Here is a 55,586-nt window from a genome sequence, read left to right on the forward strand (position 1 = left end):
ATCGCCACGTTCTCCTGGCCGAGCTGCTGGAAGAGCGGCTCGTTGCCGAGGCGGCGGGCCGAGTCGCCGGTGCACTTCTCGTCGCCGCCCATGATCGCGAAGTTGACGCCGGCGATGTGCAGCAGTTCGGCGAAGGCCTTTGTCGTCTTCTTCGCGCGGTCCTCCAGGGCGCCCGCGCACCCGACCCAGTAGAGGTAGTCGACCTCGGTGAGGTCCTCGACGTCCTTGCCGACGACCGGGACCTGGAAGCCGATGTCCGCGGCGAGTTCCTTGGTCCACTCCAGGCGCTGCTTCTTGGCGAGCCCCCAGGGGTTGCCCTTCTTCTCCAGGTTCTTGAGCATCGTCCCGGCCTCGCTCGGGAACGCGGATTCGATCATCACCTGGTAGCGGCGCATGTCGACGATGTGGTCGATGTGCTCGATGTCCACCGGGCACTGCTCCACGCACGCCCCGCAGGTGGTGCAGGACCACAGCACATCCGGGTCGATGACGCCGTTCTCCTCCAGCGTTCCGACCAGCGGGCGCTCCGCCTCCGCCAGCGCCGCCGCCGGTACGGCCTTCAGCGCCTCCTCGGAGGCCTTCTCGGCGCCTTCCGGGTCCTTGCCGCCGCCCGCGAGGAGATAGGGCGCCTTGGCGTGCGCGTGGTCGCGCAGGGACATGATCAGGAGCTTCGGGGAGAGCGGCTTGCCCGTGTTCCAGGCCGGGCACTGCGACTGGCAGCGCCCGCACTCCGTGCACGTGGAGAAGTCGAGGATGCCCTTCCAGGAGAAGTGCTCGACCTGGGAGACCCCGAACACCGCGTCCTCGGCCGGGTCCTCCCAGTCGATCTCCTTGCCGCCGCTGGTCATCGGGGGGAGCGCGCCGAGCGCCGTGGAGCCGTCCGCCTCGCGCTTGAACCAGATGTTCGGGAAGGCCAGGAAGCGGTGCCAGGCGACGCCCATGTTGGTGTTGAGGCCGACGGTGATCGCCCAGGCCATCGTCGTACCGAGCTTGATCATGGCGGCCAGGTAGACGAGGTTCTGGAGGGTGGCCAGGCTCAGCCCGCCGAAGGCCGCCACCAAGGGGTACGACACGAAGTAGGCCGCCTCATAGTGGCTCACACCGTGGATCGCGCCCTCCAGGCCGCGCAGGGTGAGGATCGCGAGGCCGATCACGAGGATCACGTACTCCACGAAGTACGCCTGGCCCAGCTTCGAGCCGGTGAAGCGGGACTTGCGGCCGGCCCGCGAGGGCAGGCTCGCCAGCCGGATGCCGATCAGGACCAGGATGCCGACCGTCGTCGCCAGGGCGATGAACTCGGTGTACATCTCGTACGGCAGCCAGCCGCCCAGCACCGGAAGGACGAAGTCCGCCCGGAAGAGCTGGCAGTACGCCGTGATGATCGTCAGTCCGAGGGTGAGGAAGCCGACCGCGACGAACCAGTGCGCGACGCCGACCACCCCCCAGCGGTTCATCCGGGTGTGCCCGACGAACTCCTTGGCGAGGGTGATGCTGCGCTGCTCGGGGTCGTCGGTACGGCTCCCTTCGGGCACCGGTTGGCCGACCCTGACGAACTGGTAGATCTGCGCGACGGCGCGGCCGATGAGCGCGACGCCGACCGCGGTCAGGACCAGCGACACGATGATCGCGGCGAGTTGCATGAGGCACTCCTCGGGCCTGCGAGGGGGAAAACCGCACCGTCCGATCGCAAGATCTTACTAAGCGGTAACTTAATCAGTTCGTGCTGAGGGTACCCACTTATGGCGTCGCAATGTAGCCGTGCGACCGGTGATCTGTGTCGCTGATGCCCTTGCGGTACGGGACACCCTCATGGACGCCATGGGGGACGCGATGAGGATCGCCAGGTCGAGGCCGATCCAGTGGTGCTCCACATAGTGCTGGTCCAGCAGGGGTGTCTCGTCCCAGGGGAGCGCCGAATCGCGCCGTACCTGCGCCAGTCCGGTCAGTCCCGGCCGTACGAGCTGACGCCAGGGCGGGGCCGCCGCGGGCGCGCCGGCCGGCAGGGGCGCCGGGCCGACCAGGGAGAGATCGCCCCGTACGACATGGGGCAGCCGGGAGAGCAGGTCGAGCCGGCAGCGCCGGGTGGCCAGGGAACTCAGGGGGAAGGTGCGCCCGTTCAACCCGGTGTGACGGCTCCGTACGAAGGCGGCGCCGCCCGGGCGGGAGAGCGCGAGGGCGGCCGCGGTGACGGCGAGGACGGGCGCGGTCAGGAGCAGCAGGGCCGAGCCGAGGGTCAGGTCCAGCAGGCGCTTGGCGTCGAGGTGCGGGGCGAGGCGGCGGCCCAGGCGCCGGGAGCGGTGGCGCAGACGGGCCAGGATTCGCTTCATGGTCACATCTGACCGTTCTCTGAGCGATTTGTGGCTTTTGTTCCCGAACAATCGCATGCTGGAGCGGTACGGGTCCGTAAGGCGCCCCGGGTGTACCCCGAGCGCGTGCCGGGTGTGTCCCGAGCGCGTCCCGGGACGCGCTCTGAGCGCCCGCCCGGAGCGCTGCCCCGAGTCCTGTGGGCGGCGCACAATAGTTGAGTCCCCTCGACTCAGCTCCTTTGACACTTCGGGACCCGTGATGCATCCTTGAGTCTGTTCCACTCAAGTAGCCTGGAGGAATCGAAATGGCACGTGCGGTCGGCATCGACCTGGGCACGACTAACTCCGTCGTCAGCGTTCTCGAAGGCGGCGAGCCCACCGTCATCACCAACGCAGAGGGCGCCAGGACCACGCCGTCCGTCGTCGCCTTCGCCAAGAACGGCGAGGTGCTCGTCGGCGAGGTCGCGAAGCGCCAGGCGGTCACCAACGTCGACAGGACCATCCGGTCGGTCAAGCGCCACATGGGCACCGACTGGAAGATCAACCTGGACGGCAAGGACTTCAACCCGCAGCAGATGTCGGCCTTCGTGCTGCAGAAGCTGAAGCGGGACGCCGAGGCGTACCTGGGCGAGAAGGTCACCGACGCGGTGATCACCGTTCCGGCGTACTTCAACGACTCGGAGCGCCAGGCCACCAAGGAGGCCGGCGAGATCGCGGGCCTCAACGTGCTGCGTATCGTCAACGAGCCGACCGCCGCCGCGCTGGCGTACGGGCTCGACAAGGACGACCAGACCATCCTCGTCTTCGACCTCGGTGGCGGTACGTTCGACGTCTCGCTGCTGGAGATCGGCGACGGTGTCGTCGAGGTGAAGGCCACCAACGGTGACAACCACCTCGGTGGTGACGACTGGGACCAGCGTCTCGTCGACTACCTGGTGAAGCAGTTCGCCAACGGGCACGGCGTGGACCTGTCCAAGGACAAGATGGCTCTCCAGCGTCTCCGCGAGGCCGCGGAGAAGGCGAAGATCGAGCTGTCCTCGTCCACCGAGACCACGATCAACCTGCCGTACATCACGGCGTCCGCCGAGGGCCCGCTGCACCTGGACGAGAAGGTCACCCGCTCGCAGTTCCAGCAGCTCACGGCCGACCTCCTGGACCGCTGCAAGACCCCGTTCCACAACGTCATCAAGGACGCGGGCATCCAGCTCTCCGAGATCGACCACGTCGTGCTCGTCGGTGGTTCGACGCGTATGCCCGCCGTGGCCGAGCTGGTCAAGGAGCTCACCGGCGGCCGTGAGGCCAACAAGGGCGTCAACCCGGACGAGGTCGTCGCCATCGGCGCCGTGCTCCAGGCCGGTGTCCTGAAGGGCGAGGTCAAGGACGTCCTGCTGCTCGACGTCACCCCGCTGTCCCTCGGTATCGAGACCAAGGGCGGCATCATGACGAAGCTCATCGAGCGGAACACGACGATTCCGACGAAGCGCTCCGAGATCTTCACGACGGCCGAGGACAACCAGCCGTCCGTGCAGATCCAGGTCTACCAGGGCGAGCGCGAGATCGCCGCGTACAACAAGAAGCTCGGTATGTTCGAGCTGACCGGTCTGCCGCCCGCCCCGCGCGGTGTGCCGCAGATCGAGGTCGCCTTCGACATCGACGCCAACGGCATCATGCACGTGGCCGCGAAGGACCTCGGCACCGGCAAGGAGCAGAAGATGACCGTCACCGGTGGCTCCTCGCTGCCGAAGGACGAGGTCAACCGGATGCGCGAAGAGGCCGAGAAGTACGCGGACGAGGACCACCGCCGCCGCGAGGCCGCCGAGACCCGCAACCAGGCGGAGCAGCTCGTCTACCAGACGGAGAAGTTCCTCAAGGACAACGAGGACAAGGTCCCCGGCGACATCAAGTCCGAGGTCGAGACCGCGCTCGGTGAGCTGAAGGAGAAGCTCAAGGGCGAGGACACCGCCGAGATCCGCACCGCCACGGAGAAGGTCGCCGCCGTCTCCCAGAAGCTCGGCCAGGCGCTCTACGCGGACGCCCAGGCGGCCGGCGGCGACGGTGCCGGCGCGGCCGGTGGCGACGCCGGCCAGGCCAAGGCCGACGACGATGTCGTCGACGCCGAGATCGTGGACGACGAGAAGCCCAGGAAGGACGGTGCCGCGTGAGCGAGGAGACCCCGGGTTTCGACGAGAAGCCCGATGTCCCCTCCGGCGCCGACGACGCCACGCCGAAGGCCGCCGAACCGGACTCCGCCAAGGAGTCCGGGGCGGCGGCCCCCGCCGGGGACATCCAGGACGCAGCGCTGCTGGCCCAGCTCGACCAGGTCCGTACGGCGCTCGGTGAGCGCACGGCCGACCTCCAGCGGCTCCAGGCCGAGTACCAGAACTACCGCAGGCGGGTCGAGCGGGACCGGGTCACCGTCAAGGAGATCGCGGTCGCGAACCTGCTGACCGAACTGCTGCCCGTGCTCGACGACATCGGCCGGGCCCGCGACCACGACGAACTGGTCGGCGGGTTCAAGTCGGTCGCCGAGTCGCTGGAAGCGGTCACGGTCAAGCTGGGCCTCCAGCCCTTCGGGACCGAGGGCGAGCCCTTCGACCCGATGATCCACGAGGCCCTGATGCACTCGTACGCGCCGGATGTCACGGAGACGACGTGCGTCGCGATCCTCCAGCCCGGGTATCGCTTCGGCGAGCGGACCATCCGGCCCGCCCGGGTCGCGGTCGCCGAGCCGCAGCCGGGCGCCCAGCCCAAGTCCGCGGAGGAGCAGGCGGATGCGGCCGATGACAAGGAGAACGGTGGCCCTGAAGAGGGCTGAGGGTGATGCGGGCGCTGCCGCGACGACCGGCGGCGGCGCCGGTGGGTACGGAGAGGAGGGACGTCGGGGATGAGCACGAAGGACTTCGTGGAGAAGGACTACTACAAGGTTCTCGGCGTTCCCAAGGACGCCACCGAGGCGGAGATCAAGAAGGCGTACCGGAAGCTCGCCCGCGAGTTCCACCCGGACGCCAACAAGGGTGACGCCAAGGCGGAGGAGCGCTTCAAGGAGATCTCCGAGGCGAACGACGTCCTCGGCGACCCCAAGCGGCGCAAGGAGTACGACGAGGCGCGCTCGCTCTTCGGCAACGGCGGCTTCCGCCCGGGGCCGGGCGCGGGAGGAAACGGTTCGTTCAACTTCGACCTGGGCGACCTCTTCGGCGGCGCACAGGGCGGTGCGCAGGGCGGACCCGGTGGGGCCGGCGGCTTCGGCGGCGGGCTCGGGGACCTCTTCGGCGGGGTCTTCAACCGGGGCGGCGCGGGCACCCGTACGCAGCCGCGCCGGGGCCAGGACATCGACACCGAGGTGACGCTCAGCTTCACCGAGGCCGTCGACGGGGCCACGGTCCCGCTGCGGATGTCCAGCCAGGCGCCGTGCAAGGCGTGTTCGGGCACCGGCGACAAGAACGGCACCCCGCGGGTCTGCCCGACCTGTGTCGGCACCGGCCAGGTGTCGCGCGGCTCGGGCGGCGGCTTCTCGCTCACCGACCCCTGTGTGGACTGCAAGGGGCGCGGCCTGATCGCCCAGGACCCGTGCGAGGTCTGCAAGGGCAGCGGGCGGGCCAGGTCCTCCCGGACCATGCAGGTCCGGATCCCGGCGGGCGTCAGCGACGGCCAGCGGATCCGGCTCCGGGGCAAGGGCGCGCCCGGCGAGCGTGGCGGTCCGGCCGGTGACCTGTATGTCACCGTCCATGTCGGCGCGCACCCGGTCTTCGGCCGCAAGGGCGACAACCTCACCATCACCGTGCCCGTCACCTTCGTGGAGGCGGCGCTCGGCGGCGAGGTGCGGGTACCGACGCTGGGCGGCCCCCCGGTCACGCTGAAGCTGCCCGCCGGGACCCCCAACGGCCGTACGATGCGGGCCCGGGGCAAGGGTGCCGTACGCAAGGACGGCACGCGTGGCGACCTGCTGGTCACCGTCGAGGTGGTCGTGCCCAAGGACCTCGGCGGGCAGGCGCGGGACGCGCTGGAGGCATACCGGAAGGCGACCGCGGACGAGAACCCGCGGGCGGAGCTGTTCCAGGCGGCGAAGGGAGCATGACCCGATGGACAGGGACGGGCGGCGGCGGCCGTCCTCATCGTTCGGCAGGGCGGCGTACGCGCTGACCGAGGAGACGCCGGTGTACGTCATCTCGGTGGCGGCACAGCTCTCCGGGCTGCACCCGCAGACCCTCAGGCAGTACGACCGGCTCGGCCTGGTCTCGCCGGACCGGACGGCGGGGCGCGGGCGCCGCTACTCGGCCCGGGACATCGAACTGCTCCGGCAGGTCCAGCAGCTCTCCCAGGACGAGGGCATCAACCTGGCCGGGATCAAACGCATCATCGAGCTGGAGAACCAGGTCGCCGCGCTCCAGGCCAGGGTCGCCGAGCTGTCGTCGGCCGTGGACGGCGCGGCGGCGGCGATGCGGCAGCGCGAGGCCCAGGTGCACGCGTCGTACCGGCGGGACCTGGTGCCGTACCAGGATGTGCAGCAGACGAGCGCGCTGGTCGTCTGGCGCCCGAAGCCGAAGCGCCCTACGGACTGACGGCCCTGCGGACTGGCGGTCCCACGGGTCGACGGTCCCATGGGCTGACGGACGGGCCGTCCTGCGCCCCGCTCGGGGCAGTGCCGTGGAACGCCCGGCGGGGAGACCCGCCGGGCGTTTTCCGTGCGTGTACGGGGCGTACGGGCGCCCTCTGGCGGCCCGTGACCCGTGCTCCCGTCCCCCGGGGAGTCAGCCGAGCTTGCGCTCCTCCGCGGCGGCCTCCGAGCCCCACCAGACCCCGAGCGAGAAGAGCGTGTCGACGCCGACGGCCTCGTACAGCTTGTTGAGGTCGGTGTTGACGGTGCGCAGGCTGACATTGAGCTCGCTGGCGATCTGCTTCAGGGTGCGGCCCTCGCGGAGCTTGTTGAGGATGCGCCGGGAGCGGCCCGTGGTGACGATGTCCCGCTGGGGCCGGAACCGGCCGCCCATCCACGGCTCGGCGCGCTCCCACTGCTGCTCGAAGAGGTGGAGGAGGAAAGCCACCATGCCGGGGTGGGTCACTTTGAACGCGGTCATTCTGCTCGGCGCGTCCCGGTGGTCGGAAATGACCGCGAATCCCCGGTCCACCAGGATCATTCGCTCGAAATCGGAGGCGAGGGTACGAATCTCCGCGCCGTGCCCGCTCATGGTGGCCGCCCACTCCTGTTCCGCCGGACGGGCGCGGGCGGACTCCGGATAGATGGTGCGGCGGGTGATACCGCGCGCCAGGAGCCGGATCTCGCGCGGGATGACCGCGCTCAGCCCTTCCGGGCGCCGGGATATCGGATGTGCCGTATACATGTGCGTCTGCGCGAAATCCGCCGCCTGCATGATGGCGGCATTCACGTCTTCCACCCGGTCGAGAAACTCGATTCCGCTTCCGGCGGGTGATTCGTATGCCCGGAGATCGCGGTACAAGGCGTCGAGCTGCTCCATGCGCTGGAGGTGGCGGCCGATAGAGGCGCGTTCCTCCGCCATGGCACTGTGTTCCGCATGGTGCAGGTCGGCGACGGTCCAGCGGTCGTTGTGCGGCTCGTGGACCGCCAGGCCCAGGGCGATCAGCTCGGTGCACCCCGGCTCGGACCGCCCGACCCGCTCACCGCGGACGAGCCGGTGCAGCAGGGTCCGTGCCTCGGGCGACACAGTGGGCGACGGCCCTCCCGGCTCCGCCGCGTCCGGTTGTGTCATATGTCCCTCCCGCATGGTTCCGCGGCCCTGCACGGTTCCGCAGTGCGCATCAGTGCAGGGTGGTTTCGCTTGATCCGGACAGGCTGATTCGGCACTCTACAGAGAGTGACCGCGGTCGCCGCCAGGTTCTCGCCGCACAGAGGCGGGATTTCGACGTCCGGTTCAGGGAATTCGATCCGATTCGGGCCGGTTCGGTTTTCTGTCACCCCTGGGCGTTCACTGTGTGGTTTTTCTGTGTGCGGTGCGGAGATGTGCGGTGCGTGCGGATCGAGGTGTGGAGAGGTGAATCGAAAAGCCGGGTCAGCGCTCCTGGTCCTGGTCCAGGATTCCCGAGTGGGCGATGAGATAGCCGAGCTGGGCCCGGCTGCCGCTGCCCAGCGTCGTCGCGAGCTTGGCGATATGGGCGCGGCAGGTCCGTACGTTCATCCCCAGCCGGCGCGCGATCGCCTCGTCCACGTACCCCTCGATGAGCAGCCGCGCGATCGAGCGCTGCACGCCGGAGATGCCGTCGGGGGTCGGCTCGTACGCGACCTGCTCGGTGAGCGGGGTGGCCCGGCGCCAGAGCTGTTCGAAGACCTGCGCGAGATAGTCCACGAGCGCCGGGTGGCGGAGTTCGAGGGCGAGTTCGCGGTCCGAGCGCGCCGGGATGTACGCGACGGTGCGGTCGAAGATGATCAGGCGCTCGACCAGCTCTTCCAATGTCCTGATCTCGACCTTTCCCTCCGCGAGCCGCTCCGCGTACGCCAGAGTGCCCTGGCCGTGGCGGACCGTGTGCTGGTAGAGGGTGCGGATGCTGACCCCCCGGTCCACCACGGTCCGGCCGCGCTCCAGCCCCTGTTCGAGCGCGTCGGCGCTGCGGACGCCGCCCGGCTGCACGGTGAGGACCTCGGTCCGGCAGGCGGCCGTGGAGACGTCGATGGCCGCGTTGATACGGCTCTTGCCCTCCAGCACGGTGATCGCGTGGGTCGACGGGGGCCCCTGGGCGGCGATGGCCATGAACGGCTCGAAAGCGTCGGTCAGGGCCACCGCGAAGTGCCGCTTGTCCCGGATCTCCCGCTCGACCGGGTTGAGGCGCTGGGCGAGCGCGGCGGACGGCGGCACGGGCCGCAGCCAGTCGGGATCGTCCGGATCCGGGTGCAGGAGCGGGAACTCCATGAGACAGGGAGCCGCCGAGATCTCGCTCCGGGCGATGCGTCCGGAGCGTAGCGCGCTGGCGTAAAGCCGCCTGCCGTCTTCACACAGATCAGTGACGGCATGGGGATGTGTCGGTTTTGAGATGCTTTCGGTCAAATCTCCACCCCTCAGGGTCCTGAACATGCAGGAACATGATGCCTCGTCCCGGTGGTGTTGACGTGTCCGAATGAGACATCGTCTAGATGGCGGGGGAGAGGAATCCATCAAGTGAGGACGAAGCCGACTATGTATCAGAGAATGCTTCGCGCGGTGGGGGCCACTGCTTTCTCTACCGCTCTGGCTCTCGGTGCGTTCAGTGCTGTCGAGGAGATCTCCTGGACCAGCACACCGGCGAGCACGGCCGGCCAGGCCGTCACGTCGGGGGAGATCTCCTGGACCAGTACTCCGTCCGGAACCTCCGGCACCTCCGTCCAGGCGGCCGACTCGGGAGAGATCTCCTGGACGGTGTCCCCGGCGTCCCTCCAGGGCGAAGAGGGCGACATCGAATGGGGCAGCGCTCCGGCCGGCTTCGCGGCATGACCGTCCCGCCGGACGATCGGGTCTTCCGGCGCGAGATGGCCACGGCGTACCGATCGGGGTGGCACTTCATCGATCTGGTCACCGCGCTTCCCCGCAGGGGGGACTCCCTGATGGTGACTCTCTTCGGAGAGCCCATCGTCGTCGTACGCGAGGAGGACGAGGTCGTGCGTGCCTATCGCTGCCTCCGCAGGCCGCGGGGGGCGCCGCGCCCGGTCCGCTGTGTCATCCGCTACGACATGATCTTCGTCAACCTCGACCAGCGTGACCACCAGCTCGTCGAGTCACCGCAGGAGTCACCACAAACCACCCTCGCCACCCCCCGCAGTGCCTGAACGATTCCCCCGTCGTTCAAGATCGTTCAGGCGCTTCCCCCACACAACGGCGCCATCGTGGACCTGAAACACGATGGCGCCGTTGTGCTCCCCGGGGCCCGCGGCGGTCACCCCAGGCCGCGCCCGATGGCCCGGTCGACGGCGATCTCGATGACCACCCGCTCCGGGTTCTCCCGGGGTGCGCGCAGATACCGCTCCGTGTAGCGCCGTACCGCCTCCGTGACCTCCTCCGGCCCGGTACGGATGCGCGCCCGCCCCTCCAGCGTCGACCAGCGCCCCTTCGCGACCTGGCAGACCGCCACCCGTACGCCCCCGAGGCCGGCCTGTCCGGCCCGTCCTGCCTGTCCTGCCTGCTCGGCCCGCTCCGCCGCCAGGATGTTGGCGACCTTGACCGTACGGCGCCCGGTGATCACCCGCGCGAGCCGCGCCTCCGGGTCGTATGTCACCCCCACCGGCACCAGGTGCGGGGTCCCGTCCGGGCGCCGCGTGGTCAGGGTGCACCAGTGGTGCTCGCGCCAGAAAGCGAGAAAATCAGGACGGGGGGCGCGTATGTCGACGGTCATGCCCGAAAGCGTAGGTGGACTCCGATCAACCGCGATCTCCACCCTGGGGTGGGCGCATTCGGGGCTTGAGTGGACTAGACTCAACTTTACGTAGGTGCCTGATAGCAGGGATGGGCGCGGGGCTGAGACGCGGGCGGCGTTCTCCCGTAAACCCGGTTAAGCAGGGACTCACGCAAGGACTCGTGCAAGGAGGAGAGGGCCCACGTGGACGCCGAGCTGACCAACAAGAGCCGGGATGCGATCAACTCCGCCACCAGCAGGGCGGTGGCGGCGGGACACCCGGACCTGACCCCCGCGCATCTGCTGCTCGCGCTGTTGGAGGGCCAGGACAACGAGAACATCACCGACCTGCTCGCCGCGGTCGACGCCGACCAGGCCGCCATACGGTCCGGCGCCGAGCGGCTGCTCGCCGCCGAGCCGAGCGTCACCGGGTCGACCGTCGCGCCCCCGCAGCCCAACCGCGACCTGCTCGCGGTCATCGCGGACGCGGGGCGCCGGGCGAAGGAGCTGGGGGACGACTACCTCTCCACCGAGCACCTGCTCATCGGCGTCGCGGCCAAGGGCGGCCCGGCCGGCGAGGTGCTGGCGCGGCAGGGCGCGGCGGCGGACCGGCTGCTCACCGCGTTCGAGAAGGCGCGCGGCGGGCGCCGGGTGACCACCGCCGACCCGGAGGGCCAGTACAAGGCCCTGGAGAAGTTCGGCACCGACTTCACCGCCGCCGCCCGTGAGGGCAAGCTCGACCCGGTCATCGGCCGGGACCAGGAGATCCGGCGCGTGGTGCAGGTGCTGTCGCGCCGTACGAAGAACAACCCGGTGCTCATCGGCGAGCCCGGCGTCGGCAAGACCGCCGTCGTCGAAGGGCTGGCGCAGCGCATTGTCAAGGGCGACGTGCCGGAGTCGCTGCGGAACAAGCGGCTGGTCTCGCTCGACCTGGGGGCGATGGTCGCGGGCGCCAAGTACCGGGGCGAGTTCGAGGAGCGGCTGAAAACCGTTCTCTCCGAGATCAAGGAGAGCGACGGCCAGATCATCACGTTCATCGACGAACTCCACACGGTCGTCGGCGCGGGCGCCGGCGGCGACTCCTCGATGGACGCCGGCAACATGCTCAAGCCGATGCTGGCCCGGGGCGAGCTGCGCATGGTCGGCGCGACGACGCTGGACGAGTACCGCGAGCGGATCGAGAAGGACGCCGCGCTGGAGCGCCGCTTCCAGCAGGTGCTGGTGGCCGAGCCGACCGTCGAGGACACCATCGCGATCCTGCGCGGGCTCAAGGGCCGGTACGAGGCGCACCACAAGGTGCAGATCGCGGACGCGGCGCTGGTGGCCGCGGCGACCCTCTCCGACCGGTACATCACCTCGCGCTTCCTCCCCGACAAGGCGATCGACCTGGTGGACGAGGCGGCCTCCCGGCTCCGGATGGAGATCGACTCCTCGCCGGTCGAGATCGACGAGCTCCAGCGCTCCGTCGACCGCCTCCGGATGGAGGAGCTGGCGCTGAAGAACGAGTCGGACCCCGCCTCCAAGCAGCGCCTGGAGAAGCTCCGCCGCGACCTCGCCGACCGCGAGGAGGAGCTGCGCGGCCTCACCGCGCGCTGGGAGAAGGAGAAGCAGGGCCTGAACCGGGTCGGTGAGCTGAAGGAGCGCCTGGACGACCTGCGCGGCCAGGCCGAGCGCGCCCAGCGCGACGGCGACTTCGACACCGCGTCCCAGCTCCTGTACGGGGAGATCCCCGGCCTGGAGCGGGAGCTGGAGGCGGCGGCGGAGGCCGAGCAGGAGGCCGCGAAGGACACGATGGTCAAGGAGGAGGTCGGCCCGGACGACATCGCGGACGTCGTCGGCTCCTGGACCGGGATCCCGGCGGGCCGGCTGCTGGAGGGTGAGACGCAGAAGCTGCTCCGGATGGAACAGGAGCTGGGCAAGCGGCTGATCGGCCAGCACGAGGCGGTCCAGGCGGTCTCGGACGCCGTACGCCGCACCCGCGCGGGCATCGCCGACCCGGACCGCCCGACCGGGTCCTTCCTCTTCCTGGGCCCGACCGGCGTCGGCAAGACCGAGCTGGCCAAGGCGCTCGCGGACTTCCTCTTCGACGACGAGCGGGCGATGGTCCGCATCGACATGAGCGAGTACGGGGAGAAGCACTCGGTGGCCCGGCTGGTCGGCGCGCCGCCCGGATACGTCGGCTACGAGGAGGGCGGCCAGCTCACCGAGGCGGTACGGCGGCGCCCGTACTCCGTGATCCTCCTGGACGAGGTCGAGAAGGCCCACCCCGAGGTCTTCGACATCCTGCTCCAGGTCCTGGACGACGGCCGCCTCACCGACGGCCAGGGGCGGACGGTCGACTTCCGCAACACGATCCTGGTGCTGACCTCGAACCTGGGCAGCCAGTACCTGGTGGACCCGGACACGCCGCCGGAGGTCAAGCGCCAACAGGTCCTCCAGTCCGTCCGTTCGGCCTTCAAGCCGGAATTCCTGAACCGCCTGGACGACATGGTGATCTTCTCCGCCCTCTCCGAGGACGAGCTGGCCCACATCGCGGCCCTCCAGATCGCCCAGCTCTCCAAGCGCCTCGCCGACCGCCGCCTCACCCTCGACGTCACCCCCGCCGCCCTGGCCTGGCTCGCGAAGGAGGGCAACGACCCCGCCTACGGCGCCCGCCCCCTCCGCCGCCTGGTCCAGACCTCGATCGGCGACCAGCTCGCGAGGGAGATCCTGGCCGGCGACATCACGGACGGCGACACGGTCCGGGTGGACCAGGTCGGGGACGGGCTGATGGTGGGGCGGGGGGAGCCGGGGGGACCGGCGGACGTGACGCTGGAGAAGACGGCGTAGACGAAGGCGGTGCGGACGAAGGCGGCGCAGGCGTCGACTTCGTCTGCTCCGGCGGGGCCTTGCCCGGGCGCTCGCAGGCCCGTCACCGCGCGAGCGGCGGGCCTGCGAAGCGGTCGGCCGGGCGGCTCACGGAGCGTATGACGAATCCATGACCCGTGCGGCTGCGGATGGGCTTGCCAGGGACCGCCCGGGATGGGGGAGGATGGCAGGAACCGTACGAAGGGAAATACACGGTGAGCATCGACCCGTCCTCGATTCCGAATTTCGGGGGACAGCCCCAACCGCAGAATGAAGGACCGGCGGGCCCCGTCGTCCCCGACCAGGATCTGGTCAAGCAGCTTCTGGACCAGATGGAGCTGAAGTACGTCGTCGACGACGAGGGTGACCTCGCGGCGCCGTGGGAGGAGTTCCGTACGTACTTCATGTTCCGTGGCGAGGAGGACCAGCAGGTCTTCTCGGTGCGGACGTTCTACGACCGGCCGCACCCCATCGCGGACAAGTCGAAGATCCTGGACGCGATCGACGACTGGAACCGCCGCACCCTGTGGCCCAAGGTCTACAGCCACGTCCACGAGGAGGGCGACGGCCCGCCCACCGTCCGCCTCATCGGCGAGGCCCAGATGCTGATCGGCATGGGGGTCAGCCTGGAGCACTTCGTCTCGTCGACGGTGAGCTGGGTGCGGGCGTCGATCGAGTTCGACAAGTGGCTCGTGGAGCAGTTCGGCCTGGCGCCCGGGGACGAGAAGCCCGAGGACGTCTGAGTCACGTCCCGCGACCGAGCGCCGGAAGCCCGGCCCGAGTGGACTCGGGCCGGGCTTCCGCGTGTACGGAGGGGTTTCCCCCGTGCGGGGGCTCTCCTTGTACGGGGCTCTCCTTGTACGGGGAGTTCCTTCCGCCGCGCACGAGGATTCCTTACCGCGTTCAGCGTCCGGGCTTGAGTTTTGAGGACAGGAAGGCCAGTGCCGCGCTTGCCGCGATGAGGACCCCGGCGAGTTCGTCGTACCCCTGGAAGTAGTTGATGGGGGCGGCGAGGAAGCAGGACGCGGCGATCAGGTCGGCGGTGTGGCCGGCGGCTCGCCGGAGTCTGCCGGGGCGGGGCGGGAGGTGCGGGTTCGGCGGGGTTCCCCAGTAGGGGAAGGGGCCGGGCCTCAGGCGCCAGTCGTCGTCCCGGAGCTGGATCACCTCCGGGTGGTGGTACGCGTACCCCCTGCGCCGGGGTGCCAGGCGGTGCCAGGGCAGGCGGGCGTGGCGGACGGCGATCCAGGCGAGCCCCGGCAGGCAGGCCCCGGCGGCCCAGAGCGCGGCGGCGGTCCGCTCTCCGCCCGAGGCGGGCAGGATGCCGAGGAGCCGGTCCAGTTGGCCGCTGCCCGCGTAGGCGATCAGCGCGGCGACGAAGAACACCGCCGAGGCCACTTCGATCTGGTGGCCGGTGTGGCAGCGGGCGCAGCGCGGCACGTACACGACCCGCTGCTGCCATGTCGTGCGCAGGACGACGATCCAGCGGCTCGTGGTCTCCGTGCCCCGGTGCAGCCCTATGACGCGGTCATGCCATGACGCTGGGGCGTGCTGTTCGCAGAACCAGCATGTCGGTGTTGTTGGTATTGCCGGTGTTATCGGTGTTGCCGGTGTTGCCGGTGTCATGAGTTCCCCCACTCGTTCCCCCGTCCCCTGTGTGCGGCATCTTATGGGCGGGGGTGGGTGGCGTGCCCGGGGTGCGCGGGGTGCCTGGGCTATCGGGGCGAGGGTGCCGCCGCTACGGCGACGGCCGTACGGACCAGGGCGGCGATCGCCGGTGACCGGGACTCCTGCGGCCAGGCGAACGCGAGGGTGAGCGGCGGGAGGCCGTTGACGGGCCGGTAGACGATGCCGGGGCGGGGGTGGCGGCGGGCCACGGACGCGGGCGGGAACCAGATGATGCTGCCCAGTTCGATCAGGCTGAAGATCTGCGCCAGGTCCCTGATCCTCGGCCGGGCCTCGGCGAGGGGAGGGTGTGGGGTGGGGGGTGGGGTGGGGGATGGCTTCGCGAGGGGGTGACCGTTGGTGGTGGTGGTGGTGGTGGTGGGAGGGGGTGGGCCTTCGTGGGCGGCGGCGGTAGCGGTAGCGGTGGTCGGAGAGGGCTGGGCCTCGTGGTCGGCGGGTTTTCCGTCGGGCAGCGTCCGGCCGGCCAGGTCGGTCAGGTGCAGGGTCGGGCGGTTCGCGAGGGGGTCGGTCGCGGCCAGGGCCACCAGCCGGGGCTCGGTCAGCAGTGGTTCGGTGTCCAGGCCCCGGGTGTCGAAGGGGATGGGCAGCAGCGCGATGTCCGCCCGGCCGCCGCGCAGCGCGGGCAGTTGCTCGTCCTTGCCGCCCAGTACCAGCTCGACCGGGAGCGCCGCCGCCTCCTGCCGGTACGAGGCGAGGATCCGGGGCAGGAGCCCGCCGTCGTAATCGGCCTTCAGCGCCAGCCGCACCCCCGGCTCGGCCTGGCCCGCGTGCCGGGTGCGCCGGACGGCCGCCGCGACGGCGTCGAGCACGGTCCGCGCGTCGCGGAGCAGGACCTCGCCGGCAGGGGTGAGCCGGACGTGGCGGGTGGTGCGTTCCAGCAGCGGAACGCCCAACTGCCGTTCCAGCTCCTTGATGGCCCGGGACAGGGGTGGCTGCGCCATGTCCAGCCGCCGGGCCGCCCGCCCGAAGTGCAACTCCTCGGCGACGGTGACGAAGTAGCGGAGCTGCCGGACGTCGAGGTCCTTCATACCCGCACGGTATCAATGGCGCTCGGATCGGTCCTTCAGGTTCGGAAGGGGGCCGGGTTGACTGACGCCAGGGCTGCCGGCGGGGGTGCTGCCCCGGGGCAACTGCCCCTGGGTTTCGCGGGGTTGTGCAGGGCCATCGCGACGGCCTGACCTTCCGTGAGGAGAAGAGGAGAAGCGGCCATGGGTGACCTTCCGAGCAGTCCGAACAGGCCGAGTGGCCCGAGCGGTACGAGTGGTCCGAACAGGCGGCAGATGCTGAACACCTCCATGGGCGTGGCGACCGCCCTCGGCCTCGCCGCCACGGGGGCATTGGCCGGCGCCCCGACGGCCACCGCCGCGCCCGCGCCCCCGGGCGCATCCCCGGGCGCGTCCCCGGGCGCGTCCCCGGGCGCCGCCGACTCCGAAGCGCTGCTGACGCAGTTCGCCGACGCGTTCAGCTTCACGCAGCGTTCCCCGATCCTGCATACGCCGGACGAGCACGGCCTCGACTACGAGGACGTCACCTTCCCCGCCCGGGACGGCGTGCCGCTGGAAGGCTGGTTCATCCCGGCGCGCGGATCCGACAAGGTGATCATCGCCAACCATCCCATGGGGTTCAGCCGTTCCGGACTCCCCTCCCACCTGGAACCCTGGCACTCCCTCTGGGCGCCGAGCGGCAACGGCTTCGAGGTCGACCTCACCCCGGACCTCAAGATCCTCCACGACGCCGGCTACAACGTGCTCACCTACGACCTGCGGAACCTGGGCCACAGCGGCGCGGCCAACGGAGGGATCGCCTCCAGCGGTATCTACGAGGCCCGGGACGTCGTCGGTTCGCTGGATTACGTACGGAGCCGCCACGACACCCGCCATATGAAGATCGGCCTGTTCAGCCGCTGCCTGGGGTGCAGTTCCACCTTCGCGGCGATGGCCCGGTTCCCCGAGGCGTTCGCCGGGGTGCGCTGTCTGGTCGGTCCCCAGCCGGTGACTGCGAAGACCATCCTCGAACGCCGGCTGGCCATGATCGGCCTCCCCGACGGGATCGACCGGCTCGAAGAACTCATCGTCCTGCGGACGAGCATCGGCTTCGCGCGCCGGAGCCCGATCGAGTGGGCGAAGCATGTCACTGTCCCGGCCTTCCTTTATCAGGTACGCGGCGATGTGCTCACCCTCCCGAGCGACGTACAGACAATGTTCGACAACATCCCGGTCGCGCGGAAGAAACTCCAGTGGATCGAGGGCACGACGGCCCGCTGGGACGGCTATCTGGAGTTCCAGCGCCGCCCGGAGCCCATGCTCGCGTGGTTCGCGACCCACTTCGCCTGAGCCGAAGGAAAGTGCGGAAGGAATGGAAAGTGCGGGAAGCGCGGAAAGTTGGGATGGCATGAACTCGAATCAGGTCCAGGACCAGGTGCAGGGCCGCGTCCAGAGCCAGGGTCAGGATCAGGTCCAGGACCTGGGCCGCGCCCAGGGGCAGGTACAGGTCCAGGACCAGGTGCAGGGCCGCGTCCAGGTCCAGAGCCAAGGCCAGGGCCAGGGCCAGGACCTGACCGGACGCGTGGTCATCGTCACCGGGGCCTCCTCCGGCATCGGTGAGGCGACCGCCCGCCTCCTCCACCGCGCGGGCGCGCTCCCCGTCCTCGCCGCGCGCCGCGCCGACCGCCTGACCGCCCTGGGCGCCGAACTGGACACCGCCTTCCCGGTCCCCACCGACATGACCGACCCGGCGCAGGTACGGAGCCTGGTGGAGCTCACGGTGCGGCGGTACGGCCGGATCGACGGCCTGGTCAACAACGCGGGGGCCAGCTTCCATTGCCGCCTGGAGGAGGTCGACCCCGTCGCGTACGCGCGCCTGCTCGACCTCAATGTCATCGGCGTCCTCTCCGCGATCCAGGCCACGGCACCGGTGATGCGGAGCCAGGGGGAGGGGCGCATCGTCAACGTCAGCTCCGGTACGACGGTGCTCGCCCCGCCCGGGGTCGGCGCCTACGCCGCGTCCAAGTCGGCGGTGAACATGCTCAGCGCGGTGGCCCGCAAGGAGCTCGCCGACGACGGCATCGACGTCTCGCTCGTCCTGCCGTCCATCACCGCGACCGAATTCGGCGGCGGCATGTTCCGCGACGGCGGCAACGCACCGCCCGGCCTGGTCGCGCACACCCCCGAGTACGTCGCCCGCGTCATCCTGCGGGCGCTGCGCACGGGCGAGGAGCGCATCGACATCCCCCACGGCCCCGAGCAACCGGAGTTCCCGCGGAGTCCGTGGGCTCCGGGGGCTCCCGGGGCCCCGCAGGTCCCTGAGGCCCTGGAGGTTCCCGGAACCTGACGGGACCGGACGGAACGGAACGGGATGGGGCGGGACGGGACGGGACGGGGACGGGACGGAACGGGATAGGGCAGGTCAGGACAGGGACGGGACGGGGCGGGACCGGGGCGTATTCGCAGGCCAGGAACTGCCGCCCGTCTTCGGCGAACGCAACCCCGACGGCTTCGGGCTCCGGCCCTAGCGGGGGATCGACGGCCTCACCGGCGCGTGACACGTGCCCCGGGGGCGCCGTGCCGCACCGGGGGAAACGTGGCTCGGGTCACCGGAACCCGGGTTTCCGTGTTCCGGTGGCCCCAGTGGTCCCCCGAAGAAACATGAAGGGAAAGAACCTCACCAACCCCACCACCCACCCCTCCATTCGATCACCCTCACTCGGGCGGGTGAATATCCCTGGTTGGGGTGGATTTCGTGCCCCTGGGCTGCCTTACGCTCAGCGAGCACGGACCACACAAAAGACGTCGGCCCCCGGCCGGGACTAGCGATCCCGATCGAGGGCCTGACCAACGAGGAAGACTCCAACCCTTCCCGATGGATAACGGAAACACTAGCGTGCTGCCGCACGCCCCGTCAGGCTTACGCGACCGAGAACGCCCCTCCCGAGGGACGGCGCGGCCCCCTGTTCGCCCTTCAACCGAGCAGCAGCACGCTCACCCCGCCGGGGTCGAGCACGACAACTTCCGCCACACCACGAGTTTCACGGTCGTCGGCAATCATCTGGCCCAGCACAAGGAGCTGTCGCTGGTCGCGCTGGGCCTCGGTCTGCACATCCAGTCGCTGCCCACGGGGGCTCAGGTCGATATCAAGACCCTGACCCGCCGTTTCGCGGAGGGAGCGGACCGGATCTCCAACGGGTTGCGGGAGCTTGAGGCCCACGGTTACCTCCGCCGGGTCCGTGAACGCACCCCGGGGGGCCGGATCGTCACCCGTACGATCTCCTGCAACCAGCCCGCGGCGGCGGCAGCCCGGCGCCGTACGGCGGTACGGGGCGCGACGGCGGTACGGGGCGCGGAGCGGGTACGGGCCGCCACAGCGGTACGGCCCGCCGCGCCCGCGCTGGGCGCGACGCCCGCGCGGGGCGCGACGCCCGTGCGCTCCGTATCCACTCAGCCCGCATCCACGTCCTCGCCCCCGCCCCCGTCCACGTCCTCGCCCTCGTCCACGCCCCCATCCCCATCGCCATCCCCATCCCCTTCCCCGTCCCGGAAGAAGGTGAAGCGGCCCCTTCCGCCCGTGCCCCAGCCCGGTTACTCCTCCCCGGAGTTGCTGGGGGTGGCCATGGAGGTCCTGGCGGACGTACGCGCCCACGACCCCCGGATGCACCTCTCCGCCTGCGATACGGCGCACCTGGCCCCCGGGGTCGCCGCCTGGCTGGAGCGGGACGTACCGCCCGATGCTGTACGCCACGCCCTCACCGCCGCCCTGCCCCCGGAGGGCCCGCGCCGCCCGGCCGCCCTGCTGGCGTACCGCCTGACGGCCCAGCTCCCACCCCCACCCCCCTTCCGCACCCCGGAGTCCCCACCACCCGTACGGCACCCCCTCCAGAACTGCGACAACTGCGACCGCGCCTTCCGGGCACCGGAACCAGGCCGCTGCGGCGACTGCCGGCCGACCGCGCCGCCGGCTGCTCCGGTCCCTTGAGCGGACCCGTCCCGGACGGCCTTGGCTCTCCCGTACCACCTGTGAACAGGAACTTCGTACTCATGATGGCGACACCACGCCCCAGCCGTTCCGCACGACTAACCTGGCCCGTGCACTCCCAGGAGGTCACCATGAGCACCCAGGCAGACCACGGACACGAGCTGATCCCCCGCCCCGAGCAGACGCCCGAGGCCCTGCGCGCCGCTCTCGCCGTCGTCGCGCCCGGCCGACTGGGCGAGATGCAGCGGACGAAGGACGATGCCTTCGCCAAGGCCGTCGAGTGGGAGTCGCTCAGCCCGGTACGCGGCTGGGTCCTGGCGTGGGCCAGGGACATCGAGATCGCACGCCGCCCCGACCTCTCCGTCCGTTATGCCCGGGCGAACGTCAACCTGGAGCACGAGGACCCGGACATCGCCCGGGAGGCGCTGCGGGAGCTGACGGCCGTCCTGGACGAGGCCATGTCGGCGGTACGCGCTTGAGCTGGGCCTGGGAGTACGCCTTCGGGGCAGAGGAAGCGGCCCGCACCGCGCCGCGCATCTTTCTGACCGGGGTGGAGGAGAAGGCGGCGGAACTGGTCAGAGCGGCGGAGACGCTCCACGTACATGGCAGAAGCCATGAGGGGGTTGATCCGAAGGGCAGCAGTCTCCTCGTTCCCGGCGGCATGTTCACGTACCAGATCGTTGTACGCAGCGAACGTGTATACATCGTCCAGATCACTTACCTGGGCTGATCCGACTGCGTGGGAGGGGAACTCACGGCGCCGTTTCCTGTTGCCGGGGTGACTCGTTGAGCTGATCGGATGAACCGGTGGCTCTGCGGGTGCGGGTGCGGGTGTGTGGAGAGGCGGGGAGCCTGTGATGGGAGATCGGCGCTCCCGGGGTGGTGCTGTTCCCGGGGCGCCGTCGCCGGGGGGTGGGTCAGCCGGTGACCTTCAGGGTCTTCGGCCATCCGATCCGGTCCAGCAGCCGGAACATCTTCTTGATCTCCTCAGGGCGCAGCTTGACGCAGCCGTTGGAGAGGAAGTCGTTCGGGTTGGTGTCGGTCCACTTCCGGGGCTCGCTGCCGCCCTGGCCTCCGTTCACCGTCATCTCGCTGTGGATGAAGAGTTCGGTGCGCTTGGTACGGCCGTCGGAGCAGACCTTGTCGGCGAGCCTGATCGCGTACCCCTTGATCAGGCGGCCGTTGTAGGTGCGGTAGTGCTTCCCCACCGCGTACGTGCCGTTGGGCAGCCAGCCCCGGCCCGTGGCGCACTCGTTCTTGGTGGTTCCGGAACCGGCCCGGTAAGTGGCCCACACCTTGGCGCCCTTGACGACGGAGAGCCGGGAGTCGGAAGGGGCCGCCGGGTTCTTGTCGAACTTCAGGTGGACCGTGTCGGCCGCGGCGGCCTGTGCGGTGGGCGGGGTCAGGCCGGTGAGAAGGGCGATCGAGCCGGCCGCCAGGGCTGCGGTGGCGGAGCGCGTCATGCGGGTCCTGCGGGGCGTGCGGGTGGTGCGGATCGTGTGGGTGGTGTGGGTGGTCCTCATCCGGGTTCCTTACGTCGTGGGTGGGTTGAGGCGACTGGGTGCCTGGGCGACTGGGTGATCGGCGACTGCTCTGTTCGCGTCGCCGGATCAAGGATTGGCGGGGAACGCGGAGCGTCACCAGGGTTCCGGGGCGGCGTGCCGTCCCGCTGCTGTCCCGCTGCTGTCCCGGTCCGGTCCCGTTCGCCCGTAGGCGCTTCCACCTGCGGAAACGGTGGTGAGCGGGATGGTGAAGGGATGGGTGAGGGGCAGTGACGGGGCATTCGGATACGGAGTTCGGGGCGGACGACGCGCGTACGGTGCTTGTCGCGCGGCTGCATGCGGCGTGGGCGCGTTCGGGGCTGAAGCAGCAGAGTGTCGAGACCCGGTTGAAGGCGATGCTGAGCGGCCAGAACGTGCGGGGGCTCAGTGATACGGCCCTGAGCCGATATCTGAAGCCGGACGGGACCGCCTTACCCGCCGGGGCCGTGCTGACGGCGCTCGCGCAGATCTTCGGGGTCGGTGAGAAGGAACTCGCGCACTGGCATGAGCTGCGCCGGCGCGCCAAGGCCGATCAGCGGCGGCTCCGGTATCAGCGGCGGACGCCCCCGCCGGGGCCGGCGGAGGAGAGCGCGGCGGGAGGGGGTGATCAGGCGGGCGAGGTCTCCGTGACCCCGGATGGAGCGGGAGAGTCCGGTCGGGAGGCGCGGCGGGAGCGTACCGAATGGCGGGCGAAGGCCGTGTCCGGGGCGCTTGCGGGGCTCGTCGCGGGCGGCATGCTCACGGGCGCCCTGATCCTGGGCGTCGTGCTCTGGGGACGGGGTGTCCCGGAGGACGCGGGGGCGGTCGGCGGCGGACCGGATCCGGGCTCGCGGGGGAGCGGCGAGCCGGTCGACGGGCCGGTCACCGGGGGGCTGGAGAAGGGCTCGCTCGGGGAGGACAGCCGGTGCAGCGTGCCCTTCCAGGGGCCGGACGCGGTCGTCTGGCGGGTCTGCGCGCGCGTGGAGGAGGACCGTGTCTCCTTCGCCCTCAAGATCACCAACGAGGGGCTGGCGGCGGTGACCGTCAAGGTCGCTCAGCAGTACGCGCGGGAGAGTACGTTCCGCGCGTGCCCACGGACCTCCGGGTTCCGCCGCGTCGAGGTCCCGGGGAGCGGGACCGTCACGACGGACCCGGCGCTCTGCGCCCTGCCCCGCCAGGACGTGCCCGTCGGGTACCAAGGGGTCGGCTGGGTCATCGCCGAGCACGACAACGGGGGCACCTACCGGCTCTCCCCGACCGCCAGTGTCTCCCCCGACCGGGTCATCTGGACGCCGGATCTCGTGTGAGGGCGCCGCCCGCTTGGCTGGGGGGCGCCCGCCACGCCGGGTGCCGGGCAGGGGCGGTGTGGCGGACGCTCGCTGTGCCGGGTTACGGGCCTTGCGGTGCGCGGTAGGCGGCTCGCGGCCTGTGACTCGCGGTTACGCGGCCTTGCGGAGGTGGGCTATGACGCCGTTGATGTCGTCTGTCAGGCGGTTGGGGCGTACGAAGTGGCCGCCTGGGTCTTCGTGGGAGTCGTGGGGGATTCCCGCGTTGTCCAGGAGGGCGCGGAATTCGCGCTGGCCGGCCAAGACCTGGCTTTCGTTGGCCGTGTCGAACCAGTTGACCGGGTCGGGGCTGGTGCCCGCTACCAGGTAGATGCGCTTGTTCCGGTAACGCTCCACGTTCTGGACCGGGTTGTCGGCGGTGACCCGGGCCTCGTCCCAGAGCGGGGCGCCGTAGACCGTACCGCCGCCCAGGTCCGCCGCGGCGGCGGAGGCGTTGGCCCAGTGGGCGACCGCGCCGCTGTCGCGGCGGAGGCTCGCGGGGCCCGAGTGGGCGCTCACGGAGGCGAAGTGGCCGTAGTACTTGGCCGCGTACTTCAGCGCGCCGAAGCCGCCCATCGAGAAGCCGGAGACGGCGCGGCCCGCGTACTCCGCGTGCGTACGGAAGTTCGCGTCGACCCAGCGGAGGAGCTGGTCGATGTGGAAGGTCTCCCAGTTCCTGGGGCCGGTGTTGGAGCTGACGGGGTTGGAGTACCAGCCCGCCTGCCCGCCGTCGGGCATCACGACGATCAGCGGCTTGCCGGCCGTCAGATCACGGATCTTGAGGTCGCGGTCGAAGGCGATGAAGTCCTGGGCGCCGCCGTGGAGCAGGTAGAGGACGGGGTAGCGGCGGCCGCTGGTGTGATAGTCGCTCGGCAGCAGGACGTTGACCCCCGGGTCCCAGCCGATCGCGTCCGTACCGAAGCGGTAGTACCACATGCGAGGGTCGTCCTCGTTGCGGTCCTTGATCGTCAGCCCGAAGCCGTCCGAGGCGGCCCCCGCCGCCGAGGCCGTCGCGGCGAAGACCCCGCCGCCCAGCGCTGCCGCCGCGGCGACTCCGCCGGCGGCCTTCAGGAACAGCCGGCGGTTGAGGCGGTGCTTGCTCACATTGTTCTCCTGGTCACGGAGTTTCACGAACCCGCCGCACGCTAATCGGCTGGATTGTCATGGCCGCGACCTACTCGTGGGTCCCCGGGAGACCTCCACACCCCTGTGCGGCAGCGTCACATGTGGAAGAGGTGGGGGTTGATTTCGGGGCGGTCCCGCCGAGGGAGGTCGCCGAGCGCACCGCTTCACCAGTTCGGGCGGGCCCGCCCCCCCAGGGACACCCCGTTCACCTGCCTCAACGGGTCACAGGGGCAGGTCGTCGGGGAGCAGACGGAAGCTCTTCTGCCGTCCGAGCGGGCGCAGCGCGCGGAAGTCGCGTCGGTCGAGAGTGAGTACGGTGTCGGTGTCGTAGTCGGCGGCCAGTGCGACGTTCACCGCGTCCGCGAGATCGAGGTCGAGATCGCGGTATCGGTCGCGCACCGACCGTGCTTCCGAGAGATGGGTCTCGGTGATCTCGGGGATGATGATCCTGTTCACGCGCATCCATCGCTGGATGTCGTCGACCGCGCTCATGGCCGCTTTTCGTCCCAGTTCGCGGGTGGCCACGTGGTCGATCTCCGCGAGAAGCAGCGGGGACATGACGAGGAGGCCGGCTTTCAGGAGCGCCTCGCTCGCTCCCGCGTGTTCCGGGTGTGCCCTGTCCAGCGCGGCCAGCAGCCCACTGGTATCAGCGATCACGATGATCATGAAGGGTTTTCCGGCCTGCTTTCCTGAAGGGCGGCGTCGGCCACGGCGTCGCGTACCTCGTCCTTGGACGGGGTACGGCCGGGGCCTTCGAAAGTGCGGGAGAAGAATGGCTCGTCCCACGTCCGGTTGGCCATGGCCGCGAGATGGATGCCTTGCCGGATGATCTCCGCTTCGCTGATACCGCGGCGGGCGGCGGCCTCTTTGATGATGGCCAGGTCTTCCGGATCGGCGTAGACATTGGTGCGCTTCATGGACATGTACCAACAGTAGTCCATGTCGTCTTCGCCCACCCTGTTCCGCAGGGAGACCCCCGTGGGCCGTTCGGGGAGATCCCCGTGGGCCGGTCAGGGAGATCCCTCCGTGGGCCGGTCGTGCTCAGCCGCCTTCCGGCCGCCCAGGAGGGGGGAGGTCACCTGCTGAAGGCGTCGCCCAGCCGTTGGGTCGCTTCCCGTAGGACCCGTTCCCGCTTGCAGAAGGCGAAGCGGACAAAAGGCGCACCCTGTGCCTGATGGTCGTAGAAGACCGCGTTGGGGATCCCCACCACGCCGGCCCGCTCCGGCAGCGCGCGGCAGAAGGCGAAGCCGTCGGTCTCGCCGAGGGGGCGGATGTCCGTGGTGACGAAGTAGGTGCCCGCCGGGCGGTAGACGTCGAATCCGGCCGCCGTCAGGCCCGCGCAGAGCAGGTCGCGCTTGGTGCGGAGGTCGGCGCGGAGGTCGTCGTAGTAGCTCTGCGGGAGGCGCAGCGCCTCGGCGATGGCGTACTGGAAGGGGCCTGAACTGACGTATGTGAGGAACTGCTTCGCCGAGCGGACCGCCTTCACCAGGTGGGGCGGGCCCGTCACCCAGCCGACCTTCCAGCCGGTGAAGGAGTAGGTCTTGCCCGCGCTGCTGATGGTGAGGGTGCGTTCGCGCATGCCGGGGAGGGTGGCGATCGGGAGGTGTTCGCCGTCGAAGACCAGGTGTTCGTAGACCTCGTCGGTCACGACCAGGAGGTCTCGTTCGACGGCCAGTTCGGCGACGGCGGTGAGTTCGGCGCGGGTGAGGACCGTGCCGGTGGGGTTGTGCGGGGTGTTGAGGAGGAGGACGCGGGTGCGGTCGGTGAGCGCGTCGCGGAGTTCGTCCAGGTCGAGGTGGTACGCGCCGTCGCGGGGGCGGAGGGTGACCGGGACGCGGGTGGCGCCCGCCATGCCGATGCAGGCGGCGTACGAGTCGTAGTACGGCTCCAGGGCGACCACCTCGTCGCCGGGGCCGGCGAGGGCGAGGAGGGCGGCGGCGATGGCCTCGGTGGCGCCCGCCGTGACCAGGACCTCCGTATCCGGGTCGTACGTCAGGCCGTACCGCGAGCGCTGGTGGTCGGCGACGGCGGTACGGAGTTCGGGGATGCCGGGGCCCGGCGGGTACTGGTTGCCCCGGCCGTCCCGTAGCGCTCGTACGGCGGCCTCGCGGACCGGCTCGGGGCCGTCCGTGTCGGGGAAGCCCTGGCCGAGGTTGATCGCGCCGGTGCGGGCGGCGAGGGCCGACATCTCCGCGAAGATCGTGGTGCCGCCGAGCCATTCTTTGGTCATGACGGCCATCCTGTGCCGAACCTCTGGGCTTGCTCAAGTCTGCTTTGGGCGTCGGGTGTCGGGGGACAACCTGAGTCACGCACGCCAGTGCGAGGCCGGGGCCGCCTCGGCGGCCGGTCTCGCTTCGGGGGAACAGTTCTTGTGCAGGTAAGGAAGGTGAGACCCATGGTGCGAGCCGTGGTGGTGATTCTGATAGGGATCGCCCTGGTCGGGGTCGTGTCGAGTGTGAGCGCGTCGCGGAGCAGGCGCGCGAGGGAAGAGCGGGCGCGGGCGGCCGACAGGGCGCGTGCGGCGGCGAAGGCGCGGCAGGCCGCCCAGGCGCGCGAGAAGGTCCGGAGCCGGTCGGCGCTGAGGTCCGCCGCGCGCAAGCCCGCGAAGCGGATGCCCGGGGCGCGGAGCGGTAAGAGCCGTGGGTCCGAGAGCAGTTGGTGGGCCGGTGGGGGCGGCGACGTGGGGGCCGTCTCGTGCGGGGGCGGAAGCGACAGTGGCAGCAGTGGCAGCAGCGACAGTGGCAGCAGTGGCGGAAGTGGCGGTTCCGGGCACAGTGGTGGGCACTCGTGCGGGGGCGGCGGGCACTCGTCGTGCGGAGGCGGGTCCTCCTGCGGCGGAGGGTGTGGCGGAGGTAGCTGACACGGGGCAGCTAGTCCGTCATGGAACAGGGGGGTCCCGCGGGGGCGTTCGGTGCGTCCGGCCGTCGCGGGGCCTCTCTTCGTCTCTTCGGCTGGTTGTCCTTTCTCGTTGTCCTTTCTCGTGGGGGTGGTCCGATCTCGTGGGGGTGGTCCGATCGGTTGTCTGTTCGGTGGTATTCGGGCGCCTGTTCGTCGTTTTGTTTGTTGTTCTGTTCATCGTGCTGGTTTTGATTGAACAATTGAACCCCTGGGCCCCCTAGGGGATGGAAACCCCGTCAAGTTGGGTAAAAACGCTGGGAGTGTTGCGTACTTCGTGATTCCCTCCCTCTTGAGAGCTTCCAGCCCTCGGGCCTGATGCGGCGCCGAGCGGGCGATTCCCCCACGAGTCCGTAGCTCTCCGTCCGGGACATCTCTCCCGGTGCACCCGTCAAGCGTGTCTGCGGAGCCGATCCATGCTCACCACCCTCAAAACCGCCTACTCCGACACTCGCGCGGCCGATCTGGCCTGGGAGTTGGGCCGGGAGCCGGTTCCCGCCCTGGCCGTGCTCGATCTCGATCTCGCCGGTGCCGGGCTCCAGTTACGCCTGCTCGGCGCCTCCCACCAGGTGATTCTTGAGGAGCGGGGCGAAGTGTGCTCCGAGACCGTCGCCTGTATGCCGGGGAGCAGCACCCCGTTGCCGCTCGGGGTGTCCAAGCGTCTGGGCGCATGGGAGTACGAATTCGCCGCGCGGGTCGAGACGCTGACGCGCAATTCGTTCGCCGGCCGCGCGCAGGAGCTGCTCGCCTTGGTCGCCGATCACCCGAACGGCCTAGCGGGGACGTTTCCCGGCTCCCCCAACGCCTTCACCGCGATGCTCGCGCAGCGCGACGAGAACCATGTCCGGTGGCGCACCTGGCACGCGTACCCCCAGGAGGGGCGACTCGTGGTAACCCGGACGCGCATCAGGGTCCGTATGCCCGCGGCCCGGGAAATTCAGCCTGCGGCCCGGGAGATTCAGCCGTGTGGGTGACAAACCGCCGTGAATTCGTGACGTAGCGTTACGAGCGTGATCCAGCAGCCCGTGCCCTCGCCGCTCCAGGGTGGTCCGCCGCCCCAGGGGGGCGCGCGGCTGCCCGTGCGCGCGGGCGCGGCGCGGTTCCTGGTCCTCGCCGTCGTCTTCGTCTGCGCCGCGTGCGGACTGGTGTACGAGCTGGAGCTGGTCGCCCTCGCGTCGTATCTGATCGGGGACTCCGTCACCCAGGCGTCGGTCGTCCTGTCGGTCATGGTCTTCGCGATGGGCGTCGGCTCGCTGCTCGCCAAGCGGCTGCGCTGCCGGGCGGCCTTCGGCTTCGGGCTGCTGGAGGCGGTGCTGGCGCTGCTGGGCGGGTGCTCGGCGCTGGTGCTCTACATGAGCTTCGTGTGGCTGGGGGAGTCGCGGTACGTACTGGTGGGCTTCTCGCTCGCCATCGGCGTGCTCACCGGGGCGGAGATCCCGCTGCTGATGACGCTCATCCAGCGGTTCTCGCGGCAGGACGCGGAGGGGACGGTCGCGGACCTCTTCGCCGCCGACTATGTGGGCGCGCTGGTCGGCGGGCTCGCCTTCCCGTTTCTGCTGCTGCCCTGGCTCGGTCAGCTCACGGGCGCGCTGGTGACCGGCGCGGTGAACGCGGTGGCGGGCGCGGCGCTCGTGCTCTGGCTCTTCGGCCAGGACCTGACGCGGCGGTCGCGGCGGTTGCTCATCGCGCTGAACGTGCTGGTGCTCGCCGTGCTGGCCACCGCGGCGGTCGAGGTCGACACCTTCGAACGGGCCGCCCGGCGCGCGCTCTACGGCGACGGGGTGCGGGTCGCTCTGTACACGGGGATCCAGGATCTCGTGCTCACGGGTGCGGTGGACGGGGTGAGCGGAGGCGACGGGGGGAGCGGAGGGGACGGGGGGAGCAGGGGGGACGAGGCGCGGGGGCGGCGCTCCTCGGGGGATGCGGGTGGGGGTGCTGGTGGAGGTGGGGATGTGGGTGAGGTGGGGGATGTGGGGGAGGGGAGTGAGGTGGACGGAGGGAGTGGGGCGGACAGGGGTGCAGGTGCGGGTGTGGGTGTGGGTGTGGCGCCTGGTGGTGCGGGTGTGGCATCCGGTGGTGCGGGGGCGGGATCCGGTGGTGCGGGGGCGTCGCTGGAGTTGTATCTGGACGGGCGGCTGCGGGTCAGTGGGCGCGATGAGTTCCGGTATCACGAGGCGCTGGTGCACCCCGCGATGCGCGGCGCCCATGGGCGCGTCCTGATCCTGGGCGGGGGTGACGGCCTCGCCGCGCGGGAGGTGCTGCGTTACCGGGACGTCCGCTCGGTCACCGTGGTCGAGCTGGACCCGGGTGTCGTCCGGCTCGCCCGTACGGACCCGGCGCTGGCCGCGCTCAACGGGCACGCGTACGACGACCCACGGCTGCACGCGATATCGGCGGACGTCTTCACCTGGCTGCGGGGTGCGGGGCACGGCGGTGCGGGCGGCGGGGCGGCCGGGTACGACGTGGTCGTCTCGGACCTGCCCAACCCCGGCATCACCGCCAGTACGAAGCTCTACTCCGAGGAGTTCTACGGGCTGGCCTCGCGTGTGCTCGCCCCGGGCGGCCGGCTCGTGGTGCACGCGGGGTCGCCCACGGCGGACGCGCGGACGTACTGGACGGTGGACGCGACGCTGCGTGCCGCGGGGTTCGGTACGACGCCGTACCGCGCGACCGGCGGCCCCTCGGGCTTCTCGGCCGGCCCCGACCGGGCCAAGGACAGGGGTCCCGAGCCGGACGACTGGGGGTTCGAGCTGGCCCGGGTGGGCGCGGAGCCCCCGTTCGGGCTGGCCCCGGACGCGCCCCGGCTGCGCTCCCCGATACCCGTCCCGCTGCCGCCGGGGCAGCGCGGGCCGGGGGGTGACGGGACGGCGGAGCTGCCGCCTTCGACGCTCCTGCATCCCCGGTACGGCGGGTAGAGGAGGGGCGCGACGGGTAGCCGGGCCGGCCGGGGAGTGACGGGTGGGGCAAAGGGGCTGCCTCGGCGGCGCCCTCTGAGTAGGCTCGACTTCCATGGAGCATGAGGTGTTCGTTCCGGTTTCGGCAGAGGCCCTCCGTCAGACGCTGCGGGCCCCCGCCCGGGTCGCCCGGTGCGTACCAGGGCTCCAACAGGACGCCGACGCGTCGGCCGGGCCGCTCTCGGGGCGGCTGAAGGTCCGTATCGGCGGCCACACGATCACCTACCGGGGCGCGCTGACGCTCGCCGAACGGGAGGGTGCCTTCGAGGCGGAGGCGGTGGGCGCGGAGATCCGGGGCTCCGGCTCCGTCAAGCTCACGCTGACCCTCACCCTGACGGACGCCCCGGGCGGTACGGCCGTCGCGTTCACCGCGGGCTCCCGCGCGGACGGCCGGCTGGCCGAACTGGACGCGGGGACGGTGACGGCGGCGGGCCGGCGGCTGCTGGAGAAGTTCGCCGCGCGGCTCGGGGAGGAGGCGGCGCGGGACGACGCCGCCCCGGAAGGACCCGCCGCCGAGACGCCCCCGGCCGAGGCACCCCCGGCCGAGGCACCCCCGGCCGAGACGCCCCTGGCCGAGACGCCCTCACCGGGGACGCCCTCACCGGGGACGCCCGCTTCGGAGGGGGCCGGATCCGAAGAGCCCGGCTCCGAGGGGCCGGACGCCGGGGCCACCTCCGAGGACGCCGGTGCCACTGGGGCCGCTCCCGAGCACGCCGCCGACTCCGGGAAGCCGGGCCCCGGGGGCTCCGGCCCGAAGGCGGTCGCTTCCGGAGCCGCCACGGAGCCCGAAGGCTCGGAAAGCACGGAGGGCACCGAGGGCACGGAAGGCTCGGAGGGCACGGAAAGCCCGGAGGGCCCGGAGGGCACGGAAGGCTCGGACGGCGCGGAAAGCCCGGAGGGCGCGGACGGCGATGCCGCTGGGGAGGGGGCCGATGCCGACGGGCCCCAGGCGGAGGCCGAGCCTGAGGCGGAGGCCGGCCCCGGACCCGATGCCGACGCTGACGCCGCCGCTGTCTTCGAGGTGGACGGGGCCACCACCTCTGGTGAAGGGGACTTCCGGATTCCCGGTGGGGGGTTCGAGGGGGAGCCGCCCGCCGAGGCCGCGCATGCCCGGCGGACCATGATCGGGCGGAGTGCCGAGGAGGTCGATCACGCGCCGCCGCGCGGGCGGTACGCGCCGGTGCCCGCGCCCGAGGCCGTCGAGGGCCGGGCCACGCTGCGCTGGATCGCGCCCGCGGCCGCACTCGCGCTCGCCTCGGCCGTGGTGGTCGGCCGCGCACTGCGGCGGCGCAAGTAGTGTCGGCCGTGTGAGTAGCAGCGAAGAGAGCATCCGACTGGCGGCGGGCGACGCCGAGTTGACCATCACCCCGGCGAACGGCTGCCGGATCAGCAGTCTACGCATCGGCGGGACCGAAGTGCTGCGGCAGGGGGAGCGGTACGGCTGCTTCCCCATGGTGCCGTGGTGCGGCCGGATCGACCAGGGGAGGTTCCGCAACGGGGGCGTGCTCCACCAGATGCCGCTGAACTCCCCGCCGCACGCCATCCACGGCACCGGCCGGGACACGGCATGGCGGACGGCGCGGGCCGGTAAGAGCGAGGCGGCGTTCACGTACGAACTGGCCGAGCCCTGGCCGTACAGCGGACTCGTGACCCAGGTCGTCGAGCTGAGCCCGGACGCGCTCACCCTGCGGCTCGGGGTGGAGACGTACGACACCTCCTTCCCCGCGCAGGCGGGATGGCACCCGTGGTTCCTGCGCACCCTCGGCGAGGGCGCGGGCGGGAGCCAGGGCGACGGCGAAGGGGTGAAGGTGGACTTCTCGGCCAACTGGCAGGAGGAGCGCGGCCCCGACCATCTCCCCACCGGCCGCCGGATCCCGCCGCGCCCCGGGCCCTGGGACGACTGCTTCGGGATGCCGGACGGGGTGGCCGCCACCCTGACCTGGCCGGGGCAGCTCGAACTCAAGGTCACGAGCCCCGCCGAGTGGGCCGTGATCTACGACGAGCAGGCCGAGGCCGTCTGTGCCGAGCCCCAGTCCGGCCCCCCGAACGGGCTGAATACCGCGCCCCAGTTGGTCACCCCGCTGGAGCCGCTGGAGATCACCACCACCTGGGAGTGGCGGCGGCTCTGAGCCCCCGGCCGCGGGAAGGCGGCGAGAGGGGGTGCGGAGGGGGCCCGGGAGGTCGGCTTAAGCTCAGGGGCATGACTGACGTACGGGCTGAGCTGCTGCAACTGATCAAGGACAAGGCCGTGGTGCACGGCAAGGTGACCCTCTCCTCGGGGCTTGAGGCCGACTGGTACATCGACCTGCGCCGGATCACCCTGGACGGGCACGCCGCGCCGCTGGTCGGGCAGGTCATGCTGGACGCCACCGCCGACCTGGACTTCGACTGCGTCGGCGGGCTGACGCTCGGCGCGGACCCGGTGGCCACGTCGATGCTGCACGCCTCCGCCGCGCGCGGCGGGCGGCTCGACGCGTTCGTCGTCCGCAAGGCCCAGAAGGCCCATGGGCTCCAGCGCCGGATCGAGGGTACGGAGGTCAAGGGCCGGCGGTGCCTGGTGGTCGAGGACACCTCGACCACCGGCGGCTCGCCCCTGACGGCCGTCGAGGCGGTACGGGAGGCGGGCGGCGAGGTCGTCGCGGTCGCCGTCATCGTGGAGCGCGGGGCGGCCCCGGCGATCGCGGAGGCGGGGCTGCCGTACATCAACGTCTACGGGCTCGCCGAGCTGGGTCTCTGAGCCCTCCCCCTGCCCCCCCTGTCCCCCCCCGCACCCCTGTCCCTTCCGTTCCTCCCGTCTCTCCTGTCCCCTGGTGCTGCCGAGGCCGCTGACCGTTTCACGTGAAACGGTCAGCGAGCGGGCGGCGGGCGGTCAGTGAGCGGGCGGCGAGCGGGTGGCGAGCACACGACGAGCATGCGGCGCGTACGCGCCATGGAGCCCGGCGCGGAGTCTGGAAAGATGGGGCCGACGACGATGTCGCCCCCAGGTCAGGGACAAGCACCTCACACCCGCACATCCCGCACATCACAAGGAGCGGCCCGATGCCCATCGCAACCCCCGAGGTCTACGCCGAGATGCTGGACCGGGCGAAGGCAGGCAAGTTCGCCTACCCGGCCATCAATGTGACCTCGTCCCAGACCCTGCACGCCGCGCTGCGCGGCTTCGCGGAGGCCGAGAGCGACGGCATCATCCAGATGTCGACCGGTGGCGCCGAGTTCCTGGGCGGCCAGTACAACAAGGACATGGTGACCGGGGCGGTCGCCCTCGCCGAGTTCGCGCACATCGTCGCCGCCAAGTACGACATCACCGTCGCGCTCCACACCGACCACTGCCCCAAGGACAAGCTCGACGGTTACGTCCGTCCGCTGCTCGACATCTCCGCCGAGCGCGTGAAGGCCGGCCGCGACCCGCTCTTCCAGTCCCACATGTGGGACGGCTCCGCCGAGACGCTGGCGGACAACCTCGCCATCGGCCAGGAACTGCTGGCCCAGGCCGCCGCCGCCAAGATCATCCTTGAGGTCGAGATCACCCCGACCGGCGGCGAGGAGGACGGCGTCAGCCACGAGATCAACGACGAGCTGTACACGACCGTCGAGGACGCGCTCCGTACCGCCGAGGCGCTGGGCCTGGGCGAGAAGGGCCGCTACCTGCTGGCCGCGTCCTTCGGCAATGTGCACGGCGTCTACAAGCCGGGCAATGTCGTGCTCCGCCCCGAACTGCTCAAGGACCTCCAGGACGGGGTCGCCGCCGAGTACGGGAAGGCGGCCGGCAGCCAGCCGTTCGACTTCGTCTTCCACGGCGGCTCCGGCTCGACCGCCGAGGAGATCGCCACCGCGCTGGAGAACGGCGTCGTGAAGATGAACCTCGACACCGACACCCAGTACGCGTTCACGCGGCCCGTCGCCGACCACATGTTCCGCAACTACGACGGTGTGCTGAAGGTCGACGGCGAGGTCGGCTCGAAGAAGACGTACGACCCGCGGACCTGGGGCAAGGTGGCGGAGGCGGGCATGGCCAAGCGCGTCACGGAGGCGTGTGCGGCGCTGCGCTCCACCGGGACCAGGATCAAGTAGCCGGCCGCGGTACTCGCGGCCGCGGTACCCGTACGTACGGGCCCGGCGCCGTCCCCTTCGGACGGTGCCGGGCCCGTACGCGTACCCGTCAGCGCGTACGTGAGTTCAGGTCGCCGCACCGGCACCTGGCGGCGATGATCCCCGTATGGACCAGGACCGTGGGGACGCGGACGCCAGGGGCGCGGACCGCGAGGACATGGACCGCGGGGACGCGGACATCAGGGGCGCGGACATCGGGAACGCGGACATCAGGGGCGCGGACATCAGGCTGTCCACGGGGCGCGGCCGGTGGGTCGTTCTCACGACCGTGCTCGGTTCGAGCATGGCCATGCTCGACTCCACCGTCGTCAATGTCGCCCTGCCCCATATCGGGCGGTCCCTCGACGCGGACCTCGCCGTGCTCCAGTGGACCGTCAACGCCTACATGGTCACGCTGGCCGGGCTGATCCTGCTCGGCGGTTCGCTCGGCGACCGGTACGGGCGGCGGCGCGTCTTCGTCATCGGGGTGGTGTGGTTCGCGCTCGGCTCGCTGCTCTGCGGGATCGCGCCCGACGCGGCCATCCTGATCGCGGCGCGGGCGCTCCAGGGGGTGGGCGGTGCGCTGCTCGTGCCCGGTTCGCTCGCGATCATCCAGTCGAGCTTCCATCCGGACGACCGGGCGCGGGCCGTCGGCGTCTGGTCGGGGCTGGGCGGGGTGGGCGCGGCGGCCGGTCCTTTCCTCGGCGGGTGGCTGGTGGACGGGCCCGGCTGGCGCTGGGTGTTCCTGATCAATGTGCCGCTGGCCGCGATCTGTGTGCCGGTGGCGCTCCGGCACGTACCGGAGACCCGGGATCCGGCGGCGCACGGGCGGTTCGACGTGGCGGGGGCGGTGCTCGGCGCGGTGGCGCTGGCGCTGGTCACGTACGCGCTGATCGCCCGGGTGGTGTGGCCGGGGGTGCTCGGGGTGGTGGCCGCGGTGGCGCTCGTACGGGTGGAACGGCGCCGCCCGGAGCCGATGCTGCCGCCGTCGGTCTTCGCCTCCCGGCTCTTCACCTCGGTGAATGTGGTGACGCTCTGCGTCTACGCGGCCTTCGGCGGCTTCTTCTTCCTCGCCGCGCTCCAGCTCCAGGTGGTCGCCGGGTACTCGGCGCTGGGGGCGGGGGCGGCGCTGCTGCCGACGACGGTGCTGATGCTGCTGCTCTCCGCGCGCTCCGGCGAGCTGGCCCAGCGGATCGGGCCCCGGCTGCCGCTGACGGTGGGGCCGCTGCTCTGCGCGGCCGGGATGGTGCTGATGCTGCGGGTGGGGGAGCAGGCCCGGTATGTGGCGGATGTGCTGCCCGCGCTGGTGGTGCTGGGGCTGGGCATGGTGACGCTGGTCGCGCCGCTGACGTCGACGGTGCTCGCCTCGGTCGACATCACGCGGGCGGGGCTGGCCAGCGGCATCAACAACGCGGCGGCGCGGGCGGCGGGGCTGATCGCGGTGGCCGCGCTGCCGCTGCTGGCGGGCATGGGCCCGGAGGCGTACCGCTCGGCGACGGAGTTCGGCGCGACGTTCCGGCGGGCGCTGCCGCTGCTGGCCGGGGTGCTGGTGGCGGGCGCGGTGATCGCCTGGACGACGGTACGGGGGCCGGCGGTGGCCGGGGAGGAGGCGGCGGCGCCCGGGGCGGAAGCGGGGCCCGAGGGCGCGGCGGCCCGGGAGGAAGCGGGCGGGCAGGCCGGGCAGGTCGGGCAGGGCGCGCAGGCGGTGCCGGGGGAGCGGGCGGGGCCGGGACGGGCCGAGCCGGGACGGGCCGAGCCGGAGTGCCGGTTCAACTGCGCGCTGACGCCACCGGTGGAGGCGGATCGGCGGGGGCGGGGGCAGGGCGGAGGGCAAGGCAGACTGTAGGCATGGGTATCCACGAAAACCTCCTGGGGGGACCGCCCCCCACCGAACTCCCCGACGACCCCGAGCCGCGTGAGCTGCTCGCGAACGGTACGCCGCCCACCGATGTCGCGGCGAAGTACCCGACCTCCTCGCTCGCCTGGGCGCAGCTCGCGGACACCGCGTACGAGGGCGGGCGCGTCGTCGAGTCGTACGCGTACGCCAGGACCGGTTACCACCGGGGCCTCGACGCCCTGCGCCGCAGCGGCTGGAAGGGCCATGGCCCGGTGCCGTGGGAGCACGAGCCGAACCGCGGCTTCCTCCGCGCCCTGCACGCGCTCGCGCGCGCCGCGCAGGCGATCGGCGAGGAGGCGGAGTACGAGCGCTGCACGACCTTCCTGCGCGACTCCTCCTCGCTCGCGGCGGACACCCTCGGCTGACCCGGCCCGTTCGCGGCCCGTTCGCGGCCCTGGCACCGGGGCCCCGGTCCCGGGGCCCGGCCCCCCGAGCGTGCCCGGACCCGGCCTGGGCGCCGATGCGGACCCGGCCTGGCGCCGACCCGGTCCCGGTCCCGGCCCGGCGCCGACCCGGATCCGGCCCCGGCCCCGGCCCCCGAGTGTGATCCAGCGGACTTCTCCGTGGTGAGAGCGGGGGCGGTCCCGTGCGTACTGGTGGGTGCCGGTTCTCACAGACCGGTGTCGCCGCTCATGGCAACCTTTTCGGGGGTCTCGCCCGTCTTTCAGGTGCAGGTGTTCGTATAGGGGAGCGAATGCCGTCGTGGGCCAGGGCTCGACCAGGGAGACATCCGTTTTGGGTAAGCGCGCCGCCATCCGCCGCCGGATACGCCGCGGGGCGTTCGGCTCCGACGAGGGGTACGCCAGGTCCCCGTACGGGACCGGGCTGACCGTCCCCGGGGGCGGGCGGACCCGGGGACGCCGCCGACGGGCCATCCGGCGGCGGCTCGGCCCGCTGGGGATCGCCGGGATCGGGGTGGCCGTCCTGGTGCTGGGCGCCGTCGCCGTCACCTCCTGGCCCGGCACCTCGGCCGAGGCGGACCCGAAGGAGAGCCAGGCCCAGGGGGAGCGGGACGGCCAGGGGGTCACCGCCCAGGAGCAGGGGGAGACCGAGGTGGCTCCGCAGCCGGGTGAGCCGGACCCGTCGGGCGCGGCGGGTACGGCGGCGGGCGCGGGGGCGTCCGCCTCGCCCTCGCCGTCGAAGACACCCGCCGTGCCCGAATCCGGGCCCGGCACCTTCTCCACCGCCCGTGCGCAGGGCGACCCCGTGGGCTCCGGGCCGCTCCGCCGCTACCGCGTGCAGGTCGAGGACGGCATCGAGATATCCGCCGACGACGCCGCCGCCGAGATCGAGAAGATCCTGGCCCACCCGCGCGGCTGGGCCGCGCACGGCCGGGGAACGTTCCAGCTCGTCTCCGCCGAGTCCGACGCCGACGCCCCGGCCGACTTCGTCATCCGTATCGCCACCCCGGCCACCGCCGACAAGCTCTGCCTCGCCCAGGGGCTCGACACCCACGGCGAGCTGAACTGCGAGACCGTCGACGGCGTCGTCGTCAATCTGCGCCGCTGGGTGCAGGGCTCCCCCCAGTTCGACGGACCGCCGGCCGACTACCGCCACCTGATCATCAACCACGAGGTCGGCCATGAGATCGGGCTCAGCCAGCACCTCGGGTGCGGCGGCCCCGGCAAGCTCGCCCCGGTGATGATGCAGCAGATCAAGGGGCTCGACGGCTGCCGCTCCAACGCCTGGCCGTACGACGAGAAGGGCGCGTACGTGGACGGGCCGCCCGCCTGATCGCGGGGGCCGCGGGGGTACGGCCCAGCGGCTACGAGGGTACGGCGGGGGTGCCGGGACCGGCCTATGATGCCGACAGGGGACCGGAGCCCATGCCACAGACGGAAAGGGGCGGACCGCTACCCGGCACATGTCGAGGAGACAGTGATGTCGTACACCCCCGATGTCCCCGGAGCCGGTTCGGACGCCCCGAACCTCGACTTCGCCGGGACGACCCCGTACGAGGACTACGTCCAGGCGGATGTCCTCACCCACCTCCAGCATCCGCGCTCCGACGACCCCGGCGAGATGGTCTTCCTCGTCACCACGCAGGTCATGGAGTTGTGGTTCACCGTCATCGTCCACGAGTGGGAGACCGCCTCCCGCGCCCTGCGCGAGGACCGCGTCGACGCCGCGATCGACGCGCTGGCCCGCTCCGCCCGCGAACTGGAGGCGCTCAACGCCTCCTGGCAGCCGCTCGCCCGGCTCACCCCCGCTCAGTTCAACTCCTACCGGGGCGCGCTCGGCGAGGGCTCCGGCTTCCAGTCGGCGATGTACCGGCGCATGGAGTTCCTGCTCGGCGAGAAGTCCTCGTCCATGCTCGTCCCGCACCGGGGCGCGCCGCGCGTCCACGCCGAACTGGAGAAGGCGCTGCACCAGCCGAGCCTGTACGACGAGGTGCTGCGGCTCCTCGCCCGGCGCGGGCTGCCGGTGCCGGACGCGGTGCTCGGCCGCGATCTCGGGGCGCGGTACGAACCGGTGCCGGAGGTCGAGGAGATCTGGGCCGGGCTGTACGGCGCGCCGGGTGGCGTCCCTGGTGGCGCCCCCGACGCCGAACTCGTCCGGCTGGGCGAGGCGTTGACCGATGTCGCCGAGCTGGTCTGGCGCTGGCGCAACGACCACCTCGTGGCGACCCGGCGCGCGATGGGCGCCAAGTCGGGTACGGGCGGCTCGGCGGGCGTGGCCTGGCTGGAGAAGCGGGCCACGAAGAACGTCTTCCCCGAGCTGTGGACGGCGCGCAGCCATGTCTGATCCCCGTCCGACCGAGGCCGCCCGCGAGCATGTCCGCGAGGCCGTCCGAGAGCCCGTCCGCGAGCACGCCCGAGAGGCCGCCGCGCTCGACGCCGCCGACCCGCTCGCGCCGCTGCGCGACCTGTTCGCCCTCAACGAGGGCGTCGTCTACCTCGACGGCAACTCGCTGGGGGCGCTGCCCCGCCATGTCCCCGAGCGGCTGCGCGATGTGATGGTGCGCCAGTGGGGCGAGCTGGGCATCCGCTCCTGGACGGAGGGCGGCTGGTGGAGCGCGCCCGAGCGGATCGGCGACCGGATCGCCCCGCTGGTCGGCGCGGCGCCCGGGCAGGTGGTGGTCGGTGACTCCACCAGCGTCAATGTCTTCAAGGCGGTCGTCGCGGCGATCAGGCTGGCCGACCCGCACGGCGGTGCCGGTACGGCCCGTACGGACAGCGCCGACGGTACGGACCAGGCCGACACCACCGACCGTACGGACCAGGCCGACACCACCGACGGTACGGACCAGGCCGACGGTACGGACAGCGCCGACCGTACGGACCTGCTCGTCGACGCCACCACCTTTCCCACCGACGGCTACATCGCCCGCGAGGCCGCCCGGCTCACCGGCCGCCGCGTCGTGCCGCTCGCGCCCGCCGGGATCCCGGCCGCGCTCGGGCCGCGTACCGCCGCCGTCCTCGTCAACCACGTCGACTTCCGCACCGGGCGCCTCCACGACCTGCCGGGGATCACCGCCGCCGCGCACGCGGCCGGGGCGCTCGTGGTCTGGGACCTCTGCCACAGCGCGGGCGCGCTGCCGGTCGGGCTCGACGAGCACGGGGTGGACCTGGCGGTCGGCTGTACGTACAAGTTCCTGAACGGCGGCCCCGGTTCGCCCGCCTTCCTGTACGTCGCCGAGCGCCACCAGGCCCGCTTCGACTCCCCGCTGCCGGGGTGGAACGGCCACGCCGACCCGTTCGCGATGGCCCCCGGGTACGCGCCTGCGGAGGGCGCGGTACGGGGCCGGGTCGGCACCCCGGACATCCTCTCCCTGCTCGCCCTGGACGCGGCGCTGGATGTCTGGGAGTCCGTACGGATGGCGGAGGTACGAGCGAAGAGCCTGGCGCTGACGGACTTCTTCCTGGCGTGTGTGGCGGCGTACGCACCGCCCGGCCGGGTGAGTTCGCTGACCCCGGCCGCGCACGCGGAGCGGGGCAGCCAGGTCGCGCTGCGGTGCGCGGAGGCGCCCGCCGTGATGGCCGAGCTGATCGCCCGGGGGGTGGTCGGGGACCTGCGCAGGCCGGACGTGCTGCGCTTCGGGTTCACGCCGCTGTACGTGGGCTACGCGGACGCGGAACGGGCGGCGCGGGTCCTCGGCGAGGTGCTCCGCGACGTACCGGCGGAGGGGGCTGCCGGGGTCCGGGACCGGCGGGCGTTCTTCTTCGGTGACGGGGAGAGGGCGCGGGGCTGATAGCGTCCCCGCTGATCAGGTCAATTCGGCCCCCGTACCGAAAGGTTGGCGCAAGATGCCGGACCCCGCCGCGCACGACGCCGAGGCTCGCGACGCCGAGGCCCGTGAGGCCGCAGAGGCCGAATCGGTTCTCTCCCGACCGGCCGTCCGGCCCGATGCCACCGCCGCGTACGGCGAACACCCTGATCAGGTGATCGACTTCTACGCCCCGAGGGGTGGGCGGGAGCCGGAGCGGGGGCGGGATGCGGACCGGGAGCCGGAGCGCGTGCCGCTTGTCGTCGTGCTGCACGGCGGTGCGTGGCGGGCGCCGTACGACCGGCTTCACGTCACCCCGTTCGCGGAGTTCCTGGCGCGGCGCGGCTTCGCCGTGGCCAACGTCGAGTACCGGCGGGGGAGCGGGAGCGGTACCGGGAACGGGAGCGGTACCGGGAGCGTGAGCGGGGAGAGCGATGGGGCGAGTGTGGCGGGGCGGTGGCCCGAGACCTTCGACGACGTGGCCGCCGCGCTGGACGCGCTCCCCGGGCTCGCCGCCGCCGCGCTGCCGCAGGCCGATGTCCGGCGCACCGTCCTGACCGGCCACTCCGCCGGCGGCCATCTCGCCCTCTGGGCGGCGGCCCGGCATGTCCTGCCCGAGGGCTCCCCGTGGCGGCTGCCGGAGCCGCCGCCGCTGCGCGGGGTGGTCGCGCTGGCGCCTATCGCCGACCTCGTACGCGCCGTGGAACTCTCGGTGTGCGGCGGGGCGGTGCTCCAACTGATGGACGGCGAGGCGGAGTTCAAGCAGCGCAGGGAGAGCGCCGACCCGGCCGCGCTGCTGCCGACGGGGATCGCGACGACGGTGGTGCAGGGGCGTACGGACCGGACCGTGCCGTACGAGGTCGCCGAGGCGTATGTGGAGGCGGCGGGGCTCGCCGGGGAGCTGGTGGGGCTGACGCTGCTGGAGGATGTCGGGCACTTCCCGCTGGTGGACCCGTCGGCGGACGCGTGTGCGGTGGTGGCGGAGGAGATCGCGCAGCTCGCGTGGTGACCTCCGTACCCCTGGCACCCCTGTCCCTTGTCTCTTGTCCCCTGTCCCTTCTCCCCGATCCCCGCATCCTGCCTGATGGGGGCCGTGTAGTACCTGGGACGGACCCGGAAGGATCAGCTTCCCAGGTGACGACCGGGGCGCCGGCCCCCTCTACCGTGGAAATGTGACCGGAACCCAGCCCCCATCCTCGCCGTCGTCCTCGTCGTCCTCGTCGTCGTCCTCGTCGTCCTCGCCCCACGGGAGCGGCGCGGGGAACGGCTTCGCGAGCCTCCAGGACAACGAGCTGCGCCTGGCCAGGAGCGCGATCGACGGCATACGCCGGGATCTCTTCCACGACGCCTTCGCCTACCGGCCGCTGCCCCGGATGCGGACGGACGGCAGGTTCGTGCGCCGGCTGCCCGCGCGGATGCGGGAGTTCGCGGCCTGGCTGCCGCACGCCACGATCGTCGCGATCGCGTTCGTGATGTTCGTCTACGCCATGGCCCCGGGAGCCGGCGACATCTTCTCCCTCCTGCCGATAGTTCCGGTCCTGCTGACGCTGGCCAGGCCCATCGGCGCATGGTGGATCGCGCTCGGGATCAGCGCCGTGACCGGCGTCCTGGTCAGCCATGACTGGCCCTGGACGCCCTTCACCTTCGCCGGGTACATCATCGTGATGACGGTGGCGGCGATCCGTACCAACCCGCGTACCGCCGCCTGGATGTGGCTGGTGTCGGCCGCGTTCGCGATGTTCACGGAGCTCTTCATCGCCCCGACCTGGGGCTCCGGAGGCTCCAATTCCATCCCGATGCTCTTCTTCTCCGCGCTGGTCCTGCTGACCGTGAGCATGCGGCAGGTCCGCCGCGAGGCCAAGCAGGAGGTGGCCGCGCAGCAGACCGCCACGGCGGCCGAGCGGGGCAAGCGCACGCTGCTGGAGGAGCGCACCACGATCGCGCGCGAGCTGCACGACGTGGTGGCCCACCACATGTCGGTGGTCGCGATCCAGGCCGAGGCGGCGCCGTACCGGGTGGAGAACCCGCCGCCCGAGCTGGAGCAGGCGTTCGCCACGATCCGGGAGAACGCGGTGGCGGCCCTGACCGAGCTGCGCCGGATCCTCGGTGTCGTACGGGCGGAGGACTACGAGGCCCCCGACGCCCCGCAGCCGACCCTGGCCGAGCTCGACGGACTGATCGCCAATGTGCGAGAGGCGGGGCTCTCGGTGGAGATGACGAGGACCGGCGCGGTGCGCGAACTCCCGCAGGGGGTCGAGCTCTCCGCGTACCGCATCGTGCAGGAGGCGCTGAGCAACGCGCTGCGCCACGCGCCCGGGTCGACGGCGCGGGTGGAGGTCGCGTACGTACTGGGCGGCTTGGGTCTCCGTATCGTCAACACGGCACCACGCGGCCTGGTCAAGCCGTCGCCGGGGGCGGGGCACGGGGTCACCGGGATGCGGGAGCGGATCGCGATGCTGGACGGCGAGATGACGGCGGAAGCGACGGAGGACGGCGGGTACGAGGTGGCGGCGTTCATTCCGGTGGCCGCCGTACGGGACGGGGACGCGTGATGGCGGGTACGGGTACGGGCGGGGGCACAGGCATGGGCACGGGCATGGGCGGGAGCGGTACGGGCGGTACGGGCGGTACGGGCGCCTCCGGCGTCACGAGTGGTACGCCGGCGAGCGCGGGCCTGATCAAGGTCCTGATCGTCGACGACCAGGTGATGGTCCGCGAGGGCTTCTCGGTGCTGCTGAACGCGATGCCCGACATCGAGGTGATCGGCGAGGCGGTCAACGGCCGCCAGGCGGTGGACCAGGTCGCGGTGCTCCGCCCGGACGTCGTCCTGATGGACATCCGCATGCCGGAGCTGAACGGCATCGAGGCGACCCGCGAGATCGTCGCCGCCAACGCGGACGCGAAGGTGCTGGTCCTGACCACGTTCGACCTGGACGAGTACGTCTACCAGGCGCTGCGCGCCGGCGCCTCCGGCTTCCTCCTCAAGGACGCCTCGGCCCGCCAACTGGCCGACGGCGTACGGGTGGTCGCCTCCGGCGAGGCCCTTCTGGCCCCGACGGTCACCCGCCGCCTGATCACGGAGTTCTCCAAACTCTCCACCGCCCCGCGCGGCCCCGTGATGGCCCGCATAGGCGACCTCACGGAGCGCGAGACGGAAGTCCTCGTCCTGATCGCCCAGGGCCTCTCGAACGCCGAGATCGCCGAACACCTGGTGGTCGCGGAGTCCACGATCAAGACCCACGTGAGCCGCATCCTGGTGAAACTCGGCCTACGGGACCGCACCCAGGCGGCGGTCTTCGCGTACGAGGCACGGCTGGTGACACCGGGGTGAGGTGGGCGGGGCGGGGTGGTGGCGAGTACTCGTCATTTGATCACCCGGGAGGGTGATCCGATCGGGAAGGACCGTTTCGGCTGATCAGGGGCAGGTCATGCTGGTGCCCGCCTGACAGGAGGTGCACCATGACAGTTATGGCAGAGCGTGCGGTTCAGCAGCAGATGTCCGTCGAGGAGTTCGAAAGGCTTGCCAAGCTCGTCGAGCGGGAGTCCGACACCGTCAGGTTGGAGTTCATCAACGGACGGATCGGAATCAAGGGCATGACGGACGGCGATCACGCCGAGATCATCCGCTGGCTGGGGAGGCGCTGTGCGCAGGTTCGGCCGGACCTGTGGCTGTATGCGGGGGGCGAGATCGGACTTCGGATCCCGGCATACCGCCATGGGCGAGCCAAGCCTGACGCGGTTCTCGCCCCCGACGATACGTTCGTGGGGCAGGGGGACTGGGCGGATCCCGCGCAGGTGCTGATGGTGGTCGAGGTGACGTCGTACGACTCGGACGCCCACCGGCGGGACCGTAAGGAGAAGCCCGCCGCCTACGCTGCCGCCGGGATTCCGGTCTACTTGCTGGTCGACCGCGACCACTGCACGGTGACCGTCCACAGCGAACCGGCGGCGGAAGGCTACGGCTACCGCCAAGTGGCGGACTTCGGCAAGAAGATCTTGATCCCCGATCCCGTCTCCATCGAGATCGACACCGAGAAGCTGACGCGCTACCTCCGCTGAGCTTCGCCCGGCATGGACCGGCCCGCCTTATCCCCGGCCTGTGGATGAGGTGGGCCTTCTTGCCCGGCCCGGCCTCAGCTCGCCACCACGTCCCGCCTCCGCAGCCCCGCCAGCCCCGCCGCCGCCAGGGCGCCCGCCACCGCCGTCAGCCAGAGCACCGGCGGCCAGGTCATCGGCTCGCCCGGGAGGCGGGGGAGGTGGGTGAAGGGGGAGAGGTCCAGGACGGGGTCGGGGAGGTCGAGGGCGGGGCCGAGCCAGCCGAGGGCCAGGGTCAGGGCGGTGGCCGCCCAGGCGGCGGGGGTGGCGGCCGGGAGGGTGCCGTACAGGGCCGCGGCCAGGGCGCCCAGCAGCCAGATCGCGGGGAGCTGGACGAGCGTGGCGCCCAGGATGCCGGTCAGGTCGTGGCCGTACCCCAGGTAGAGGCCCGCGCCGCCGAGGAGCATGACGACGGCCGTACCGGCGAAGGCGATCAGGAGGTGGCCGGCGGCCCAGCGGACGCGGCCGACCGCGCCCGCGAGGACCGGTTCGGCGCGGCCCGCCGTCTCCTCCGCGTCGAGCCGGAGCACCGCCCCGACCACGTACACCACCGCGACCATCCCCAGCAGGCTGACCATCGTGGCCAGGAACGCGTCCGTCAGCCCCTGCGCGCCGCCCATCCGCTCGATGATCTCGCGGGTCCGCGCGTTGTCGCCGACCAGGTCCGCGGCGCCCTGGGTGATCCCGCCGAACAGCACCCCGCTGACCAGGAACCCCGCCCCCCAGCCGAAGAGCGTCCCGCGCTGGAGCCGCCAGGCAAGACCGCCCGCCGTGGCGAGCCGCCCCGCCGCCGGGCCCGGCCGCGCGGGGAGGAAGCTCATGCCGAGGTCGCGCCGGCCGGCCAGGACGTACGCGAGGAGCGCCTGTACGGCTGCGGCGGCGAGCAGGGGCGTCAGCATCCACCAGCGTTCGTCCGCGAACGGCCGTACGTGTTCCACCCAGCCCAGGGGGGATGCCCAGGTCAGGGGCGAGGAGCCGTCGGAAGTGGCCGCGTCTCCCGCCGCCTTCAGGACGAACGCGGCGCCTACCACCGCGCCCGCCAGCCCCTTCGCCAGCCGCGCGTTCTCGGTGAGCTGGGCGGTGATCGCCGCGGTGGCCGCGAAGAGCAGCCCGGCCGCGCCGACCGCGAGCCCCAGCGCCGCCGCCCCGGCCGGGTCACCGGTGGCCCCGGCGAGCCCGCCCGCGATCACCAGTGCCAGCGCGGCCTGCGCGATGACCGCCGTGAGCAGCGCGGCGGTCAGCGGCGCCGCCCGCCCGACCATCGCGGCGGAGAGCATCTCCTGGCGCCCGCTCTCCTCTTCCTCCCGGGTGTGCCGTACGACGAGGGTCAGGCCGAGCACCCCGGCGAGCGCGGTGCCGAACGCCCCGATCCGGATGGTGGTCAGCCCGCCGACCGAGTCGCTGAAGACGGGGCCGTACAGCGCGCGCAGGGAGCTGTTGGCGGAGAGGGAGTGGGCGAGGGCGGCGCGCTCGGCGGCGGTGGACGCGAGGGAGTCGAGGGAGCGGGCCACGGAGGTGAAGGACCCGCCCAGGAGCACCACCCAGAGGGGGAGCATGACGCGGTCGCGGCGGAGGGCGAGGCGGAGGAGGGTGGCGGTTCCGGCCAGGGGGGATGCGGAGGTGCTGGGGCGTTGGCCGCGTTGGGAGCGTTGGGAGCGGGGGAGGCGTACGGGGGGTGTGCCTGTGGTCGTCATGACGTCACCAGCTCGCCGGTCTCGCCGGGGCCGGTGGCTTCGCCGGGTCCGCCCCGGGCCCCGCCCGCCCCATCGGCCCCGCCCGCCCCGTCGGCCGCGTAATGGCGGAGGAACAGTTCCTCCAGCGTCGGCGGTGTGCTGGTCAGTGAGCGGATCCCGGCCCCGGAGAGCGCCCTGAGCACGCCGTCCAGGCGGTCGGTGTCCACCTGGAGCCGTACGCGTACGGTCTCCGTCCCCCGCGTTCCTGTTCCTTGTGCCCCTCTCGCATCCGTCACGTCCAGCCCGTGCACCCCCGGCAGCCCTTCCAGCCCCGCCACCGGTCCCGCCAGCTCCGCGCTCACGCTGGTACGGGTGAGATGGCGCAGCTCGGCCAGGGAGCCCGACTCGACGGTCACGCCCTTCCGGATGATGGAGACCCGGTCGCAGAGCGCCTCGACCTCGCTCAGGACATGGCTGGAGAGAAGCACCGTCCTGCCGCGCTCGCGCTCCTCCGCGACACAGCTCTGGAAGACCTCCTCCATGAGCGGGTCGAGCCCGGAGGTCGGTTCGTCCAGGATCAGCAGGTCGACGTCGGAGGCGAACGCGGCGACCAGGGCGACCTTCTGCCGGTTGCCCTTGGAGTACGTACGCCCCTTCTTCGTCGGGTCGAGTTCGAACCGCTCGACCAGCTCGTCCCGCCGGGTCCGGTCCATGGGGCCGCGCAGCCGTCCGTACAGGTCGATCACCTCGCCCCCGGAGAGGTTGCGCCACAGGGTCACGTCACCGGGCACGTACGCCACCCGCCGGTGGAGGGCGACGGCGTCCCGCCACGGGTCACGGCCGAGGAGCCGCGCGGCGCCGGAGTCGGCGCGGAGCAGCCCGAGCAGGACCCGGATCGTGGTGGACTTCCCGGCTCCGTTGGGGCCGAGGAAGCCGTGGACCTCGCCGGTCTCGACGGTGAGATCGAGGCCGTCCAGCGCATGTGTCCGGCCGAACGACTTGCACAGTCCGGCCACACTGATTGCCTTCGTCATGTTTTTGAAAGTACGCTACTTTCACAAACTTGTGAAGTTAAGGAAGTGTCAAAAGCTCTGGGTTAAGATCGGAGACATGGACCCCCAGGACCCCCAGGACATGACCCCTCAGGAGAACTCGCAAGGAAGCTCGCAGGAGAGCTCACCGGAGAGCTCGCAGGGCGCGAAGCCCCTGCCGACGGCGGAGTCGTCGCCACGGCAGGAGGCCGTCGGGCGTTTCGTCGAGCGGTTCGCGGCCGAGATGACCGAGGCCGGTATGCAGCGGATGGCGTCCCGGGTCTTCGCCGCCCTGCTCTCCTCGGAGGACGCGTCGCTCACCTCGGCGGAGCTGAGCACGCGGCTCGGCATCAGCCCCGCCGCCGTATCGGGCGCGGTCCGGTACCTCACCCAGGTCGGCCTGGTCACCCGCGAACGCGACCCGGGGACCCGGCGGGACCGCTACCGGGTGCTGGAGAAGGTCTGGTACGCGACGTTCTCGCAGCGCAACACCGTGCTGGTGCGCTGGGAGCAGGTGCTGCGCGAGGGCGCGGACTCGCTGGGGCGGGAGACCCCGGCGGGGGCGCGGCTCGCGGAGACGGTCGAGTTCTTCGAGTTCATGCAGGAGGAGCTGATGAAGATGATGGAGCGGTGGAGAGTGTTGCAGCAGGAGCGGCAGCAGGAGCAGGAGCAGGAGCAGGAGCGGCAGCGGGAGCGCCTGGCGGGGAAGTGACGGGGTACGGGGAGCGATGGGGGTACGGAGCGGAGTTACCGGGTGGGGTTACGGGGTGGAGTTACGGGGTGGGGTTACGGGGTGGCATCCGCTCCGTACCTCATGCGGGGCCGTCCGAGGCGGGGCCGTCCGAGGCGGGGCCGGTGGACCCGGTGGGACCGCCTGTTCCGGGCCGCTGTCGGGCCGGGTCGGTGGCGTTCGGGGCCAGCATCTCCAGGTAGGCGCGGATCTCGGGGTCGTTCGGGTTGATCTCCTCGTACGGGTGCCGGGGCCAGAGCGCCGTCTCCCCGATCCAGGGCACCACCGCCGGTGACGGGTCCAGCCACCCGCGCAGCTCCGCCTCTCCCGTGGCGGCCGGCATGCCGAGCCAGGGGGCGCGGGCGGTGCCGGTCGGGAGGACGGAGAGCAGCGCCTCCGGTTCGTCGCCGTCCCCGCCGTACGCCGGGAAGAGGACCAGGACGGGCCCGGCGCCGTACGGGTCGTTCAGCAGCACGTACCGCTTGGGCACCGGCACCGGGGCGAGCGCCGCCCGTACGAGCGTGTGCACCGTGGGCACCCCGCGCCACACCAGCCGCCCCAGCGCCACCAGCCCCGCCGCCGTACAGGCGCCGCCGATCAGCAGGTTCATCCAGGGCATGGTGTCCTCGGGGAAGAGCCACCAGAGCGCCCCGATGACCGCCGCCCCGCCGAAGCTCTGGAGCACGGCGGAGACCGCGCCCACCTCGCGCAGCGTCCGCACCCGCCACCAGGGCACCGCGCGGATGTCGAGGTCGGGCCGGAACGGGCCGAACGGGCGGAAGCGCCGGGGGTCCGGACGGGAGATGTGCGCGTCGTGCGCCTCGGCGGCGAGGACGGCGTAGGTGAAGGTGACGGGGGTGTCGGGGGCGACCGGTGTGATGGGCACGGCGGGCGCGTCCGGGGTGGGCGGCAGGGGCGAAGGGGCCGGTGCCGGGCGGTCGGTGGGCTTGGCGAGGCTGACGGCCGGGCGCGGGGGCAGCCCGGAGGGCGCCGGGGCGGCCGGGGCGACCGGGGCGCCTGTGCCCACCGGGGCGGCCGGGGCGGCCGGGGTCCCGGCGGAGAGCCCCGGCGGCAGCCCCGGGGCACCGCCCGCCCCCGTGACCCCGCCGCCACGCCGGCGGCGACGGAGCGGGGCGAGGACGGCGAGCAGCCCCGAGCCGGTCACCGTCCCCGAGCCGGTAGCCGTCCCCGAGCCGGCGCCCGTGCCGGCCCCCGCGGCCCCCGCGACCTCCGTGACCGACGCCTGGGACTGCGCTTGCGGCTGGGACTGTGACTGGGACTGGGACTGGAGCTGAAGCCGAGTCTGCTGGGCCTGGGCCTGGGCTTGAGGCTGGGGGTGGGCCTGAGGCTGGGGCTGGCGCGGAACGGGCCGTTCCAGCAGCCCCTGGGCCTCCGCCACCCGTACGCACCGCTGCCGCGCCCGTTCGCCCCGTACCGCCCGGGTCCAGACCAGCTCCGCACCGCCCGGCGGCGCGATCACCCCGCCCTTACGAGGGTCCCCGCACCACCACAGGACCCCGGCGGGGCCCGGGGCCACGAGCTCGTAGCGCTGCTGTACGGCGACGACGGCCAGCGGCCAGAGCTCACCCGTGACCGGGTCGCGCAGCACCATCCGTCCCGGGCGCATCCCGGGCCCCATGGCACCCGAGGTCGCGGCGCACGCCGTCCACGGGCGGCGGGAGAGCCGGTGCGCCATCCGGCGCGCGAGCCGGCGCGCGCCGAGGCCGAGCCCGGTCAGGAAGAGGGCCAGCCCGCTCACGGCGGGCAGCATCTCCTCCGGCCACGTCAGCCCGTGGTCCCGGCCCACCAGGGTGATGACCACGGCGCCGGCCAGCAGCGCCGGGCCGATCCGCGCCCAGGTGCCGGCGCGCGCCCGGTAGCGGGTGAGGGCCTCCGCCGTGTCGGGGAGGTCGAGTGCGACGGCCACCCTGCTCTCGCCTCCAGCCTCCCCACCCCGGTCCGTTCCCTCCGCCGCCGCCCCGTCATGCGTGCCGCGCTCGTGCTCCGTACCGTGCTCGTGCTCCGTGCCGTGCATGTGCTCCGTGCCCCCCGGCATTGATCGGACGCTGAGGGTAACCGCAGCGCTGACCAGGGAAAAGCCCGAACCCCCGAACTCGGCCCCCCGGAACCCGACCTCGGAGGGGGCGATTCAGCCGCCGGGCCGCCCACCGAGGGGCCCGCTGTCGGCCTCGCCATGGGACCCGTCATGGGGCCCGCCATGGGACCCGCCGCCCGTGCCGACGGGCAAGGTCAGCCCCCACGCGCCGGGGCGGAGTGTCCAGGTCCGGGTGCGGACCGGGCCCGCGACCCGGGCGTCGGCGCGGTAGCGGAAGTCCGCGCCGGAGACGGTGACGGAGAGGGCGCTGGCGGTACGCGGTTCGGGCGCGCCCTGTGTCCGGATCTCGACCTGCGCCCGCCCGCCGCGCGACCGTACGGTCACCGCCTCGACCGGTTCGTCCAGGTCGCTCAGGACGACGCCGTCCGCCTCCACCCGGAGCCGGTGGATGCCCGTGGGACCGGCGCCGGTGCCGGGGGCGGGGCGTACGAGCGTACGGACGAAGGAGCGGCACGTATGCCAGACGGAGGCGACCCCGGCCCCGCTCCCGGTCCCGTACCCGGCGCCGCTCGCCCCCGTACCACTCCCGTACCCGTACCCGTGCCCGTACTCGTACCCGCTCTCCACGCCCTCCGCGTCCTCCGCGTCCCCCGAGACGCCCATGCCCCCCTCACCTCCCATCCGCCCTATCCGCCCCATGCGTCCCTTCGCCTTCCCGCACTCCTTGTGGCCCGGGATGTGCAGGTGTCCCAGCACCACCCCGTCGCTGTCGTCGACCAGCAGGTCGAGCCGGCGCACGACGCCGTCCAGGACCGCCCGCGCCGCCGCCACCGCGCCGGTGGGCACGCCGAGCGAGCGCGCCAGCTCGACCGAGGGGCCGACCGGCACCAGGGAGAGCGCGCCGGCGGTCAGCTCGCGCTCGCGGTGCAGGAGCGAGACCATCCGCAGCAGCGCACGGTCGTCGCCCACCAGCACCGGACGCCGGCTGCCGCGCCGGGAGAGGGCCCGAGCCAGTTCCTCGGGCCCTTCCGGGAAGCAGATCTTCACCGCGGCGCCGCCGCTCAGCACGTCTCTCGCGATCCGCACCGATTCGCCGTCGATCCGGCCGGAGACCGGGTCGATCACCACCAGAAGCTGCTGCGCGCCGTTCTCGGCGGGCTCCGGAGCCGACACCTCGGTCCTTCCTCGGGTAGCATCTTTGTGCAAGAGCCCCTTGCGCTATTGCGCCAGGGGCTTCGTCTATTCCGGGGCATCCGGTTCGACGGTCAGGTCCGTGCCGTAACTCTGCTGCACTCAGCCGTAACACGCCGTACGTACGGAGGGCGTTTGCGCGCCCCCTGACCTTGGACATGCCCCGCCCGGAAGGGGTGTACGCCTGTGCCCGCACTTGTGCTGCTCGGTGCTCAGTGGGGTGACGAAGGCAAGGGAAAGGCCACCGACCTGCTCGGTGGTTCCGTGGACTATGTCGTGCGCTATCAGGGCGGCAACAACGCCGGCCACACGGTCGTCGTGGGCGACCAGAAGTACGCACTGCATCTCCTCCCTTCCGGAATCCTCTCCCCGGGGTGCACCCCGGTGATCGGCAACGGAGTGGTGGTCGACCCGGCGGTCCTGTTCTCCGAGCTGAACGGACTCGACGAGCGCGGTGTTGACACGTCCAAACTGCTGGTCAGCGGCAACGCGCACCTGATCACGCCGTACAACGTGACCGTCGACAAGGTGACGGAACGGTTCCTCGGGAAGCGGAAGATCGGCACGACCGGGCGCGGTATCGGACCGACGTACGCCGACAAGATCAACCGAACCGGAATCCGGGTCCAGGACCTGTACGACGAGTCGATCCTGGCGCAGAAGGTCGACGCGGCGCTGGAGTCGAAGAACCAGCTCCTGGCGAAGGTCTTCAACCGGCGCGCCATAGAGGCCGACAAGATCGTAGAGGAACTGCTCACTTACGCGGACCGCCTGAAGCCGTACGTAGCCGACACGACCCTGATCCTGAACAACGCGATCGACGAGGGCAAGGTCGTCCTCTTCGAGGGCGGCCAGGGCACGCTGCTCGACGTCGACCACGGCACGTACCCCTTCGTCACCTCGTCCAACCCGACGGCGGGCGGCGCCTGCACCGGCTCCGGTGTCGGCCCGACGAAGATCAACCGCGTCATCGGCATCCTCAAGGCGTACACGACGCGGGTGGGCGCGGGCCCCTTCCCCACGGAGCTCTTCGACGAGGACGGCGAGGCGCTGCGCACCATCGGCGGCGAGCGCGGCGTCACGACGGGCCGGGACCGCCGCTGCGGCTGGTTCGACGCGGTGATCGCCCGGTACGCGACCCGGGTCAACGGCCTGACGGACTTCTTCCTCACCAAGCTGGATGTCCTGACGGGCTGGGAGCGGATCCCGGTGTGCGTGGCGTACGAGATCGACGGCAAGCGCGTCGAGGAACTCCCGTACAGCCAGACCGACTTCCACCACGCGAAGCCGATCTACGAGTACCTCCCCGGCTGGTCGGAGGACATCACGAAGGCCCAGACCTTCACCGACCTCCCGAAGAACGCGCAGGCGTACGTGAAGACCCTGGAGGAGCTGTCGGGCGCCCCGATCTCCGCGATCGGCGTGGGCCCGGGCCGCACGGAGACGATCGAGATCAACTCCTTCCTGTAGCCCGCCAGCCCGCACCCAGGCGGCACGGCACCGCTTTGCCCGCCCACTCCATCCCGCTCCACCCCGCCCCGCCCCGGCCGACCCCGGCCCGGCAGCCGGACTACGGCCGCCGGGGCGGGGCGGTTCATTGGGGGCTGAGCGATTTCGTGGTGCTCGGCGCCGCGCTGGGAGGCGGGTTCGGGCTGCTGGAGTCCGTACTCCGATTCGGCGTGTCCTGCTCGCCGCGGAACGGGCCGACGGTGACAGCGTGGCCGCTTGTCCCGTGCGTGCTGAAGCTTCCCGCGTTGCTGCTCCTCGGCGTCGGTTCGTTCACCACTCTGCTGCCGGGCTTCAGGACCGCTCGGTGAACTGTTGGCGGTCCACCGCTTCAGAATATGGCGCGGCAAGAGAATCTTGCCGCCCAGATCTATCGGAATCTTTCGGCTCTGGGGACGTACTCGCTGGCCTTCGTATTCGACCTTCAGAGGCTTCTGGACTCCTCGTCCCGCCGGGGAAGCTGAGCGGAAGATTTCAGGTCCAGTGAGACGGTCGTGACGCTGTGGGGGTTGCGGTGCGACCGCGCGGACCCTCGTCGTCGGTCGGCTCCGTCGCCAGCAGCCAGGCGAGGGCCGCGTACGCGGCGAGCGCGGAGGCGACGACGAGGACGGTGCGTACGGCGCGGGTCACGTCACCGGGGCGCATGTGCCCGCCCTCGCCGGACAGGGCGTGCTATCCGGTCCGGCTTGCGGCGGCGCCGTAACCACCGGGGCTTTCTGTGGCGGCGTCTGCCGGTGCGGGGCGGCGGGGGTGGCGGGTGGTGGGCGGGGGCGCATACGGGGAGCACCGTGAGCGTGTACCGCTCGGCGCGGTCGGCCACGCTGAGGGTGACCGCCTCACCGGCGAGGAGCCGATTCCGCGCCTTCTGCTGCGTGTGGATATCGGCGCACCAGGAACGGAGTTCCGCCGGGGCGTCGTCGGAGCCGGAGGGGCACCCGTCGGGTCGGAACGCCTCGGGGACGAGCACGTCGGGTCCGAACGCCTCGGGTCCGAACGCCTCGGGTCCGAACACGTCGGGTCCGAACGCCTCGGGGACGAGCGCCCCCGGAGGCGCCCACGGGGACGACGGGTCGGGGTCGAGCCCGTCGGCGATACGCCGGGCCTGGCACCGCAGGAACGCGAGGGCCAGATCCGGCGAGATCGTCTGGCGCGCGCCGAGGAGAACACGTACCCGGGTGCCGCGTACGGGCCCCTCGCCGATCACCGTCACGTTGTACACGCGCCTGTTCACCGCCGCCCCCCGCCGCCCCGCTTGGCCTGGCGGTGCAGTTGAGCGAGGGCACGGAGCTGGGTCCGCTCCCGCTCGGTCGCCGGCCGCACCGAGAACCGGGGCGCTTCCCAGGTGTGGCCCGAGGGGCGGACCAGGAGGACCATCACCCCCGCGAAGGACCGGATGAAGCCGGGCATGTCCGTCCTGCGGTCGAACACGGCCATCCCGACCCGGAGTTCTTGCCCGGGGACGGGGATGGGGACGGGGACGGGGCCGGGGCCAGGGACAGGGACAGGGACGGGGGCGGTCCTGGGGCCCGGTCCGGTGCCGATGCCGGGGACGGGGTTCGGTCCGGGGCCGGTGCTGGTGCCGGGGTTTGGTCCGGTGCCGGGTCCGATGCTGGCGCCGGGCGGGTTCACCGGCAGAGGCCGCGCGGGGAAGCGGCGTTCGCCACGCCCGCCGCGTGCGCCCCGCGCGCCGGGCGTCATACAGCCTCTCCCGCGCTGCGGTGCGGGTGCGCCGCGATCTGCCGAGCGCACTCCGCCGCAGTGACCGCACCGATCCCCCGGGAGGCGTTGTCCCGGCGCCTCTCCCACCAGGCGCACAGGTCGCACCCGGGGCTGGGGCTGGGAACGGTCGCTTCCGGTCCGGCGGTCGCTGTCGCCGGGGGCGACATCGGGGGCATGTCCATGCGCCTACTCCTTTGGGTCTCGCCCTCGTTGCGGGGAGCTCAACAACCGTGACCCGCAGTCATGAAAGACGCAATAGAATCTGGGCTGAACCACCCATCGCGCGAAAAATGGCACATGCCGAGACCAACGCATCGACGGTGCGACAGACGGTTGCCGTGTCACCCCGCGCACATCACCATGAGAGACAGGCAGTTACGCCGGGAAGGCAGGCGCATGGCGCAACAGCACAGGCCGACAGCACGTCGCATCGCACTCGGCCATGAACTACGCGAACTGCGCAAGCAGGCAGGGCTCAGCCTCCTGGAGGCCGCGCACGGACTGTCGTTCAGCGACACGAAGCTGCAACGGGTTGAGACCGGCCTCCAGGACCTGCGCAGCGCCGGGGACTTGCGCAAGCTCCTGTCCCGGTACGGCGTCACCGACGAGGACGAAGTCGAACGGCTGGTGGCGACTCAGCGGGATGCCGCCAGTCAGGAGTGGTGGACGCCTGACGCCACAAGCTTGAAGCCGGGGATGCCCCGGTTCCTCGGCATCGAGGCAGCGGCTCAGGAAATCCGGGCTTACAACCCGACTCTCATCCTGGGGCTGTTGCAGACCGAGGCGTATGCCCGTACGCGGCACGACAGCGCCAAATCCATTGACGAGACGACGACCGAGTTCGTGGATCAGAGCGTACGGGTGAGGATGAAGCGGAAGGAGGCCCTGACCCGAGATGATGCCTCCCTCAGGCTCTGGGCCATCCTCTACGAGCCGTCCCTCCGGCACATCGTCGGCAACGCAGACCTGATGCGCGAGCAGTACGACGAGATCGCCGAACTGGCGGCGCTGGACAATGTGACCGTGCAGGTACTGCCCCAGGCGATGCGCGGGTATCTGTTCGCGCACAACTTCAGCATCATGATCCTGGGGGGTGCCATGCCGACAACGATCCAGGTGGATACCGCGTTCGGCACCTCGTCGATCAGCGACAAGCACCGGGAAGTCGGGCGTTTCTCCCGGCAGTTCGAGGCGCTGTCGAGGTCGGCTCTGCCTCCCGAGGACACACCGAAGATCATGTCCCAACTATCACGAGAGATCACGGAATGACCACCAACGCCCGTACTCTGACGTCCCAAGTCCTCACCGATGCCGATTGGTTCAAGTCCTCCTACAGCGATAACGGCACCAACTGCGTTGAGATCGCCGACAACTTCCCCGGAATCGTCCCGGTCCGGGACAGCAAGAACCCGCACGGCCCCGCACTCGTTTTCCC

The 55,586-nt window shown here is 71.6% G+C and carries 53 protein-coding genes (1 of these 53 running past the window's edge); 34 read left to right on the forward strand and 19 right to left on the reverse strand.

Annotated elements, in window-relative coordinates:
- Positions 1-1,640: (Fe-S)-binding protein (locus AB0O07_RS25885; RefSeq protein WP_365637338.1), on the reverse strand; the 1,640-nt coding region annotated here is incomplete at its 3' end.
- Positions 1,641-1,709: 69 nt separating this feature from the next.
- Positions 1,710-2,327, reverse strand: coding sequence for a sugar transferase (locus AB0O07_RS25890; RefSeq protein WP_365637340.1), 618 nt, complete (start codon positions 2,325-2,327; stop codon positions 1,710-1,712).
- A gap of 284 nt (positions 2,328-2,611) precedes the next feature.
- On the opposite strand from AB0O07_RS25890, the gene dnaK reads away from it, so the two are divergent.
- The 4 genes from dnaK to AB0O07_RS25910 all read left to right on the forward strand — a co-directional run bounded on the left by dnaK (position 2,612) and on the right by AB0O07_RS25910 (position 6,865).
- A complete protein-coding gene (gene dnaK, locus AB0O07_RS25895) occupies positions 2,612-4,468 on the forward strand; it encodes a molecular chaperone DnaK (RefSeq protein ID WP_365637343.1) in 1,857 nt (618 codons plus the stop codon).
- Positions 4,465-5,121, forward strand: coding sequence for a nucleotide exchange factor GrpE (grpE, locus tag AB0O07_RS25900; RefSeq protein ID WP_365637346.1), 657 nt, complete (start codon positions 4,465-4,467; stop codon positions 5,119-5,121). The genes dnaK and grpE overlap by 4 nt, the downstream gene beginning before the upstream one ends.
- A 69-nt stretch (positions 5,122-5,190) precedes the next feature.
- Positions 5,191-6,381, forward strand: coding sequence for a molecular chaperone DnaJ (gene dnaJ / locus AB0O07_RS25905; RefSeq protein ID WP_365637348.1), 1,191 nt, complete (start codon positions 5,191-5,193; stop codon positions 6,379-6,381).
- 4 nt (positions 6,382-6,385) lie between these two features.
- Positions 6,386-6,865: a helix-turn-helix domain-containing protein gene (locus AB0O07_RS25910; protein ID WP_365637351.1), complete on the forward strand. Its 480-nt coding sequence runs from the start codon at positions 6,386-6,388 to the stop codon at positions 6,863-6,865.
- Between the two features lie 189 nt (positions 6,866-7,054).
- Here the strand turns inward: AB0O07_RS25910 and AB0O07_RS25915 are convergent, their stop codons facing one another.
- The gene (locus AB0O07_RS25915) at positions 7,055-8,032 is read right to left on the reverse strand and encodes a LuxR C-terminal-related transcriptional regulator (RefSeq protein ID WP_365637353.1); all 978 of its coding nucleotides are present in this window, start codon (positions 8,030-8,032) and stop codon (positions 7,055-7,057) included.
- 300 nt (positions 8,033-8,332) lie between these two features.
- Entirely contained in the window at positions 8,333-9,349 is a 1,017-nt protein-coding gene (locus tag AB0O07_RS25920) for a helix-turn-helix transcriptional regulator (RefSeq protein WP_365637355.1), read from the reverse strand.
- A gap of 126 nt (positions 9,350-9,475) precedes the next feature.
- On the opposite strand from AB0O07_RS25920, the gene AB0O07_RS25925 reads away from it, so the two are divergent.
- Positions 9,476-9,745 carry a hypothetical protein gene (locus tag AB0O07_RS25925; protein ID WP_365637358.1) on the forward strand — a complete coding sequence of 90 codons (270 nt, stop codon included), beginning with the start codon at positions 9,476-9,478 and terminating at the stop codon, positions 9,743-9,745.
- Positions 9,742-10,077 (forward strand): (2Fe-2S)-binding protein, encoded by a 336-nt coding sequence (locus tag AB0O07_RS25930; protein WP_365637359.1) that lies wholly within the window; start codon positions 9,742-9,744, stop codon positions 10,075-10,077. Before AB0O07_RS25925 ends, AB0O07_RS25930 begins: the two co-directional genes overlap by 4 nt.
- 107 nt (positions 10,078-10,184) lie before the next feature.
- Here AB0O07_RS25930 and AB0O07_RS25935 read toward each other — a convergent pair whose 3' ends face one another.
- Positions 10,185-10,640 carry a pyridoxamine 5'-phosphate oxidase family protein gene (locus tag AB0O07_RS25935; protein ID WP_365637361.1) on the reverse strand — a complete coding sequence of 152 codons (456 nt, stop codon included), beginning with the start codon at positions 10,638-10,640 and terminating at the stop codon, positions 10,185-10,187.
- Positions 10,641-10,844: 204 nt separating this feature from the next.
- On the opposite strand from AB0O07_RS25935, the gene clpB reads away from it, so the two are divergent.
- Both clpB and AB0O07_RS25945 read left to right on the forward strand, forming a co-directional pair.
- Positions 10,845-13,469 (forward strand): ATP-dependent chaperone ClpB, encoded by a 2,625-nt coding sequence (gene clpB / locus AB0O07_RS25940; protein ID WP_365637364.1) that lies wholly within the window; start codon positions 10,845-10,847, stop codon positions 13,467-13,469.
- Positions 13,470-13,702: 233 nt separating this feature from the next.
- A complete protein-coding gene (locus AB0O07_RS25945; protein WP_365637367.1) occupies positions 13,703-14,230 on the forward strand; it encodes a YbjN domain-containing protein in 528 nt (175 codons plus the stop codon).
- 160 nt (positions 14,231-14,390) lie between these two features.
- On the opposite strand, the gene AB0O07_RS25950 is transcribed toward AB0O07_RS25945, so the two are convergent.
- Together AB0O07_RS25950 and AB0O07_RS25955 are read right to left on the reverse strand one after the other, a co-directional pair.
- Complete coding sequence (locus AB0O07_RS25950; RefSeq protein WP_365637369.1) at positions 14,391-14,930, reverse strand: hypothetical protein; 540 nt, start codon at positions 14,928-14,930, stop codon at positions 14,391-14,393.
- A 269-nt stretch (positions 14,931-15,199) separates the two neighbouring features.
- Positions 15,200-16,198 carry a LysR family transcriptional regulator gene (locus AB0O07_RS25955; protein WP_365637372.1) on the reverse strand — a complete coding sequence of 333 codons (999 nt, stop codon included), beginning with the start codon at positions 16,196-16,198 and terminating at the stop codon, positions 15,200-15,202.
- 252 nt (positions 16,199-16,450) lie between these two features.
- Between AB0O07_RS25955 and AB0O07_RS25960 the strand changes: the two genes are divergently transcribed.
- The 5 genes from AB0O07_RS25960 to AB0O07_RS25980 all read left to right on the forward strand — a co-directional run bounded on the left by AB0O07_RS25960 (position 16,451) and on the right by AB0O07_RS25980 (position 20,868).
- Complete coding sequence (locus AB0O07_RS25960; RefSeq protein ID WP_365637374.1) at positions 16,451-17,503, forward strand: alpha/beta hydrolase; 1,053 nt, start codon at positions 16,451-16,453, stop codon at positions 17,501-17,503.
- 58 nt (positions 17,504-17,561) lie between these two features.
- Entirely contained in the window at positions 17,562-18,500 is a 939-nt protein-coding gene (locus tag AB0O07_RS25965) for an SDR family oxidoreductase (RefSeq protein ID WP_365637377.1), read from the forward strand.
- A 549-nt stretch (positions 18,501-19,049) separates the two neighbouring features.
- Complete coding sequence (locus AB0O07_RS25970) at positions 19,050-20,138, forward strand: helix-turn-helix domain-containing protein (protein WP_365637378.1); 1,089 nt, start codon at positions 19,050-19,052, stop codon at positions 20,136-20,138.
- A gap of 131 nt (positions 20,139-20,269) precedes the next feature.
- A complete protein-coding gene (locus AB0O07_RS25975; protein WP_365637380.1) occupies positions 20,270-20,617 on the forward strand; it encodes a hypothetical protein in 348 nt (115 codons plus the stop codon).
- The gene (locus AB0O07_RS25980; protein WP_365637383.1) at positions 20,614-20,868 is read left to right on the forward strand and encodes a hypothetical protein; all 255 of its coding nucleotides are present in this window, start codon (positions 20,614-20,616) and stop codon (positions 20,866-20,868) included. The genes AB0O07_RS25975 and AB0O07_RS25980 overlap by 4 nt, the downstream gene beginning before the upstream one ends.
- A gap of 187 nt (positions 20,869-21,055) precedes the next feature.
- On the opposite strand, the gene AB0O07_RS25985 is transcribed toward AB0O07_RS25980, so the two are convergent.
- Complete coding sequence (locus tag AB0O07_RS25985; RefSeq protein WP_365637386.1) at positions 21,056-21,661, reverse strand: L,D-transpeptidase family protein; 606 nt, start codon at positions 21,659-21,661, stop codon at positions 21,056-21,058.
- Positions 21,662-21,909: 248 nt separating this feature from the next.
- On the opposite strand from AB0O07_RS25985, the gene AB0O07_RS25990 reads away from it, so the two are divergent.
- A complete protein-coding gene (locus tag AB0O07_RS25990; protein ID WP_365637388.1) occupies positions 21,910-22,965 on the forward strand; it encodes a hypothetical protein in 1,056 nt (351 codons plus the stop codon).
- A 132-nt stretch (positions 22,966-23,097) separates the two neighbouring features.
- Here AB0O07_RS25990 and AB0O07_RS25995 read toward each other — a convergent pair whose 3' ends face one another.
- The 4 genes from AB0O07_RS25995 to AB0O07_RS26010 all read right to left on the reverse strand — a co-directional run bounded on the left by AB0O07_RS25995 (position 23,098) and on the right by AB0O07_RS26010 (position 26,338).
- The gene (locus tag AB0O07_RS25995) at positions 23,098-24,087 is read right to left on the reverse strand and encodes an esterase family protein (protein ID WP_365637390.1); all 990 of its coding nucleotides are present in this window, start codon (positions 24,085-24,087) and stop codon (positions 23,098-23,100) included.
- A 243-nt stretch (positions 24,088-24,330) separates the two neighbouring features.
- Positions 24,331-24,774 carry a PIN domain-containing protein gene (locus tag AB0O07_RS26000; RefSeq protein WP_365637392.1) on the reverse strand — a complete coding sequence of 148 codons (444 nt, stop codon included), beginning with the start codon at positions 24,772-24,774 and terminating at the stop codon, positions 24,331-24,333.
- Positions 24,771-25,031: a CopG family transcriptional regulator gene (locus AB0O07_RS26005; protein ID WP_365637395.1), complete on the reverse strand. Its 261-nt coding sequence runs from the start codon at positions 25,029-25,031 to the stop codon at positions 24,771-24,773. Before AB0O07_RS26005 ends, AB0O07_RS26000 begins: the two co-directional genes overlap by 4 nt.
- 152 nt (positions 25,032-25,183) lie before the next feature.
- Entirely contained in the window at positions 25,184-26,338 is a 1,155-nt protein-coding gene (locus AB0O07_RS26010) for a pyridoxal phosphate-dependent aminotransferase (protein ID WP_365637398.1), read from the reverse strand.
- A 1,081-nt stretch (positions 26,339-27,419) separates the two neighbouring features.
- Between AB0O07_RS26010 and AB0O07_RS26015 the strand changes: the two genes are divergently transcribed.
- The 15 genes from AB0O07_RS26015 (at position 27,420) to AB0O07_RS26085 (ending at position 44,209) form a co-directional block, all read left to right on the forward strand.
- Positions 27,420-27,977: a DUF2617 family protein gene (locus AB0O07_RS26015; protein ID WP_365637400.1), complete on the forward strand. Its 558-nt coding sequence runs from the start codon at positions 27,420-27,422 to the stop codon at positions 27,975-27,977.
- Between the two features lie 36 nt (positions 27,978-28,013).
- Positions 28,014-29,918 carry a spermidine synthase gene (locus AB0O07_RS26020; RefSeq protein WP_365637402.1) on the forward strand — a complete coding sequence of 635 codons (1,905 nt, stop codon included), beginning with the start codon at positions 28,014-28,016 and terminating at the stop codon, positions 29,916-29,918.
- A gap of 94 nt (positions 29,919-30,012) precedes the next feature.
- The gene (locus AB0O07_RS26025; RefSeq protein WP_365637405.1) at positions 30,013-31,254 is read left to right on the forward strand and encodes an SRPBCC domain-containing protein; all 1,242 of its coding nucleotides are present in this window, start codon (positions 30,013-30,015) and stop codon (positions 31,252-31,254) included.
- 10 nt (positions 31,255-31,264) lie between these two features.
- Positions 31,265-32,086: an aldose 1-epimerase gene (locus AB0O07_RS26030; RefSeq protein WP_365637408.1), complete on the forward strand. Its 822-nt coding sequence runs from the start codon at positions 31,265-31,267 to the stop codon at positions 32,084-32,086.
- Positions 32,087-32,157: 71 nt separating this feature from the next.
- On the forward strand, positions 32,158-32,694 hold the full coding sequence (gene pyrE, locus AB0O07_RS26035; RefSeq protein ID WP_365637410.1) for an orotate phosphoribosyltransferase: 537 nt from the start codon (positions 32,158-32,160) through the stop codon (positions 32,692-32,694).
- A gap of 302 nt (positions 32,695-32,996) precedes the next feature.
- Positions 32,997-34,028: a class II fructose-bisphosphate aldolase gene (gene fbaA / locus AB0O07_RS26040; RefSeq protein WP_365637411.1), complete on the forward strand. Its 1,032-nt coding sequence runs from the start codon at positions 32,997-32,999 to the stop codon at positions 34,026-34,028.
- A 145-nt stretch (positions 34,029-34,173) separates the two neighbouring features.
- Entirely contained in the window at positions 34,174-35,892 is a 1,719-nt protein-coding gene (locus AB0O07_RS26045; protein WP_365637413.1) for an MFS transporter, read from the forward strand.
- Between the two features lie 2 nt (positions 35,893-35,894).
- Entirely contained in the window at positions 35,895-36,308 is a 414-nt protein-coding gene (locus AB0O07_RS26050; RefSeq protein WP_365637416.1) for a DUF3151 domain-containing protein, read from the forward strand.
- A gap of 370 nt (positions 36,309-36,678) precedes the next feature.
- Positions 36,679-37,677: a DUF3152 domain-containing protein gene (locus AB0O07_RS26055; RefSeq protein WP_365637419.1), complete on the forward strand. Its 999-nt coding sequence runs from the start codon at positions 36,679-36,681 to the stop codon at positions 37,675-37,677.
- Between the two features lie 147 nt (positions 37,678-37,824).
- Positions 37,825-38,688: a tryptophan 2,3-dioxygenase family protein gene (locus AB0O07_RS26060; protein ID WP_365637422.1), complete on the forward strand. Its 864-nt coding sequence runs from the start codon at positions 37,825-37,827 to the stop codon at positions 38,686-38,688.
- Complete coding sequence (locus AB0O07_RS26065; RefSeq protein ID WP_365637425.1) at positions 38,681-40,135, forward strand: aminotransferase class V-fold PLP-dependent enzyme; 1,455 nt, start codon at positions 38,681-38,683, stop codon at positions 40,133-40,135. Before AB0O07_RS26060 ends, AB0O07_RS26065 begins: the two co-directional genes overlap by 8 nt.
- 55 nt (positions 40,136-40,190) lie before the next feature.
- On the forward strand, positions 40,191-41,159 hold the full coding sequence (locus AB0O07_RS26070) for an alpha/beta hydrolase (RefSeq protein WP_365637427.1): 969 nt from the start codon (positions 40,191-40,193) through the stop codon (positions 41,157-41,159).
- Between the two features lie 283 nt (positions 41,160-41,442).
- Positions 41,443-42,702, forward strand: a complete 1,260-nt coding sequence (locus AB0O07_RS26075; RefSeq protein WP_365637826.1) for a histidine kinase — start codon at positions 41,443-41,445, stop codon at positions 42,700-42,702.
- A 44-nt stretch (positions 42,703-42,746) separates the two neighbouring features.
- Positions 42,747-43,481 carry a response regulator transcription factor gene (locus AB0O07_RS26080; protein ID WP_365637827.1) on the forward strand — a complete coding sequence of 245 codons (735 nt, stop codon included), beginning with the start codon at positions 42,747-42,749 and terminating at the stop codon, positions 43,479-43,481.
- Positions 43,482-43,609: 128 nt separating this feature from the next.
- On the forward strand, positions 43,610-44,209 hold the full coding sequence (locus tag AB0O07_RS26085) for a Uma2 family endonuclease (RefSeq protein WP_365637430.1): 600 nt from the start codon (positions 43,610-43,612) through the stop codon (positions 44,207-44,209).
- Positions 44,210-44,283: 74 nt separating this feature from the next.
- On the opposite strand, the gene AB0O07_RS26090 is transcribed toward AB0O07_RS26085, so the two are convergent.
- Complete coding sequence (locus tag AB0O07_RS26090) at positions 44,284-45,801, reverse strand: ABC transporter permease (protein WP_365637830.1); 1,518 nt, start codon at positions 45,799-45,801, stop codon at positions 44,284-44,286.
- A 134-nt stretch (positions 45,802-45,935) separates the two neighbouring features.
- Positions 45,936-46,952 (reverse strand): ABC transporter ATP-binding protein, encoded by a 1,017-nt coding sequence (locus AB0O07_RS26095; RefSeq protein ID WP_365637433.1) that lies wholly within the window; start codon positions 46,950-46,952, stop codon positions 45,936-45,938.
- 241 nt (positions 46,953-47,193) lie between these two features.
- Here AB0O07_RS26095 and AB0O07_RS26100 point away from each other — a divergent pair, with 241 nt between their 5' ends.
- Positions 47,194-47,661, forward strand: coding sequence for a MarR family transcriptional regulator (locus AB0O07_RS26100; RefSeq protein ID WP_365637832.1), 468 nt, complete (start codon positions 47,194-47,196; stop codon positions 47,659-47,661).
- A gap of 100 nt (positions 47,662-47,761) precedes the next feature.
- Here AB0O07_RS26100 and AB0O07_RS26105 read toward each other — a convergent pair whose 3' ends face one another.
- Together AB0O07_RS26105 and AB0O07_RS26110 are read right to left on the reverse strand one after the other, a co-directional pair.
- The gene (locus AB0O07_RS26105; RefSeq protein ID WP_365637435.1) at positions 47,762-49,735 is read right to left on the reverse strand and encodes a hypothetical protein; all 1,974 of its coding nucleotides are present in this window, start codon (positions 49,733-49,735) and stop codon (positions 47,762-47,764) included.
- 93 nt (positions 49,736-49,828) lie between these two features.
- On the reverse strand, positions 49,829-50,908 hold the full coding sequence (locus AB0O07_RS26110) for a diacylglycerol kinase (RefSeq protein ID WP_365637437.1): 1,080 nt from the start codon (positions 50,906-50,908) through the stop codon (positions 49,829-49,831).
- Between the two features lie 204 nt (positions 50,909-51,112).
- Between AB0O07_RS26110 and AB0O07_RS26115 the strand changes: the two genes are divergently transcribed.
- Complete coding sequence (locus AB0O07_RS26115; RefSeq protein WP_365637440.1) at positions 51,113-52,396, forward strand: adenylosuccinate synthase; 1,284 nt, start codon at positions 51,113-51,115, stop codon at positions 52,394-52,396.
- Positions 52,397-52,431: 35 nt separating this feature from the next.
- A complete protein-coding gene (locus tag AB0O07_RS26120) occupies positions 52,432-52,743 on the forward strand; it encodes a hypothetical protein (RefSeq protein WP_365637443.1) in 312 nt (103 codons plus the stop codon).
- A 163-nt stretch (positions 52,744-52,906) separates the two neighbouring features.
- Here the strand turns inward: AB0O07_RS26120 and AB0O07_RS26125 are convergent, their stop codons facing one another.
- Genes AB0O07_RS26125 through AB0O07_RS26135 form a run of 3 tightly spaced genes read right to left on the reverse strand, consistent with a single transcriptional unit; the run spans position 52,907 to position 53,866 of the window.
- Positions 52,907-53,077, reverse strand: coding sequence for a hypothetical protein (locus tag AB0O07_RS26125; protein WP_365637445.1), 171 nt, complete (start codon positions 53,075-53,077; stop codon positions 52,907-52,909).
- Positions 53,064-53,663 (reverse strand): hypothetical protein, encoded by a 600-nt coding sequence (locus tag AB0O07_RS26130; protein WP_365637446.1) that lies wholly within the window; start codon positions 53,661-53,663, stop codon positions 53,064-53,066. The genes AB0O07_RS26125 and AB0O07_RS26130 overlap by 14 nt, the downstream gene beginning before the upstream one ends.
- Complete coding sequence (locus tag AB0O07_RS26135) at positions 53,660-53,866, reverse strand: hypothetical protein (protein ID WP_365637448.1); 207 nt, start codon at positions 53,864-53,866, stop codon at positions 53,660-53,662. The genes AB0O07_RS26130 and AB0O07_RS26135 overlap by 4 nt, the downstream gene beginning before the upstream one ends.
- Before the next feature lie 681 nt (positions 53,867-54,547).
- Between AB0O07_RS26135 and AB0O07_RS26140 the strand changes: the two genes are divergently transcribed.
- Both AB0O07_RS26140 and AB0O07_RS26145 read left to right on the forward strand, forming a co-directional pair.
- Positions 54,548-55,420 carry a helix-turn-helix transcriptional regulator gene (locus AB0O07_RS26140; protein WP_365637450.1) on the forward strand — a complete coding sequence of 291 codons (873 nt, stop codon included), beginning with the start codon at positions 54,548-54,550 and terminating at the stop codon, positions 55,418-55,420.
- Positions 55,417-55,586, forward strand: the 5' portion of a protein-coding gene (locus tag AB0O07_RS26145) for a DUF397 domain-containing protein (protein ID WP_365637451.1). Its footprint extends 55 nt past the window's final position; 170 of the gene's 225 nt are visible here — the first part of the coding sequence; the start codon lies at positions 55,417-55,419; its stop codon lies off the right edge, out of view. Before AB0O07_RS26140 ends, AB0O07_RS26145 begins: the two co-directional genes overlap by 4 nt.

This window comes from Streptomyces sp. NPDC093085, from assembly GCF_040683935.1.
Taxonomy (GTDB): Bacteria; Actinomycetota; Actinomycetes; order Streptomycetales; family Streptomycetaceae; genus Streptomyces.

Bases quoted from the DNA above. Each gene is read 5' to 3' on its own strand.
- AB0O07_RS25890 (WP_365637340.1), bottom strand. From the start codon at position 2,327: ATGAAGCGAATCCTGGCCCGTCTGCGCCACCGCTCCCGGCGCCTGGGC.
- dnaK (WP_365637343.1), top strand. From the start codon at position 2,612: ATGGCACGTGCGGTCGGCATCGACCTGGGCACGACTAACTCCGTCGTC.
- dnaJ (WP_365637348.1), top strand. From the start codon at position 5,191: ATGAGCACGAAGGACTTCGTGGAGAAGGACTACTACAAGGTTCTCGGC.
- AB0O07_RS25910 (WP_365637351.1), top strand. From the start codon at position 6,386: ATGGACAGGGACGGGCGGCGGCGGCCGTCCTCATCGTTCGGCAGGGCG.
- AB0O07_RS25915 (WP_365637353.1), bottom strand. From the start codon at position 8,032: ATGACACAACCGGACGCGGCGGAGCCGGGAGGGCCGTCGCCCACTGTG.
- AB0O07_RS25920 (WP_365637355.1), bottom strand. From the start codon at position 9,349: ATGTTCAGGACCCTGAGGGGTGGAGATTTGACCGAAAGCATCTCAAAA.
- AB0O07_RS25930 (WP_365637359.1), top strand. From the start codon at position 9,742: ATGACCGTCCCGCCGGACGATCGGGTCTTCCGGCGCGAGATGGCCACG.
- AB0O07_RS25935 (WP_365637361.1), bottom strand. From the start codon at position 10,640: ATGACCGTCGACATACGCGCCCCCCGTCCTGATTTTCTCGCTTTCTGG.
- AB0O07_RS25955 (WP_365637372.1), bottom strand. From the start codon at position 16,198: ATGAAGGACCTCGACGTCCGGCAGCTCCGCTACTTCGTCACCGTCGCC.
- AB0O07_RS25960 (WP_365637374.1), top strand. From the start codon at position 16,451: ATGCTGAACACCTCCATGGGCGTGGCGACCGCCCTCGGCCTCGCCGCC.
- AB0O07_RS25965 (WP_365637377.1), top strand. From the start codon at position 17,562: ATGAACTCGAATCAGGTCCAGGACCAGGTGCAGGGCCGCGTCCAGAGC.
- AB0O07_RS25975 (WP_365637380.1), top strand. From the start codon at position 20,270: ATGAGCACCCAGGCAGACCACGGACACGAGCTGATCCCCCGCCCCGAG.
- AB0O07_RS25985 (WP_365637386.1), bottom strand. From the start codon at position 21,661: ATGAGGACCACCCACACCACCCACACGATCCGCACCACCCGCACGCCC.
- AB0O07_RS26000 (WP_365637392.1), bottom strand. From the start codon at position 24,774: ATGATCATCGTGATCGCTGATACCAGTGGGCTGCTGGCCGCGCTGGAC.
- AB0O07_RS26005 (WP_365637395.1), bottom strand. From the start codon at position 25,031: ATGTCCATGAAGCGCACCAATGTCTACGCCGATCCGGAAGACCTGGCC.
- AB0O07_RS26010 (WP_365637398.1), bottom strand. From the start codon at position 26,338: ATGACCAAAGAATGGCTCGGCGGCACCACGATCTTCGCGGAGATGTCG.
- AB0O07_RS26015 (WP_365637400.1), top strand. From the start codon at position 27,420: ATGCTCACCACCCTCAAAACCGCCTACTCCGACACTCGCGCGGCCGAT.
- AB0O07_RS26025 (WP_365637405.1), top strand. From the start codon at position 30,013: ATGGAGCATGAGGTGTTCGTTCCGGTTTCGGCAGAGGCCCTCCGTCAG.
- pyrE (WP_365637410.1), top strand. From the start codon at position 32,158: ATGACTGACGTACGGGCTGAGCTGCTGCAACTGATCAAGGACAAGGCC.
- fbaA (WP_365637411.1), top strand. From the start codon at position 32,997: ATGCCCATCGCAACCCCCGAGGTCTACGCCGAGATGCTGGACCGGGCG.
- AB0O07_RS26045 (WP_365637413.1), top strand. From the start codon at position 34,174: ATGGACCAGGACCGTGGGGACGCGGACGCCAGGGGCGCGGACCGCGAG.
- AB0O07_RS26050 (WP_365637416.1), top strand. From the start codon at position 35,895: ATGGGTATCCACGAAAACCTCCTGGGGGGACCGCCCCCCACCGAACTC.
- AB0O07_RS26060 (WP_365637422.1), top strand. From the start codon at position 37,825: ATGTCGTACACCCCCGATGTCCCCGGAGCCGGTTCGGACGCCCCGAAC.
- AB0O07_RS26065 (WP_365637425.1), top strand. From the start codon at position 38,681: ATGTCTGATCCCCGTCCGACCGAGGCCGCCCGCGAGCATGTCCGCGAG.
- AB0O07_RS26070 (WP_365637427.1), top strand. From the start codon at position 40,191: ATGCCGGACCCCGCCGCGCACGACGCCGAGGCTCGCGACGCCGAGGCC.
- AB0O07_RS26080 (WP_365637827.1), top strand. From the start codon at position 42,747: ATGGGCGGGAGCGGTACGGGCGGTACGGGCGGTACGGGCGCCTCCGGC.
- AB0O07_RS26085 (WP_365637430.1), top strand. From the start codon at position 43,610: ATGACAGTTATGGCAGAGCGTGCGGTTCAGCAGCAGATGTCCGTCGAG.
- AB0O07_RS26090 (WP_365637830.1), bottom strand. From the start codon at position 45,801: ATGCTCCCCCTCTGGGTGGTGCTCCTGGGCGGGTCCTTCACCTCCGTG.
- AB0O07_RS26095 (WP_365637433.1), bottom strand. From the start codon at position 46,952: ATGACGAAGGCAATCAGTGTGGCCGGACTGTGCAAGTCGTTCGGCCGG.
- AB0O07_RS26100 (WP_365637832.1), top strand. From the start codon at position 47,194: ATGACCGAGGCCGGTATGCAGCGGATGGCGTCCCGGGTCTTCGCCGCC.
- AB0O07_RS26105 (WP_365637435.1), bottom strand. From the start codon at position 49,735: ATGCCGGGGGGCACGGAGCACATGCACGGCACGGAGCACGAGCACGGT.
- AB0O07_RS26125 (WP_365637445.1), bottom strand. From the start codon at position 53,077: ATGCGCCCCGGTGACGTGACCCGCGCCGTACGCACCGTCCTCGTCGTC.
- AB0O07_RS26135 (WP_365637448.1), bottom strand. From the start codon at position 53,866: ATGGCCGTGTTCGACCGCAGGACGGACATGCCCGGCTTCATCCGGTCC.
- AB0O07_RS26140 (WP_365637450.1), top strand. From the start codon at position 54,548: ATGGCGCAACAGCACAGGCCGACAGCACGTCGCATCGCACTCGGCCAT.